The organism is Spirosoma knui (assembly GCF_054780635.1).
This window is the reverse complement of sequence record NZ_BAAGVY010000005.1, coordinates 344823-386934: the sequence shown is the minus strand read 5'-3', so window position 1 is coordinate 386934 and position 42112 is coordinate 344823. Positions and strand designations below refer to the sequence as shown.

The 42112-nt window shown below is 47.8% G+C and carries 43 protein-coding genes (1 of these 43 running past the window's edge); 17 read left to right on the top strand and 26 right to left on the bottom strand.

Annotation, left to right across the window (positions count from 1 at the left end; translation table 11 throughout):
- The first annotated feature begins 392 nt into the window (after nucleotides 1-392).
- From ACYVIY_RS14050 to ACYVIY_RS14040, 3 genes are all read left to right on the top strand, one after another.
- Complete coding sequence (locus ACYVIY_RS14050) at nucleotides 393-1622, top strand: metallophosphoesterase family protein (protein ID WP_460976981.1); 1230 nt, start codon at nucleotides 393-395, stop codon at nucleotides 1620-1622.
- Complete coding sequence (locus tag ACYVIY_RS14045) at nucleotides 1619-4705, top strand: AAA family ATPase (protein WP_460976980.1); 3087 nt, start codon at nucleotides 1619-1621, stop codon at nucleotides 4703-4705. The genes ACYVIY_RS14050 and ACYVIY_RS14045 overlap by 4 nt, the downstream gene beginning before the upstream one ends.
- Before the next feature lie 110 nt (nucleotides 4706-4815).
- The gene (locus tag ACYVIY_RS14040) at nucleotides 4816-5841 is read left to right on the top strand and encodes an alkaline phosphatase D family protein (protein ID WP_460976979.1); all 1026 of its coding nucleotides are present in this window, start codon (nucleotides 4816-4818) and stop codon (nucleotides 5839-5841) included.
- 75 nt (nucleotides 5842-5916) lie between these two features.
- On the opposite strand, the gene ACYVIY_RS14035 is transcribed toward ACYVIY_RS14040, so the two are convergent.
- The 3 genes from ACYVIY_RS14035 to ACYVIY_RS14025 all read right to left on the bottom strand — a co-directional run bounded on the left by ACYVIY_RS14035 (nucleotide 5917) and on the right by ACYVIY_RS14025 (nucleotide 9303).
- Entirely contained in the window at nucleotides 5917-6741 is an 825-nt protein-coding gene (locus tag ACYVIY_RS14035) for an enoyl-ACP reductase FabI (protein ID WP_460976978.1), read from the bottom strand.
- 105 nt (nucleotides 6742-6846) lie between these two features.
- Nucleotides 6847-7896 carry an alpha/beta hydrolase gene (locus ACYVIY_RS14030; protein ID WP_460976977.1) on the bottom strand — a complete coding sequence of 350 codons (1050 nt, stop codon included), beginning with the start codon at nucleotides 7894-7896 and terminating at the stop codon, nucleotides 6847-6849.
- Between the two features lie 15 nt (nucleotides 7897-7911).
- Complete coding sequence (locus ACYVIY_RS14025) at nucleotides 7912-9303, bottom strand: methyltransferase RsmF C-terminal domain-like protein (protein ID WP_460976976.1); 1392 nt, start codon at nucleotides 9301-9303, stop codon at nucleotides 7912-7914.
- Between the two features lie 45 nt (nucleotides 9304-9348).
- On the opposite strand from ACYVIY_RS14025, the gene ACYVIY_RS14020 reads away from it, so the two are divergent.
- A complete protein-coding gene (locus ACYVIY_RS14020; RefSeq protein WP_460976975.1) occupies nucleotides 9349-9855 on the top strand; it encodes a KdsC family phosphatase in 507 nt (168 codons plus the stop codon).
- A 111-nt stretch (nucleotides 9856-9966) separates the two neighbouring features.
- Nucleotides 9967-11241 (top strand): adenosylmethionine--8-amino-7-oxononanoate transaminase, encoded by a 1275-nt coding sequence (gene bioA, locus ACYVIY_RS14015; protein ID WP_460976974.1) that lies wholly within the window; start codon nucleotides 9967-9969, stop codon nucleotides 11239-11241.
- A gap of 48 nt (nucleotides 11242-11289) precedes the next feature.
- Here bioA and ACYVIY_RS14010 read toward each other — a convergent pair whose 3' ends face one another.
- Nucleotides 11290-11958, bottom strand: coding sequence for an AlbA family DNA-binding domain-containing protein (locus tag ACYVIY_RS14010; protein ID WP_460976993.1), 669 nt, complete (start codon nucleotides 11956-11958; stop codon nucleotides 11290-11292).
- A gap of 231 nt (nucleotides 11959-12189) precedes the next feature.
- Here ACYVIY_RS14010 and ACYVIY_RS14005 point away from each other — a divergent pair, with 231 nt between their 5' ends.
- Nucleotides 12190-12678 (top strand): sterol desaturase family protein, encoded by a 489-nt coding sequence (locus ACYVIY_RS14005; RefSeq protein WP_460976973.1) that lies wholly within the window; start codon nucleotides 12190-12192, stop codon nucleotides 12676-12678.
- Nucleotides 12679-12758: 80 nt separating this feature from the next.
- Here ACYVIY_RS14005 and ACYVIY_RS14000 read toward each other — a convergent pair whose 3' ends face one another.
- On the bottom strand, nucleotides 12759-12980 hold the full coding sequence (locus ACYVIY_RS14000) for a DUF2795 domain-containing protein (protein ID WP_009284883.1): 222 nt from the start codon (nucleotides 12978-12980) through the stop codon (nucleotides 12759-12761).
- 257 nt (nucleotides 12981-13237) lie between these two features.
- On the opposite strand from ACYVIY_RS14000, the gene ACYVIY_RS13995 reads away from it, so the two are divergent.
- The gene (locus ACYVIY_RS13995; RefSeq protein ID WP_460976972.1) at nucleotides 13238-13969 is read left to right on the top strand and encodes a copper homeostasis protein CutC; all 732 of its coding nucleotides are present in this window, start codon (nucleotides 13238-13240) and stop codon (nucleotides 13967-13969) included.
- A 2-nt stretch (nucleotides 13970-13971) separates the two neighbouring features.
- On the opposite strand, the gene purU is transcribed toward ACYVIY_RS13995, so the two are convergent.
- Nucleotides 13972-14811 carry a formyltetrahydrofolate deformylase gene (gene purU / locus ACYVIY_RS13990; protein ID WP_460976971.1) on the bottom strand — a complete coding sequence of 280 codons (840 nt, stop codon included), beginning with the start codon at nucleotides 14809-14811 and terminating at the stop codon, nucleotides 13972-13974.
- 79 nt (nucleotides 14812-14890) lie between these two features.
- Here purU and ACYVIY_RS13985 point away from each other — a divergent pair, with 79 nt between their 5' ends.
- The 4 genes from ACYVIY_RS13985 (at nucleotide 14891) to ACYVIY_RS13970 (ending at nucleotide 18896) form a co-directional block, all read left to right on the top strand.
- Nucleotides 14891-15859 (top strand): isoaspartyl peptidase/L-asparaginase family protein, encoded by a 969-nt coding sequence (locus ACYVIY_RS13985; protein WP_460976970.1) that lies wholly within the window; start codon nucleotides 14891-14893, stop codon nucleotides 15857-15859.
- Nucleotides 15860-15953: 94 nt separating this feature from the next.
- Nucleotides 15954-17774 carry a glycosyltransferase gene (locus tag ACYVIY_RS13980; RefSeq protein WP_460976969.1) on the top strand — a complete coding sequence of 607 codons (1821 nt, stop codon included), beginning with the start codon at nucleotides 15954-15956 and terminating at the stop codon, nucleotides 17772-17774.
- Nucleotides 17775-17846: 72 nt separating this feature from the next.
- Entirely contained in the window at nucleotides 17847-18371 is a 525-nt protein-coding gene (gene mog / locus ACYVIY_RS13975) for a molybdopterin adenylyltransferase (RefSeq protein WP_460976968.1), read from the top strand.
- Between the two features lie 6 nt (nucleotides 18372-18377).
- Nucleotides 18378-18896, top strand: coding sequence for a GNAT family N-acetyltransferase (locus ACYVIY_RS13970; protein ID WP_460976967.1), 519 nt, complete (start codon nucleotides 18378-18380; stop codon nucleotides 18894-18896).
- A 14-nt stretch (nucleotides 18897-18910) separates the two neighbouring features.
- On the opposite strand, the gene ACYVIY_RS13965 is transcribed toward ACYVIY_RS13970, so the two are convergent.
- A complete protein-coding gene (locus tag ACYVIY_RS13965) occupies nucleotides 18911-20104 on the bottom strand; it encodes an anhydro-N-acetylmuramic acid kinase (RefSeq protein ID WP_460976966.1) in 1194 nt (397 codons plus the stop codon).
- 82 nt (nucleotides 20105-20186) lie between these two features.
- Here ACYVIY_RS13965 and ACYVIY_RS13960 point away from each other — a divergent pair, with 82 nt between their 5' ends.
- The 3 genes from ACYVIY_RS13960 (at nucleotide 20187) to ACYVIY_RS13950 (ending at nucleotide 23460) form a co-directional block, all read left to right on the top strand.
- Complete coding sequence (locus ACYVIY_RS13960; protein WP_460976965.1) at nucleotides 20187-21068, top strand: fructosamine kinase family protein; 882 nt, start codon at nucleotides 20187-20189, stop codon at nucleotides 21066-21068.
- Nucleotides 21069-21153: 85 nt separating this feature from the next.
- Entirely contained in the window at nucleotides 21154-22581 is a 1428-nt protein-coding gene (locus tag ACYVIY_RS13955) for a DEAD/DEAH box helicase (protein ID WP_460976964.1), read from the top strand.
- Between the two features lie 72 nt (nucleotides 22582-22653).
- On the top strand, nucleotides 22654-23460 hold the full coding sequence (locus tag ACYVIY_RS13950) for a tetratricopeptide repeat protein (protein ID WP_460976963.1): 807 nt from the start codon (nucleotides 22654-22656) through the stop codon (nucleotides 23458-23460).
- A 209-nt stretch (nucleotides 23461-23669) separates the two neighbouring features.
- On the opposite strand, the gene ACYVIY_RS13945 is transcribed toward ACYVIY_RS13950, so the two are convergent.
- The 4 genes from ACYVIY_RS13945 to ACYVIY_RS13930 form a co-directional block, all read right to left on the bottom strand.
- Entirely contained in the window at nucleotides 23670-23855 is a 186-nt protein-coding gene (locus tag ACYVIY_RS13945; protein WP_460976962.1) for a hypothetical protein, read from the bottom strand.
- Between the two features lie 930 nt (nucleotides 23856-24785).
- Nucleotides 24786-25664 (bottom strand): 3-keto-disaccharide hydrolase, encoded by an 879-nt coding sequence (locus ACYVIY_RS13940; RefSeq protein WP_460976961.1) that lies wholly within the window; start codon nucleotides 25662-25664, stop codon nucleotides 24786-24788.
- A gap of 290 nt (nucleotides 25665-25954) precedes the next feature.
- On the bottom strand, nucleotides 25955-26419 hold the full coding sequence (locus ACYVIY_RS13935; RefSeq protein WP_460976960.1) for a hypothetical protein: 465 nt from the start codon (nucleotides 26417-26419) through the stop codon (nucleotides 25955-25957).
- 201 nt (nucleotides 26420-26620) lie between these two features.
- Nucleotides 26621-27508: a toxin-antitoxin system YwqK family antitoxin gene (locus tag ACYVIY_RS13930; RefSeq protein ID WP_460976959.1), complete on the bottom strand. Its 888-nt coding sequence runs from the start codon at nucleotides 27506-27508 to the stop codon at nucleotides 26621-26623.
- 234 nt (nucleotides 27509-27742) lie between these two features.
- Between ACYVIY_RS13930 and fcl the strand changes: the two genes are divergently transcribed.
- Nucleotides 27743-28684, top strand: a complete 942-nt coding sequence (gene fcl, locus ACYVIY_RS13925; RefSeq protein WP_460976958.1) for a GDP-L-fucose synthase — start codon at nucleotides 27743-27745, stop codon at nucleotides 28682-28684.
- Nucleotides 28685-28772: 88 nt separating this feature from the next.
- On the opposite strand, the gene ACYVIY_RS13920 is transcribed toward fcl, so the two are convergent.
- Nucleotides 28773-29405 carry an acetyltransferase gene (locus ACYVIY_RS13920; protein ID WP_460976957.1) on the bottom strand — a complete coding sequence of 211 codons (633 nt, stop codon included), beginning with the start codon at nucleotides 29403-29405 and terminating at the stop codon, nucleotides 28773-28775.
- 113 nt (nucleotides 29406-29518) lie between these two features.
- Between ACYVIY_RS13920 and ACYVIY_RS13915 the strand changes: the two genes are divergently transcribed.
- Nucleotides 29519-30334 (top strand): UDP-2,3-diacylglucosamine diphosphatase, encoded by an 816-nt coding sequence (locus tag ACYVIY_RS13915; RefSeq protein ID WP_460976956.1) that lies wholly within the window; start codon nucleotides 29519-29521, stop codon nucleotides 30332-30334.
- A gap of 12 nt (nucleotides 30335-30346) precedes the next feature.
- Nucleotides 30347-31492 carry a glycosyltransferase family protein gene (locus ACYVIY_RS13910; protein ID WP_460976955.1) on the top strand — a complete coding sequence of 382 codons (1146 nt, stop codon included), beginning with the start codon at nucleotides 30347-30349 and terminating at the stop codon, nucleotides 31490-31492.
- Here the strand turns inward: ACYVIY_RS13910 and ACYVIY_RS13905 are convergent.
- From ACYVIY_RS13905 to ACYVIY_RS13840, 14 genes are all read right to left on the bottom strand, one after another.
- Entirely contained in the window at nucleotides 31481-32311 is an 831-nt protein-coding gene (locus ACYVIY_RS13905) for a Rossmann-fold NAD(P)-binding domain-containing protein (protein ID WP_460976954.1), read from the bottom strand. The genes ACYVIY_RS13910 and ACYVIY_RS13905 overlap by 12 nt on opposite strands.
- A gap of 3 nt (nucleotides 32312-32314) precedes the next feature.
- Complete coding sequence (locus ACYVIY_RS13900) at nucleotides 32315-33325, bottom strand: outer membrane beta-barrel protein (protein ID WP_460976953.1); 1011 nt, start codon at nucleotides 33323-33325, stop codon at nucleotides 32315-32317.
- Nucleotides 33322-34245: a hypothetical protein gene (locus ACYVIY_RS13895; RefSeq protein ID WP_460976952.1), complete on the bottom strand. Its 924-nt coding sequence runs from the start codon at nucleotides 34243-34245 to the stop codon at nucleotides 33322-33324. The genes ACYVIY_RS13900 and ACYVIY_RS13895 overlap by 4 nt, the downstream gene beginning before the upstream one ends.
- Entirely contained in the window at nucleotides 34214-34819 is a 606-nt protein-coding gene (locus ACYVIY_RS13890; protein WP_460976951.1) for an RNA polymerase sigma factor, read from the bottom strand. Before ACYVIY_RS13890 ends, ACYVIY_RS13895 begins: the two co-directional genes overlap by 32 nt.
- A gap of 104 nt (nucleotides 34820-34923) precedes the next feature.
- Nucleotides 34924-35301: a DUF983 domain-containing protein gene (locus tag ACYVIY_RS13885; RefSeq protein ID WP_460976950.1), complete on the bottom strand. Its 378-nt coding sequence runs from the start codon at nucleotides 35299-35301 to the stop codon at nucleotides 34924-34926.
- Nucleotides 35252-35467 carry a hypothetical protein gene (locus ACYVIY_RS13880; protein WP_460976949.1) on the bottom strand — a complete coding sequence of 72 codons (216 nt, stop codon included), beginning with the start codon at nucleotides 35465-35467 and terminating at the stop codon, nucleotides 35252-35254. The genes ACYVIY_RS13885 and ACYVIY_RS13880 overlap by 50 nt, the downstream gene beginning before the upstream one ends.
- Before the next feature lie 72 nt (nucleotides 35468-35539).
- Nucleotides 35540-36082, bottom strand: coding sequence for a DUF420 domain-containing protein (locus ACYVIY_RS13875; protein WP_460976948.1), 543 nt, complete (start codon nucleotides 36080-36082; stop codon nucleotides 35540-35542).
- Nucleotides 36083-36092: 10 nt separating this feature from the next.
- A complete protein-coding gene (locus ACYVIY_RS13870) occupies nucleotides 36093-36803 on the bottom strand; it encodes an SCO family protein (RefSeq protein WP_460976947.1) in 711 nt (236 codons plus the stop codon).
- Nucleotides 36804-36806: 3 nt separating this feature from the next.
- Nucleotides 36807-37136 carry a cytochrome C oxidase subunit IV family protein gene (locus ACYVIY_RS13865; protein WP_460976946.1) on the bottom strand — a complete coding sequence of 110 codons (330 nt, stop codon included), beginning with the start codon at nucleotides 37134-37136 and terminating at the stop codon, nucleotides 36807-36809.
- A gap of 14 nt (nucleotides 37137-37150) precedes the next feature.
- The gene (locus ACYVIY_RS13860; RefSeq protein WP_460976945.1) at nucleotides 37151-37948 is read right to left on the bottom strand and encodes a cytochrome c oxidase subunit 3; all 798 of its coding nucleotides are present in this window, start codon (nucleotides 37946-37948) and stop codon (nucleotides 37151-37153) included.
- Between the two features lie 15 nt (nucleotides 37949-37963).
- Nucleotides 37964-38554 (bottom strand): cytochrome c oxidase subunit 3, encoded by a 591-nt coding sequence (locus ACYVIY_RS13855; RefSeq protein WP_460976944.1) that lies wholly within the window; start codon nucleotides 38552-38554, stop codon nucleotides 37964-37966.
- 6 nt (nucleotides 38555-38560) lie between these two features.
- Complete coding sequence (cyoE, locus tag ACYVIY_RS13850; RefSeq protein WP_460976943.1) at nucleotides 38561-39439, bottom strand: heme o synthase; 879 nt, start codon at nucleotides 39437-39439, stop codon at nucleotides 38561-38563.
- A gap of 1 nt (nucleotide 39440) precedes the next feature.
- Complete coding sequence (locus ACYVIY_RS13845) at nucleotides 39441-40460, bottom strand: COX15/CtaA family protein (RefSeq protein WP_460976942.1); 1020 nt, start codon at nucleotides 40458-40460, stop codon at nucleotides 39441-39443.
- A protein-coding gene (locus ACYVIY_RS13840) for a cytochrome c oxidase subunit I (protein WP_460976941.1) crosses the window boundary here: on the bottom strand, nucleotides 40435-42112 show its 3' portion. It continues 206 nt past the right edge of the window; 1678 of the gene's 1884 nt are visible here — the last part of the coding sequence; the start codon falls outside the window, past its right edge — the gene reads right to left on this strand; it ends in the stop codon at nucleotides 40435-40437. Before ACYVIY_RS13840 ends, ACYVIY_RS13845 begins: the two co-directional genes overlap by 26 nt.

The following is a 42112-nucleotide window of genomic DNA, read 5'->3' as shown; positions in this document are numbered from 1 at the left end:
TGCTTTGTCAAGCGAAACCGAAAAATAATTTTCATTTGTTTTTCGGTGTTGTCTTTGCCGAGCGGGTCAGGTGTGGTTTAGGCCGTTCTGACGGGTGTTCTTCCCGGATTTGGGACTGCAAAGGTAGGCACTTGCCCACCCTTTGTCAAGACCTCATTTCAAAATAGATAATGTCAAATCATGTAGACAAGCAGTAACTGGCCGCACATCAGTTAGTTACTGTTTTAAAATTGTTTAAACTTTTTTCGGAAGACCGTAATGATGCTTCATCCTAGCTTAGTATTCATGTTAAATACGCGTCGAAAGTGGGGTTGTGAATCGTTTTGCAGGTACTATAGGTTATATTGCATCCTTCTTTTTGAAAACGGTTGAACTGACGGTTGACATAAGCCATGAAGATATTACATACGGCAGATTGGCATTTGGGGAAACGACTGCAAGATTTCCAGCGGCTTCAGGAGCAGCAGAACGTACTGGATGAAATTGTACAGATTGCCGATCGTGAGCAGGTAGATCTGGTACTAGTTGCCGGCGATTTGTTCGATACGTTCAATCCTGATCCAAAAGCGGAAGACTTATTATATAGTACGCTTAAGAAACTAGCCGCCGGAGGAAGTCGCCCAGTAGTAGCCATTGCTGGTAATCACGATAATCCAGACCGTATCGAAGCGCAGGATCATTTTGCGCGTGAATGCGGAATTATATTCGCTGGCTTTCCTAAAACCGAGGTTCATTCGTACGAATTAAGCTGCGAAGCCAAGCTGTTACGTTCAGCACCGGGTTTTGTGGAGTTAAAGCTGCCTCGACATGCCGCTCCAGTACGTATCATTCTAACACCTTATGCCAACGAAAGCCGAATGCGGTCTTACTTCGGAATGACTAGCTTTGGTGATGAGTTAAGGCAGGAGCTGCAACAGCACTGGACGACGTTGGCAGATTCCTATATGGATAAGCAAGGAGTTAATCTGCTTATGGCGCATTTGTTTGTGATGAAGCGAGGGGGTGAACAACCCGAGGAGTCGGATGATGAGCGAAGCATTTTGCAGGTTGGTGGCGCGTCGGTAGTATATACGGACATGATCCCCGCTCAAGTTCAGTACACGGCATTGGGTCACTTACATCGCTATCAGGAAATTGCGGGTGGTACCGGTCCAGTTGTCTATAGTAGCAGTCCACTGGCTTATAGTTTCGCGGAAGCCGACCAACAGAAGTACGTAGTTTTGATTGACGCTAAGCCTGGCAAACCTGTGGTCGTTACGCCTAAGCCTTTAGAAGCAGGAAAACGGTTGTTACGTCCTAAATTTAAACGGGTGGATGATGCCGTTGACTGGCTCAAGCAAAACCCTGACTGTTACGCGGAGATTACGCTGCAAACACCAACCTATCTGACCAGTGAGGAGCGTCGTCAGCTCCAGCAGGCGCACGAGTCGCTGGTAACGATTATTCCGGATGTACGTGATACTACAGAAGATACCGAAGAGGAGTCGGCTCCCGCCATTGACCTGACACAAAGCATAGAAACGCTGTTTGGCAATTATTTTAAGAATAAGAATAAAGGCCAGGAGCCAAATGAAAGGCTTCAGCAATTGTTCAAAGAGATTTTAGCAACTGAACCTGAATGATACCTATTAAGCTGTCGATTCAAGGGCTTTACTCGTACCAGGAATTACAGGAAATCAATTTTCAGCAACTGATTGGATCGAGTGTCTTCGGCATCTTCGGGAAGGTTGGCAGTGGAAAAACGTCCTTGCTGGAAGCGATCAGTTTTGCCTTGTATGGGGAAACCGAACGACTCAACAGTCGGGATAATCGCCAGTACAATATGATGAACCTGAAATCAAAGCATTTGAAAATTGACTTTGAGTTTCAGGCCGGTCCCGAGCAGCAGGTCTATAAATTCATTTACGAAGCCAAGCGGCACCCGAAAAAACACCACGAGATTACGCCCGGCGAACGGCGGATGTTTATAAAACAGGAAAACGACTGGCATCCGATCGGTAATGAGAAGGAGGACATTTCCGTTCTGTCGAAACAAATTCTAGGGCTAGACTACGACAACTTCAAGCGTACCATCATTATTCCGCAGAACCAGTTTCGCGAATTTCTGGAACTGAGTCCGCGCGATCGTACGGAGATGATGAACCGGTTGTTCAAGCTGGATCAGTATGATCTGGCGAGTCGGGTTAATAAACTGTCGAAGGCAAACGACGAACAGCTTTCAGAATTGCGTGGCCTGCTCAGTCCGTTGGAGAACGTAACACCGGAAGCCATTGACGAAGCAAAGACGGCGATAGCCGCCATCCTAGAGCAACTCGTTATTCGGGACGATCAGATTAAGCAGATAGAGCCCGACGAAAAGCGCTTACTGGAGAGTGAAACACGAAGCAAAACCCTGGCGCAAACCCAACAGGAGCTTACTAATCTGCTTTCAGATGAGCCGACGTATCGTCAGCTCGAACAAGACATCGCTCTGTATGAATCGTGTCGACTGATTTTTCAGTCTGATTTTGCCAACCTCGACAAACTGCTTGGTAAACGAACAAAGCTAACCGACGATCAGCGAGCGGCACAATCGGAGTTCACTGCGGTAACGAAGCAGTTAACCGGTTTACGGAGTCAGTATGAGGCTGCTAAGCAGGCTTACGAGAGCCGGGAAGAGATTCAGCAAAAAATTGATGAACTGGACACAGTTCAGTTGATTAGGACGCTTCAGCAAGGCATTAGCCAACAGGTGCAGAACCGGGACGTTCTGAAAAACCAGCTCGAACGGCAAACTGATCAGATCGAGAACTATAAAGCGGGCCGCAAGGAACACCAGGCTGTTCTGGATGCTGCGCTCGGTCAAACGTCTAATCTGGAACGGCTTTATGAAGTAAAGAACTGGTTTGCTTTGTATAGACCGCTGAAAGAGCGCGCCGATGATTTACAAAAAGTGATTGAGAACTACGACGCGACGGTTGACCAGCTCAAGCAGCAGAAGAACGAAGCTTTAGTGAGCTTTCCCCCCGAATGGGCAGGATTCACCCTGAAAACGTTGCCCGCTCAGATTGAAGAAGCGCTGGTCCAGTTGAAGGGGATTCGGGAAGAACGCGAAGCAAAACACCAGCAGGTGTTGGTACAGGATGAAATTCGCAAGTACGCCGATGCGCTGAGTGATGGCCAGCCCTGCCCGCTTTGTGGTTCTGAACATCATCCGAACCGCCACAAACTCAACCCCGACGATACGGACGTTGAGCGAAGCAAAGCTGCGTTGAAGAAAGTAGTCCAACGTATTGATGATACCACTACGCTTCAACTAACGATCAATGAACTGGCAACGAAACTACGTAGCGAACTGGAGAACGGTAAACGGCTGACTCAGGAACGTACGGAGGTCGTCAGGCAGTTGACTGAACATGAAGATAAGTTCATTTGGCCTGAGTTCTCGAAAGATCAGGAAAGTCACGTAACGGAATCTATTCAAAACGAAAGCGCCGTTCAAAAACAGCTTCAGGATGCGCAGCTAGCGATCAAGGATCTGAATACGTTGATTGACGAAGCGGAAGCTACACACAAGAAGCAGTCCGAGAAAGTAACTGACGTAGAAAAGGCAATATCGGGTCAGGAAGGTGAATTAAAAAGAGCGCTTCAATCGCTGGAGCATTTTAAGCTGGATGAAGTCGAAGATTGGGGATTAGGACAGATTGCGGACATGCGCGAATCGTTAAGCCAAACCTACAATCAAACCAAGCTTAACTTCGATGACGCCGAAAAACAAAAAGGTAAGGCTGAAAAATCTTTGGCAACCACCGAGGAACAGGTTCAACAAATTAAGAAGCAGCTCGCCGAAATTGATATTGAGATCGATGCGCTTGAACTACGTATTAACCAACATCTGACGGATAAAGGCTTAGGTCGGGAACAAGTCGAAAGCATTATACGATCCGAACTCGACACGGATCATGCAAGGCGACGGATTAAAGAGTACGATGAGAAACGCAGCGTACTTCAGCAACAGATCGAAACGCTGGAAACCGAGCTTTCCGAACACCCCTTCGACCCAATTGCTTTAGAAACTGTACAAGCACAGTTGCAGTCGCTGAAAGCGGAAAAAGATACGCTGAACAAAGAGCACGGCCGGGCGTCGACTATATTGACTACGCTCGAAACCCAGTGGCAGCAGAAGCAGGATCACCAGAAACGGTACGATGAACTGGACCTTCGGCGGCAGGATTTAAAGAAAATGGACGAAATGTTCCGGGCGCAGGGCTTTGTGAACTACGTTTCGTCCGTCTACCTCAAAAACCTGTGTGAATCCGCCAACGAGCGATTCTTTAAGCTGACGAACAACCAACTTAAGCTGGAATTAGACGAGAAAAACAATTTTCAGGTGCGGGATTACCTCAACGGCGGGGAAGTTCGTAGCGTGAAAACCTTATCGGGTGGACAGACTTTCCAGGCATCGCTATCGCTGGCGCTGGCCCTATCCGACAATATTCAGCACCTGACCAAGGCCAAGCAAAACCTGTTCTTCTTAGACGAAGGTTTCGGTACGCTCGACAAAGACGCCTTGCAGACCGTGTTCAAAACCCTAAAAGCGTTACGTTCCGAAAACCGCGTAGTAGGCATTATCTCGCACGTGGAAGAGCTTCAACAGGAAGTTGATACGTTCATTCGGGCTGAGGCTACGGAGAATGGAAGCCGAATCGTGGCAAGCTGGCACTGATCCGGTTCGTTTATCTCTGTTGTTATAATTCTCTGTTAACAAATGGCCTGATACATCCGAAAATAGAGCGTCAGTTTTATTTTTATGAGATCAAAAACGAAGATGTTCTCATGAAACTAGTTTCTACTCTTAGCCTCATCGGTTGCGTATTGGTTAGCGGTTGCCGTACAACGACGCCAACGACAAACGTCGCCGACACGCAATCAAAACCCGTTACTACGATTGCGTTCGGGTCATGCAGCGATCAGAAGCGTCCGCAACCGCTCTGGGATGACATTGTTGCCAAAAAGCCAGACGTCTGGATATGGCTCGGCGACAACATCTACGGCGATTCGGAAAACATGGATACGCTCACGGCCAAGTACGCTCGCCAAAAATCGAATCCGGTTTACCAGCAGTTACGTCAGTCGGCGTCGGTGGTCGGGGTATGGGATGACCACGACTACGGTGTCAATGATGGAGGCAAAGAATATCCCCGCCGGAAAGAGAGCCAGCAGCTGATGCTCAATTTTCTGGACGTACCGGCTAACAGCCCATTACGTACGCAGGAGGGAGCCTACTCCGCTCATGTGTATGGGCCCAAAGGGCAACGCGTGAAAGTGATTTTGCTGGATGGCCGGTACTTCCGCGATCCTCTGAAGAAGAACGGCAAAGCCAACGTACCTGATCCATCGGGCGACATGCTCGGAGAAACGCAGTGGCAATGGTTGGAGCGACAGTTAACCAACTCCGATGCCGACATACATATTATTGGCTGCGGCATTCAGTTTCTGCCCGAAGAACACGTGTCCGAGAAATGGGCCAATTTTCCGACTTCCCGTCAACGCTTCTTCGACCTACTCAGCAAAACCAAGCCCAAAGGTGCTATGCTTATCAGTGGCGACCGACATATTGCAGAGGTTTCGAAAGTGCGCCTACCGGGTTTGAATTACGACCTGTACGATATTACCAGCAGTGGTCTCACGCACGTTTCGGCCCCGCACGAAGAACCAAACCGCTACCGTGTGGGTGACATGGTGGCGAAGCTGAACTATGGATTAATTTCTGTCGACTGGAACGCCAAACCGTTACGTGCCGTCATTACGATCAATGGCGACAATCAGGCAACGTACCTTACCCAAGAAATCAAGTTTTGATCAGCGCTCTACCGATTCTCTAAAAATGAAGAAGCCTTGTGAGATCCACAAGGCTTCTTCGTTTTTACGTTCTATCTACTGAGGTTGCTCTTTGTTAATTAGCTCCATCACTTCTTCGGAGATACCAGTCATTGAGAAACCGCCATCGTGGAACAGATTCTGCATGGTGACCATCCGGGTCAGGTCGGAGAACAACGTAATGCAATAGTCGGCACACTGATCGGCAGTAGCGTTGCCCAGCGGTGCCGTCTTGTCGGCGAACTCGAAGAACCGGTCGAAACCACCGATGCCGCTACCAGCCGTTGTCGGCGTTGGCGATTGCGACACCGTATTGATACGTACCTTCCGATGGCGACCGTACCGATAGCCAAAGCTCCGGCCAACCGATTCGAGCAGGGCCTTCGCATCGGCCATATCCGTATAGAACGGGAACGTCCGCTGAGCCGCCATGTATGTCAATGCTACTACAGATCCCCATTCGCTGATGGCGTCCAGTTTGTAAGCTGACTGAAGCATCTTGTGGAACGAGATAGACGATATATCGAGCGTTTGCTTGAGCCACTCGTAGTTCAAGTCCGTATAAGCACGTCCCTTACGAATGTTTGGGCTCATGCCGATGCTGTGCAGAACGAAGTCAATTTTACCACCCAGCACTTCCTGCGACTTTGTAAATAGGTTGTCGAGGTCTTCCATCGACGTAGCATCAGCCGGAATAATTTCGGCGTCGGTTTGCTCAGCCAACCGCTTGATTTCGCCCATTCGCATAGCGATCGGCGCATTCGTTAGTGTAATTGTGGCGCCTTCTTCTTTTGCTTTCAGAGCAATTTTCCAGGCGATTGAGCTTTCATTTAGGGCACCGGAAATGATGCCGCGTTTTCCGTTTAGTAGTCCGTAAGCCATAGGTTAATGTGGTTGTTCGATTGTTTCATTGTTTGACTGTTTGGTTGGCCGCAACAACCGAACGAACAGCCGGACAACCAAACGAATCAGGATGCCAAAGTTAGGTTATTTTTTTGTGGGTACGTTGCTACGGAGGGATAGAGCAGTCTGAGCGGCAGAGGCTGGCGGCATTTCCAGTACGTTCTCCATAAATTTTTCCGTAGCCTGATAGACGCCCGTCAGATCATCCGACGTAAAGTGAGAAGCTATCACGTGCTGGCCCGCCTTTGGGAAGGCAACCTCCTGTTTCTTATCGGCAGGCGTACCCAACTGATCGTACATCGCCAGCATAGCCGCTACGGACACCAGCTTATCCTGATTGTCTTCATCTTTATAATAGTAGCCCATGAACAAAGGCTGCTTCACCTTCGCGAACTGCTCGGGCGTCATAAACGTATCCAGCATCGTTTGGAGCGTGATTAGCCCATTCGTATGGTATTTAGGCAGCCAGTAGCGCGCTCGCTCCCCGCTGTAATGCGTATTGACAACGTAATCTCCGCCAAAGACTTGATTTAAAATCTGTTTACCCCAGGGCCTGGTTACAAGTTTTAAGGCTGGAGTAGCCACTTCAATGCAGGGTGAGTACAGGACAAGCCCGTAAATTTCGGGGTGATGCGCAGCCAGATACAGCGATAACATGCCCCCCGCCGAGGTACCGATTAACACGACTTTATCACCCAGTGCCTTGCCGATTGCCAGAGCCCGTTCCGCCGACTCCGTATAATTTGCGGGCGTCATGTCCTTAAAAGAATCGGGTGAGTTAACACCGTGGCCGTAGGTGCGGGCCAGATACAGATTACAGCCGAAATGTTGGGCTAACTGCTTATGGATTGGATCGCCTTCGGCCCAGCTAGCCGAGAAGCCAGGAATATATACGATACTGTAAGGCGTTTTAACCTTACGCAGGCTGTCAGCCCACACAATACGGGCTTCGTTGTCGGGTCGTACGTTCGCTTTGCTTTCTGATTCGGCTATCTGCTTTTCTAATTCAACCAGGTTGGGATCCACACGTATCAACTCGTTTTTGATGGGATCGTAGTGCATTGAAGGTCCAGCCATATAGCCCACAATAAGCAGAACAAGTAACAGGCCAGTGATGGTGAAAAATCGTTTCATAGCTACGGGCTCGGGTTAAGCGTATTCTTTTATATCCATCCGGATGCGCCAGTCCTTGGGCAAATAGTTATTTACGCGATTTCCAACGCCCTTCACCCAACCCAGATTCAGACCTTTGTAGCGAGCTAATAACCAGCCTTTGACCGGTTCATCGAGCACCAGATTTTCTTTCTTAAAATATCGAAGTGCATTTTCCTTACTCAGCTCAACAGCAGGCAAGCTTTGCTTGATAGCGGTACTTAAGGCTAACGCATGAGACGGTATAAAGTCAGTACCTTTGAACTGGCCCATTTCCAGACCAAAACCTTTATTGTACAAAGCGCTGTCTAAAAATAAGAATTGCTTATCGAGTGCTTTAGGTAAGGCCATCACATCGCCATTGGGCTTCTCCCAAAACGAGAAGTCGGCGGGCGTTTGCAGCCATGTAGCGGCCGATGCCGTCTCTCTCGGACGTAACGCTCGAATGCTGCGGAACGTACGGGCATCCAGCTTTACGGTTGCCGTGAACCCCGTTTTCTGGAACACGCTGATAAAGAATCCTTCCCCTTTAACCTTGTGTGGGTAACACTGATACCCAACCGCTCCATCCGTTTCTTTCGCCACTATGTTCCATTCGGCTGGTAAGGCAAGCGCCCGGTTACGAAACCCATTCTCCGTCAAGTAACGAACGTTGTCTACATTCTCAGCATCGTTGTACGTGCACGTACTATAGATCAGAATTCCACCCTCGTCGAGCAGTGGAGCCGCAGCCGCCAAAATCCGTTTCTGACGCGCTGAACACAACTGCACATTCGCTTCTGACCATTCCTGGATAGCGTCGGGATCTTTACGAAACAAACCTTCACCGGAACAAGGCGCATCGACCACGACAAGGTCAAAAAAACCGCTCAGCTTCTGCATGTCGTCGGGGTCGTGGCTGCTGACAACCACGCTCGGATAGCCCCATTTGTCCAGATTTTCGCGCAGCACAGACACCCGGCTTCGAATTACTTCGTTGCAAATTAGTAAGCTATCTGGGTGTAAAGCCGAAGCCAGCAAGGTGCTTTTTCCGCCCGGCGCTGCACACAAATCCAATACGCGCAATGGCCGGTTGAGGTTTACGGTCTGCTTCAGCGCTTCGTTCAGGAGCATCGATGACGCTTCCTGCACGTAATAAGCCCCGGCCTGAAACAAAGGGTCTAACGTAAAGCTGGGACGTTCGGGTAAATAAAAGCCTTCCGCGCACCAGGGCACCTGCTCCAACGTAGACGTATCGAATACCGGCTTCCGGGGATTGATGCGGATACTAACAGGCGTTTCCTGAGCCAACATTGTTTCAAAAGCCGCCATGTCTGCGCCTAGCTGCGCCTGCATTTGCGCCTGAAACGCCGGGGGTAGTCCAGCCTTGGGCGGGTTAATTGGATTCATACGACAAAAGTCCCCACAACGGCCGATTTTTCCTAAACTTGCAGAATGACTCAACTCTTTGAACGCTTTAAGCGTATTAAAACATTCACGTTTGACGTAGATGGCGTTCTGACGAACGGCGATGTTCACCTGTTAGCAAGTGGTGAACAATACAGATCATTTGACATTAAGGATAGCTACGCCATCGAACGTGCTGTGCAGGCTGGCTTTCGGGTCGGCATTATTTCATCGGCTAATGCCGACGGAGTCCGCAACTGGTTCGAGATTCTTGGCGTTAAAGATCTATTCATGGGTGGCCCGCCTGATCAGAAGCTAAATGCTTACCTGGGATACGTTACCCGCGACGGCCTGAACGAATCCGAAATTCTGTACATGGGCGACGATCTGCCTGACTTCTCCATTCTAAGTCGCTCTGAAGTTTTAGGAACCTGTCCGGCCGATGCTGTTGACGACATTCAGGCAATCTGCCAGTACGTATCGCCTAAACCGGGCGGACGGGGTGCCGTTCGGGACGTCATCGAGCAGGTCATGCGCGCCCAAACGAAGTGGTAACAAGTCCGTAACGACTAGTTCAGCTCATTTTGCCTGACCACTGTGATTCACTACGTACCGATCTGGACAAAGTGACCCATTGTCTGATTACAACGCATTGTTTTATACTTAATGAACGATTTACCCCAACGCGATAAAGCCGTTATCTGGCATCCATTCACGCAGATGCAAACGGCTCCGCTACCCATTCCGATCGTGCGGGGCGAAGGCTCAGTGCTCTACGCGGAGAACGGGCAAACGTATCTGGACATGATTGCCTCCTGGTGGGTTAACCTGCATGGTCATGCTCATCCTTACATTGCACAACGCGTAGCGGAGCAGCTTACCACGTTGGAACACGTCATTTTTGCAGGCTTTACCCATGAGCCAGCTGTTACGTTGGCCGAGCGTCTGCTAAACATCCTGCCTGCTAACCAGGCCAAAATTTTCTACTCCGATAACGGCTCAACGGCGGTCGAAGTAGCGTTGAAGATGGCGTTTCAGTACTGGCATAACTTAGGCAAACCGCGCCGAAAAGTAGTCGCGTTCGAAAACGCTTACCACGGTGATACGTTCGGAGCTATGGCCGTCGGCGGACGTAGTGCCTTCACAGCTCCGTTTGTTCCGTTTTTGTTTGACGTTGAGTATCTACCCGTTCCAGTAGCGGGACAGGAAGATGACGTATTAAAGCAGGCAAACGAGCTGTTTACCGACGAAGTGGCCGCGTTTATTGTTGAGCCGCTTGTACAAGGAGCCGGGGGCATGACTATGTACGAGCCCGCTATCCTGGATCAGTTATTCACACTAGCCCGTCAGCAGGGTGCTTTACTCATTGCCGATGAGGTGATGACCGGCTTCGGACGTACGGGCAAGCTGTTTGCTTCTGATTATTTACAGGAGAAGCCGGACCTGATGTGCGTCTCAAAGGGATTAACCGGAGGTACCATGGCGCTGGGTATCACCACGTGCACACAGGCGATTTACGACGCTTTTTTATCCGACGATAAATTTAAAACGCTTTTTCACGGCCACTCCTTCACGGCCAACCCATTAGCCTGCGTAGCATCACTGGCTAGTATGGATTTACTGCTGTCGGCTGAAACGCAACACAGCATACAACGTATTGCCGAAAAGCATACAGCTTTCAAAAAGCGGCTGGCTGAGTATACTTGTGTAGAAAACGTACGTCAACGCGGGACGCTGCTGGCTTTTGATCTGAAGGCAGGTGAGCAAACGTCATACTTTAACAACATCCGCGACATAGCGTATAACTTTTTACTGGACCGGGGCGTACTTATGCGGCCGTTGGGCAACGTACTGTATTTCATACCGCCTTACTCCACAACAGATGGGCAGTTGCAGTATGCCTATACGCAGGTAGAAGAACTGCTGACGGTCATTGCCTAGTCATGTACGGTCGTTAGCTATACGCTTGAATGACAGCAACTGGCTTCATCAACTAACCGCCCGGGTGGTGTACTGATCCACTACATCACTCGGGTGAATCTCTAGTACGTTCGCCAGCACTAGCAGGACGAGGGTGCGCGACGCGATCTTACGTGAAATGCCCGCAATTGACGCAAACAGATCTACGGTAATGCTATTATGCTCACCCAGGTGCTGCATCAGCTTTTTCTCTTTCTCACCGTAGCTAAATCGAATGTCACGGGCAGCCTGCTCGCCTTTCATAATTTCCCGTACTTCGCGGCTGGCCTGAACGGACTTGTCGGCCACGCGTACGTAGGCCTTTTTGTTGTCGGGTTCGGCCGGGTCGGGAATAATGTAGTGGGGTCGCGTGGGGCTGGGCGGTACTCGGATCACGAGCACTTCGCGCTCGTCGTAGAGTTGTACGCGTTCGATGGTATAGGAAATGCGCGGAAAACAATATTTGTTGATGGCCCGGACGAGCAGGTATTCGTCCTCATCGGCATACTTCAAGCCCGGAATCTTCTTGTCGTCGCCGACACCGATGAGCATGATCCCGCCGTTTGTATTAGCGAAGGCTACCACGCCCCGAATGATTTTTTCGGGATGATTTGTTTTCAGCTTAAACTCTAAACTACTACCCTCTCCCCGTCTGACCAGGTTCTTGAGCGCCTGATAGTCCATAACCGATGGGTTCATCTGGTTGAGCACTGAATTGGGTCTTTCCAGACCGGAATAAAGATACTGCTTTTCCACAAACTTGCAACGATTCGATTCGTATCTCTCTTTCAGGACAAAACTTGGTTTATTTCAACCAACTTTTCAGCCTGACAAACCGTTAGAGGTTAAATAAGCAGGCAGCTGTTGAATCAAATACACCGAGTATCTTAACCATTATATTGACCGTAGTCCTACTTAACAAACACAAAAATGCTGGTAAACGTTGCTTTGGTTTTAGGGACCTTTCTGTTTATGGAAGGTGTCGCGTGGTTCACGCATAAGTACGTTATGCATGGCTTTTTATGGAGCTGGCACCGTGATCACCACAATCATCATAAAGGTTTTTTCGAGGTTAACGATCTGTTCGCGGTAGTGTTCAGCCTGACGGCTATCATCTTAATTATCACCGGCGTAGAGTTTGAAGAATATAGTTATCTAGCCTGGATTGGCGCGGGCGTAACGCTTTACGGCTTTTTTTACTTTCTCTTCCACGACGTGATTGTTCACCGCCGGGTTAAGGTGAAGGTTGACACCAGCGGCCGCTATATGCAGCGGATCATGCGTGCTCACTACATTCACCATAAAGTACACACGAAAGAAGGCGCTGAAGCATTCGGCTTTCTATACGCGCCTAAAAAGTACGATCGTCCGGTCAAGAGCCAATCCCCGGAAAACAAATCAAAATCGACACCGGCCTGATACGTAGTTACGATTCATGAAAAGCAAAAGGGCGTAATTCAATAATTGAATTACGCCCTTTTGCTGGAAACCCGAACGGCTTAGTATTCGTCTTCGTTAAAGAAGAAATCGTCTTTAGTTGGGTAATCAGGCCAGATCTCTTCAATGCTTTCGTACGGCTGTCCGTCGTCTTCAAGTTCTTGAAGGTTTTCTACAACTTCAAGCGGAGCGCCGGAGCGAATCGAGTAATCAATCAGTTCGTCTTTGGTAGCGGGCCAGGGGGCATCTTCTAGGTAGGATGCTAGTTCGAGTGTCCAGTACATAGTGTGTTGCGTATTTTTAAATGACTACTTTTTCAATGAGGGTGCAAAAGTAAAAAAACACTTAATATCCAAGCTCTTTTCGGTAAAAATGTTTCTGAACGTTGTTTTGGGGGATTTAGGCCATTAACTGCCAATAGCCGGGTTTGTTCACATACCGCTCAAATCTCTCCGTTGTTTATTTATTTTGAGAGCAAACGTACCCTATTTCCGGTTTATTTGAGCCCGCAAGTAATGTCATTCACTTTTTCTAAAACTTCATGACTGTTGAAATTTGCGCCTATTCACTGGCGTCATGCCTAGCAGCGCAACAAGCCGGTGCTCATCGAATTGAGTTATGCGGAGGCTTAGCCGAAGGCGGTACAACCCCCAGCGCAGGCCTGATTCAGTTAGTAAAGCAACAGGTACAGATTCCGGTTTTTGTGATGATACGTCCCCGCGGGGGCGATTTCCTGTATACAGAAACTGAGCTGGCTGTTATGGAGGCCGATATTCACCTGGTTAAAGCTCTTGGGGCTGATGGGATCGTCCTAGGCTGCCTTACCCCCGATGGCAGTATTGATGAAGCGATAACACGTCGGCTTATCGAGCTGGCCAATCCCCTGCCCGTTACGTTCCATCGGGCGTTTGATATGGCCCACAACCCCACTGAAGCCCTCGAAGCCGTTATCCGCACCGGTGCCGCTCGCATTCTGACCTCGGGACAGCAATCCACAGCCGAAGCGGGCTTGCCGCTGCTACGTGAACTGGTTAAACAGGCTGGCGGACGGATTGAGATTATGGCCGGAGCAGGCGTAAATGCGGACAATGCCCAATTATTCGCCCAAGCTGGAGTAGACGCAATTCATTCAAGCGGCAGCACCAAAGAAAGCAGCCGGATGGAATTTCGTCAGCCAACCGTGTCTATGGCCACAACCATACCGAATGAGTACGAATACGTGGAAGCCAGCGAAGACAAAATCAGTTTACTTATCGACGCGGTTAACGCTTAAGCCTATAGCACAATAGCCCGGTTACCGGAAATGAATACGCGGTCGTTGAAAACCAGCTTCAGCGCTTGCGACAAGACGATCTTTTCTACGTCTTTGCCTTCGGTAGCCATATCAGCGGCCGTGTGCCGATGATCGACGTCTTTCACGTTCTGAGCGATAATCGGCCCTTCGTCCAGGTCATTATTGACGAAGTGAGCCGTTGCGCCAATAATTTTCACCCCACGTTCATACGCTTGCCGGTACGGATTTGCGCCGATAAAAGCTGGTAGAAAGGAGTGATGGATGTTCACAATTCGGTTTGGAAAATGGTTAACAAAATTAGGCGTTAAGACCCTCATATATTTGGCCAGAACCAGGTACTCCGGTTCGTAAATAGCCAGAGTGCGGAGGATAGCCTCTTCGTGTTCTTCGCGGGTTTTACCTTCGTGTGAAACGTAATGAAAGGGAATCCCAAACTTGCTAACCAGTGGCTGCAATACGTTATAATTACTGACTACGGCCAGAATATCGGCATCCAACTCATCGAACGCGTACCGAATCAACAGTTCGCCGATACAATGGTGCTCCTTTGTCACGAACACAACGATATTTTTCTTTCGCTTTGGATTAAGACGCAGCGTTATCCCCTCTGGCAATGTTTTGTACAGCTCATCTAACAAGGCTGCGTTGTCGAACAGACCTTCGAATTCGGTACGCATAAAAAACCGCCCGGAGGGACTAACGTACTCGTCGTTATGAATGATGTTCAGATCGTGCTGAAACAGAACACTTGTTACGTGGTAGATTAGGCCCTTGTTATCCGGGCCGTCCATAAGCAGAATATGCTTGGTAGAGTCCGCCATACCTGGTTTTGAATAAATCGCTTAAAAGTAGTAAATGCCAAGCGTTTATTCCTTTAATTTGAGCCGTATCCCTACTTAGATGGTAAACAGACGCCGTTTTTTATCCCTCAGCTCACTAGCAGGACTACTGCCTTCAATAACGTTTAGCGCGGCCAATACGGCCTTATCTAGTCCTACGGCCGAAAGTGGGCCGATGGTTATTTCGACCTGGAAACAACCCAAAGCAAACGAAGCGGCCCAGGCTGTACTGAGCAAGAATGGCCGGGCTTTGGACGCTGTTGAAGCTGGCGTCCGTATTCCCGAAGCGGACCCGAACGACACAAGCGTTGGTTACGGTGGCCTGCCAGACCGCGACGGCCGGGTTACGCTGGATGCCTGCATCATGGACGAAAAGGGTAATGCCGGTTCCGTTACGTATCTGGAGCACATCATGCACGCTATATCCGTAGCACGGGCCGTGATGGAGAAAACGCCACACGTTATGATCAGTGGCGAAGGCGCGCTGACATTTGCGTTGTCTCAAGGGTTTAAAAAGCAGAATCTGCTGACTAAAAAATCGGAAGCGAAATGGCGTGAGTGGATGAAAACCGCAAAGTATAAACCAATTATTAATATCGAGCGGCACGACACGATCGGAATGCTGGCAATTGACCACAAAGGCGATATATCAGGAGCCTGCACAACCAGTGGTCTGGCGTATAAAATGAATGGTCGCGTTGGCGACTCACCCATTATCGGAGCCGGGTTATTCGTCGACAATGAGATTGGCGGAGCCTGTGCCACGGGCTTAGGAGAGTTGGTGATGCGTACCTGCGGTTCGTTTCTGGTCGTTGAGTTGATGCGGCAGGGCCGAACACCCCAGCAAGCCTGTGAAGAAGCGGCCTTACGTATCGTTAAAAAGCAGGACTACAAAGACATTCAGGTTGGTTTTTTAGCTGTAAATAAAAAAGGTGAATACGGTGCTTATAGTATCCAGCCAGGTTTTAATTATACGTTAACTCAGCAGGGCAAAACGTCGGTAACGGACGCGCGTTCGTATTTAAAATAAACAACTTTGCCTTTAATCGTTTATATGTTTGGCATGATGAACGTAACATCAGCCACCAGTAACACAAAACGATGGCCTAAAACCACTTAATAATTTGGAATCAGTATTTTCAACGTCGAAGCGAAAACTGCTGCTCGAAATTGCCTGGGAAGTATGTAATCAGGTTGGCGGAATATACACGGTTATCCGGTCCAAAGTACCGGCAATGGTCGAAAAGTGGGATGACAACTACGTAGCGCTTGGCCCTTATTTTCCGCAGCGGGCAGCGGCTGAGTTTGAACCCATTGTCGACTCCGATGAAACCGAGATTGGTCAGACCGTTCGTAAGATGCGCCAGCTAGGCTTTACGGTCGAATACGGGTACTGGCTGGTTACGGGCCGTCCGCGAGTCGTTTTATTCGACATCAACAGCATAAGCGTTGAGCAGTTAAACTACGTTAAGGGCCAACTCTGGCAGAACCATCAGCTGTCGACGCTCAACGTCGAAGACCTGGTAAACCAGACCATAGCGTTCGGCGAAATGGTCCGGTTATTCCTGACTTTACTGGCAGAAGACCACGCCCGGCGAGTCGACTTCGTGGCTCATTTTCACGAATGGATGGCGAGTAGCGGCTTACCCGATCTGCATCGGGAGAACGTGAAAGTAGCGACTGTATTCACTACGCATGCGACCATGCTTGGTCGGTACCTAGCCCAGAATGAGCCGGGTTTCTACGGAAAACTGCCTTTCTTCGACTGGCAGCGTGAAGCAAAGCATTACGGTATTGAAACGCAGGCAACCATCGAACGACTTGCTGCGCAGAAAGCCCATGTCTTCACCACGGTCAGCGACGTAACGGCTCGGGAGTGTGAGGTATTCCTGGGACGTAATCCCGATTTGATTCTGCCGAATGGATTAAACATTACCCGGTTTGCGGCTGTGCACGAGTTTCAGAACCTGCACGTCCGCTACAAGGAAAAGATTCACGAGTTCGTGATGGGGCATTTCTTCCATAATTATTCATTCGATCTGGAAAAAACGCTCTATTTCTTTACATCCGGCCGGTTCGAGTTTTCTAACAAAGGGTATGACCTGACACTAGAAGCGCTGGCCCGGCTGAACTACCGAATGCGGGAGGCTAACATGGACATGACGGTTGTAATGTTCATGGTCACCAAACAGCCCTACACGTCGATTAATCCGGAGGTGCTGCATTCGAGAGCCCTGTTAGACGAGATTCAGGAGACCTGCGAAAACATTGAGAAACAAGTCGGTGAGCGTCTGTTCCACGCGGCCGCGTCGGGTCAGAATGCCAACACAATGCCTGACCTCAATCAGTTCGTTGACGAATACTGGCGTCTCCGGCTTCGACGTACCATTCAGAGTTGGAAGAACAAACAGCTGCCTCCGTTCGTGACGCATAATCTGGTGCAGGAAGATGACATGACCCGATTTATCCGGCAGGCCAATCTGGTGAACAACGAGTACGACCGGGTTAAAATCGTTTATCACCCCGATTTTATCGCATCGACCAATCCGTTATTCGGCCTGGATTATAGCCAGTTTGTGCGGGGTTGCCATTTAGGCGTGTTCCCGAGCTATTACGAGCCCTGGGGGTATACACCCCTCGAATGTATTGTGCGGGGGATACCGACCGTAACGAGCGACCAGTCGGGTTTCGGCGACTTCATTATGCAGATCATGCGGGACTACGAAAACCGCGGCATTTACGTAATCAATCGCCGGACGCAATCTTTTAACGAAGCAGCGGATCAACTGGCAAACGTTCTCTATCGATTTGTTCGAATGGCGCAGCGCGACCGTATAGCCCAACGCAACCGGGTCGAAAGCATCGCCGAAGTATTTGACTGGAGCAATCTCCGCTCCTACTACGATACGGCGCACGACTTAGCCCTCAAGCGGAAGAAACCATAAATTGATTACAAATGAAGAACGGGTACCGGACTACTTTTATGGAATCTGGTATCCGTTCTTCATTTTTGCAGTATGATTAAAATTGGCATCATCAACGTTTCGGATCGGGCCAGCGCGGGCGTCTACGAAGATATTCCTGGAAAGGCAGTTGTTAAACTCCTAACCGAGTGGTTAACCTGCGAATGGCAGCCTATTTACCGCGTTATACCCGATGAGCAGGATCAGTTAGAAGCCACAATGATCGAACTGGCCGATACAGAACAGTGCTGTCTGGTGGTTACAACCGGCGGTACCGGTCCGGCCCTGCGCGACGTAACACCCGAAGCGACTGAGGCCGTTTGCCAGAAGATGATGCCTGGCTTTGGTGAGCTGATGCGTCAGGAAAGTCTGGAGTACGTACCAACGGCTATTTTATCCCGTCAGACCGCGGGCATACGTAATCAAACCCTGATTCTCAATCTGCCGGGTAAACCGACTGCTATCGGTCAGTGTCTGTCCGTTGTGTTTCCGGCTATACCCTATTGTATTGATCTGATCGGTGGGCCGTTCCTGACGACGAATCCAGACGTAATGAAGGTATTTCGCCCTAAATCCTAAGCGGTCGTGTCTGTTCGTTTTAGTCTGCTTACCGCTGCCGACGCTCAGGCGCTGTCGGAGATTGCTAAACAGTCGTATAGCCAGCATTACCTCGACTGCTGGTATGATCGGGGTGAGTGGTACCTCGAACGGTCGTTTGCTGTGCAGCAACTAACCAATGAGCTTAACGACCCCAACGCGCGTTATTTCATGGTCTTGCTGGCCGAAAAGCCGGTTGGTTTCATAAAGATTAATATCGATAAGCCTTTACCCAATCAGCCAAACAACAATGGCTTAGAGCTGGAACGTATCTATCTGCTTGACGAAGCTACTGGCCATGGTGTTGGTCGGGCGGCCGTACACTACGTAGAAGACATAACTCGCCAACGGGGCAAACAAACGCTCTGGCTTAAAGCTATGGATACGAGCCCAGCCGTTGGTTTCTATCGACACATGGGCTTTCAGGATCATAGCCGACTCCGCCTTAACTTTCCCCAGATGAAAGAAGAGGTACGTGGTATGATTGTTTTACAGAAACCTCTCTAACGTCTGGACTCTATTTATCCGGGGAAACTCACTTTCCCCATTGAAACCGTTGGAACGCCCTCCCGCTCTCCAAACGAGGTTGTCCCTCCGGCAAGGCTTTCATTCGCCAGCACAGCAAACAACACAGCTTCTTTAGCGTCCCCATCAATACCCAGCTCGCTGGTTGTGCTGAACTGACAGTTCGGTAATTGGTTCCGGATTGCGGCTGTCAGCACGGGATTATGCATGCCCCCTCCACTCATGTATACATGATACGTTGATCCGGCCCGCATCACGCGTTTGACAGCCTCCGCAATAGTGTCAGCACTAAACTGAACAAGCGTTGCCATCAAGTCAGCGGCCGATACGTTAGCAGTCTCACTTTGACGCTGAGCCTGCTCGACAAAAGCTGTATTAAACACCTCCGGTCCGGTCGTTTTCGGAAACGAAGCGTCAAAGAAGGGGTTCGCCTTTAAGGCAAGCAGCAACTGAGGGTTCACCTGACCGCTGGCCGCCAGTTCCCCGTCCTGGTCATACGCTTTATGCAGTAACGTTCGGGCGTACGCATCCAGCAACGTATTACCCGGTCCGGTATCCGTCGTGAATACAGCACTTGCATCCTGATCAGCGGGCAGATACGTAAAGTTGGCGATACCACCCATGTTCAGCAAAATTCGGTTTTCACCGGCTTTCGAAAACATAAAATAGTCGCCATAGACCGCGAGGGGTGCCCCCTCTCCACCCACGGCTATGTGCTTTTGCCGAAAATCGCTGAACGTAATGATCCCTGTCGTTGCAGCTATGTGATCCCCGTCCCCGATCTGTAACGTAGCATTTGGGAACTTATCGCGCCGGTGCTGACTTTTGGGGGCGTGATACACGGTTTGTCCGTGACTGGCAACAACGTCAATATCTGCGGGGTTAACTTGCCAGATCTGCAGACAGTCGAGGATCATTTTCCCGTGCAGCCGCCCGATATATGGGTTTAACAAACAAAGCTGCTCAAATTCGATTTCGGTTTTGGCGAAGATGCTCCGAATGTCAGCTTTTAGGTCGTCATACGGAACAGTCGTAAAATGCTCTAGTGTAACGCGGGTATCGGGCCCGGCTCCGGCGATACGGCATAACGCTACGTCAAGCCCATCGAGCGATGTTCCCGACATAAGGCCAATGATGCGACGTTCGGCTTTCTGAGCAATGGAATATAAATGCTGAATGTGTGAGTTCATGGGGTACGGTTCTACGTGCCGGATAAGACCAGCTTAGCCGGGCAACAATAGCGAAAAACCGTAAACTATAAACGGATGTATAATGGATTTCTGGGGCGACGAGCAATTCTCCTTTTTTGAAAGCATTCTGTTTCTGGCTTTGGGTCAGACGGTTGAGGTAATCGAAACTCAATTTTTGTCGGGGGGTGACATCAATATGGCCGCTCAGGTTTTTTCGTCCGAAGGCGTATTCTTCGTAAAATGGAATCAGGCCGAGCGGCAGGACATGTTCGAAGCCGAAGCAAAAGGGCTGGACTTGTTACGTCATACAGAGGCTTTGTTCATTCCCCAGGTTATCGGCTATGGGCAGCACGCCGATAAATCTTATCTGATCCTGGAGTACATTGATTCCGGCGCTCCGACTAAGAAGTACTGGGATTCGCTCGGACAGGCCATTGCTGAACTTCACTCGCACACGCAGCCTAAATTCGGGCTCAATTTTGGCAATTACATTGGTTCGCTGCCCCAAACGAATACTCCTACACTTAGCGGACCTGACTTTTTCTTTGAACACCGCCTACGGCCTCAGGCGGGTATGGCGCTGTACAAAGGGCTGCTGTCGAAAGACGTATATGACGCCTTGTTCCGGCTACGCGATCGACTGCCGGACTTGCTACCCAACGAGCGGCCTGCCCTGCTCCACGGCGATCTTTGGTCGGGCAATGTGATGGTTACTGAAGAGGGACAACCTTCCTTGATCGACCCGGCTGTTTATTACGGATTCCGGGAAGCCGACCTGGCTTTTACCAAACTTTTCGGTGGATTCGACCAGCGTTTTTACGATGCCTACAACGAAGCATTTCCGCTGGCCGACGGCTTCGACGAACGTATTGCTATCTATAATCTATACCCTTTGCTGGTTCATGTGAATCTGTTTGGCTCAGGCTATGTTAGTGGAATTGAGCGCGTGTTAAAACAGTTTTAGGGAACGTAACAAAGTGTTCCTGCTTAGTCTGATACGTCAACACCGTGCAGCAGCGCAATGCTCCTGCCGACGTTATTTATAGTTTATGGAAATCACCTCATTCGAGCAGTTCGAGCTGAATCGACAACTTCTCAACGCCGTAGCCGATTTAGGGTACGAAGCCCCAACCCCTATTCAGCAGAAGACAATTCCGCTGAGTCTGGGCAATCACGACGTACTGGGAATTGCTCAAACGGGTACCGGTAAAACGGCCGCTTATCTGCTGCCACTGCTCATGAAAATAAAATACGCACAGGGCCATAATCCGCGTGCGTTGATTCTGGCACCTACGCGTGAACTGGTAATGCAGATCAATCAGGCCGTCAGTGAGCTGGCAAAATATACGGACCTGCGGCATCTGGCGCTCTATGGGGGATTAGGCCCCAAAACCCAAATTGAAACCCTTCAGAAAGGAGTTGATCTGCTGGTGGCGACTCCCGGCCGCTTTATGGATCTGTACCGCATGGGCGAAATTGTCACGAAAGACATTCGAACGATGGTGCTCGATGAAGCTGATAAGATGATGGACATGGGCTTTATGCCGCAGATCCGGTCTATTCTGGAAATTATTCCGACTAAACGCCAGAATCTTCTGTTCTCCGCCACGTTTGGCGGGCGAGTGGAACGGTTATCCGCTGAGTTTCTGGAAGCGCCCATCAAAATAGAGGTAACGCCACAGGCTTCAACGGCTGAAATGGTAAGCCAGGTCATCTATGAGGTGCCAAACTTCCGTACCAAGATTAATTTACTGGATTACCTGATTAGTAAAGACACCTTTCAGCGCGTCATCATCTTCGCCCGAACGAAGGGTACCGCTGAAAATGTTTATAAGTTTCTGGCACGGAAAGTAGTCTCCTCGGAAGCCATTCGGGTGATTCACGCGAACAAAGGGCAAAATACCCGCATTAACGCGATGGAAGCCTTCAAAGAAGGCAACATTCAGGTGCTGGTTGCCACGGATGTAGCGGCTCGCGGTATCGATGTGGCCGAGGTAAGTCACGTCATCAATTTTGACGTACCGCTGATCTACGAAGATTACGTTCACCGGATTGGTCGAACGGGTCGGGCCAATCGAACCGGAGAAGCCATTACGTTCGTCACCAAAGCCGAGGAATATCATGTACAGAAGATCGAAAGGATCATACGCATGACGGTGCCCAAAGCTCCTATTCCGCCGGAAGTCGAGATCGTTGAAACGCCTTTTGATGAGCAACAGGCCATGTTACGTGAAATTGATGAGCAGCGCCGGAAGGAAGACCCCACATTTTTGGGCGCGTTTCACGACAAGAAAGAAAAAAATCTCCCCGGTGGCAAAGCCTCGGCAAAAGGCAAGAGCCGGTCAACGAGTACTCGAAAACAAGGCGCTTCAGCGGCTAGCCCTAAGATGAGTAGTTCAGGACGTAACCCGAGTCGATCGGGCGGTGTAAAGGCCGGTAGTTCGAAGCGATCGGGACCTCGCGGGGGGCGTCGATAATTAAAACGGAATGTACTAACTTAGATTCCCTTTCGTTCTACAGAAACATCGACTAGTGTTGTATTGATTATTATGAGCGTGCGGACAAATCTGATGCAGTGGACTTTAGTTGTGTTGCCGTTTCTGTCGGCGGCACAGCCCAGGCAACTTATTACGTCAGCGCGCTCGGGCGATTCTGTCCGCTCCTCAAAGGCCGTTCACAACAATGCAGAAAGTACACTACAAACCAGCGAATCGGCGGCTGATCCTAATGCTATCGACGTAATTGGTGGCTCGATTAACGTACTTCCCCTGTTTGGTGAACGCCCAAAAACGGTCGATCAGATCGATCAGGAAATTCACTTTCTGAACGACTGCGACCGCAATTTCGCCAGTCGCTCGGAAGCAAGTGATTTTTTTGCCGCCCGAGGCTGGGATTACGTTGGAGATGGACAATTAGACACGGCCGCTCATCGGTTTAATCTATCGTGGCTACTCAACGACCGAAACGCCGATGCCTACTGGGGGTTAGGCGTAGTGTCGTACCAAAAAAATCAGCTGCCTACGGCCATTCGAATGCTCAGAAAAGGTGTTGAGATCGCCGACAGCAACGCGACTCTGATCACCGATCTAGCTACCTTAGAAATCAAACATTTTCAGGAGAAGCAAAACATCGACGATCTGGCCCAGGCGGAGACTCACCTGCACCGTGCGGTGGCAATCAACCCATCTGGAGGAGCTTTTCAGAAGTTATCGCTGGTCTACTATTTAAAAGCTGACTACCCCAAAGCCTGGGCGTATTTCCACCAGGCGCGAAACCTTGATTTTTCGATACTGGACTTCGGCTACCTGAACGACTTAATGGCCAAACACCCGGACCCGAAAGGCGTATTTAAATAAACAGGAGCCATTCCGAATTAATTAGACTACCAGCTTTCGTAGACTGGTACTAATTTGTCGACTTCACCAAATTGTAATTGTCAGTCAAATTCCAGTCAATTAACAAATGGTACGGATCAATACCGACCTGATCGGGTCTATCATGGGTTGAAGATTATTTATTCACCGGATTTAATAAGGTGCTTTTGCCAACAGAGCCGCTTATCCGCCTATTTTCCTTCCTCGGCGGGAATGAAGAGGCCAATATCTATCCAATCCCGCATTGGTAGTTTCGTTTCAATGCCGACGTTGTTTACAACCAGTTTGTGCGTCTGTAGCTCCAGTGTCACCTGCCATTTATCTTCTTTTATGAGTGGGAGTTTTTGTCTCCCGTTCCCAAAAGGTGTTGGTCTCAAACAGGTCGTGCAACAGCGGCTGGAGCAAGTCTAGGGTTACCGTCTGTAGCTCCCGGCAAAACAGCCCGAGCGCGTGGGGATAAGCTTTTGCGAGCTGGTTTCCTAACACTGGTGTGCTACTCCGTGGGCGCACCACGGCCGTCACCAGATCAAAGTCCCGCGCATTTGTACTGACGGATAACAGACTACACACATTGTTCATTTATTGAGACATTGCTTGCTGCTCAACTGTGGAGGGCAGTGTCGACTAATCGTCAGAGGTTGGCAGAGAACTAGTGATCATGATCAGTCTAAAGCTGTCTCGCTAAGTCTCCAGGAGCAACACGCCTATTAGGCAAGCTAGCATGCGAACTATTTATCCAGACCCTCTAGCTGTTACTTGGCGATGGTCGACACCCGCTTACTTTGCTAAGTTTGCCTTGTTGAACAACCTCGTCCTTCCTATGTGTCGGTTTATTCTTGAAGTAATCGGGATAGCCCTACTTTATATGCTGCTAGCCATAGGCAGCGCTCCCTTCATGATCATTCTCGGTGCTGCTAAACCTTATCAACAGGTGATAAAGAAGATTCTTTCCTGTCCGTTTGACACTCAGAGATTAGGGGCGTTTTCTCTTCCAGCTACCCTAAGTGTATGGCTGTTGAACGGATTAGTCTGGGGTTCATTCCTTACTTGCCTAGTCCGCTTATGCGTATGGTTGAAGAATGCCCCAAACAGTCCGTAAATCGATGTTTCAATATCTATTTAGCAGACAAAAGGCAGAACCACACTTTATTACAGTACTTCCGTAAGCTTACTACCGCGTGAATAGTTCTAGGCGCTAATAACCATCGTTCGACTTCGTCACTACGCATCATCTGACCTCCAACTGATCAAACCTTGGTTGAACCGCGTTGGTATTGTCTGCTTTTGTCTTATACCAAAATGTGAGATTAAAATAGTCCGGCGTAGGCTTTGGGCATTGCCTCCAGGGGTTTAATACGTATGTCCCGGTAAAATACTTCAGCAGCTTCACTTTGGAGTTGAATCTTACCCCGTCTCATCGGCACATCCTGCCCATCGGGTTTAGTATACCGGGAATCTTTGAGCACCATCACTACGTGGCCATTAACGATATGAAGGCTTCTGCCCTCGAAACAGATCAGTTCCAGTGTCGTCCACTCCCCCGCTGGACTTTCGTAATTGGCTGACCGCATGCAATACGAGTCACTGCCCTTCCTGAACGTACCGAAGGGTTGTTTTTCATCGGCTACCCGGTTCATAACGCCTTCGGACTGGAACGAACGAATATCAATGGCGGAATTGGCCTGACACCAGAAGTCACCCATATGCCCTTCCATTATCTGAAATTCTTGCGAAAGCATCCACGAACGCCAGTATTCAGCACCGGCTTCGCCAATGGAATGATAGAGGATGCCCGAATCGCGCAATTTTTCTTTTCTGGGTTCATATTTCAGAGTCCCCCATTTGACTTGCAGCTTAAGGTGATAATTTTCGTATTCCTGGCGAGTGAACAGGCAACCGTATTTCTCACCGCTTATGCGCAGAACAGGCCCACCTGATTCATTTAGTACGGAAAATACGTGGGTCTCATCTTTATTATAACCAATCGGTTGAATCGGATTGCCCGATGCATCTTTTGGTACACTTCCATTGTAGTTGAGCTTATGTTCGTAGCTGAGGTAATTTTCCCACTGGGTCAAGTCTTTGTCGAGTAGAGCGACCCATTCATCGGGTTTTTGCTGGGGTGAAAGGAAACTTGTCGTTAACAGACTGAGTACTAATAAAACAGAGAATTTTATCTGGATCATATTTTGGTAGAAATCTGTAGAACAGCAAAACTACGGCAGATTAGAGGTTGATAAATTGTAAAAATCTACGTTTTACTGGTAGGTTTATTGATCAGCAAAGAACGGATAAAACGATACGTATTGCCTGCGCACCTACCTAATTAGGTAGGGTGCATGCTACTCCTGAGCCTACCTACTCCAGGTTTATTACGTTAACGGGATGTATTGGTCATCCTAAGCGCTAGTATGATATGTAGCTGATATTAACTGAAGACGATTGGTTTACTCTTTTCTTCCTCGCTGGTAATTAATCACTTTTCCCTTAATGTCGGTATCAGATAAGGAGAGCTTTTCCAGGAAGGCAAACGCTTATTGCGTAATGAGTTTATTCTGGCTTGTATATTGGCGACAATGTGCGTTTCGGACGTAATGGAATCGGCACCCAATACGTGCGATATATTATCGCCTTTAGAACGTAGCAAACCGACGATGTTGTTTCTAAAATCCGGTTTTTCCATCTCTCCTTTCTGAATAGTTTCCTGATAGCGTGCTTTGATCAGTTTCAGATCCAGCGAGTTGAAATCATAGCCCCTCAGTTGAAACATTAACGATCCGTGTTGTGTAGTTGCTTCCCGCAGTACATCGTAGCCCGCCATCGACGTAACGTAGGCATTGCCCGTGCAGTCGATGAGCTGGTTACAGGCGATCTGCGTCATTACGCCCTTTCCGACGGTTTTACGAAACACCCATCCATTTTTCTGGGGAGTAACCTGCATGGGTGTTTCATAAAACCGGAGTTATACGCCTATTTTTCTTCCAGCAATAAGACACGCAACTATATCATTATTAGCTACTACTTCGATTAAGTTGGCACCAAACTAAAAGCGGTGCCGAGAAATCTCAACACCGCTTTCTGAACCGAATTTGAATTGTCTTTACTTATTTAAGAAGTCGAACCCAGGGTAGATTATGTTTAGCTAGTTGCCAGTCTCGTCTTCTTCGACCACTTTTTCTTTGGCCCGCTCGTAGGTCACCTTACCTTTCTCATCCCATTCGGTAATCGTATACGGCTGAAAGTCCTGGTCCCACTGGTCGCTAGCGTATTGGGTTAGCTTCCGGCGCATTCGTCGGCCACTTGGATTGATTGGGTAAAACTCGGTCCAGCGACCAACTTTTACGCCATTGTCGTACTTGCCTTCTTCGGCCAGCAAACCGTTTTCGTGGAAGGCCATGTATGTGCCTTTTATTTTTCCATACTCAATCGGAATGATTTCTTTAACCTTGTGGTGAGCCGAATCGTAATATGTTACCCGCGACTCCGCTGGAAGCCCCCGGTGCCACCGCGTTTTGTCGATGAGCATAAATTTGGTATCGTAGCGCTCCCAACGCCCGTCTTTCATGCCAGCGTAGTAGTACCCTTCCTCTACCAAATCCCCGTTTTGATACCGCTTATAAGGACCGTGCAGGAGCAGGCCAGTTCCTTCGTCACGAACAATTGAACTCGTTACTCGACCTGATTTCTGATAATACCGATATACATCGCGTACATACGGCATCGGCTTAACTGCATCATTGTCACGCAGAATGTAGAATTCCTCGATAATAGTACGGTCGCCACTACCTAACTTGGTATACGCTTTAATCATCGACAGGCCTTCGTATTCCGTTTTAGAAAGCTTATTTTTAGCTTTCTTGTCAGCCTTTATCTTCTTCAACTGTTTTACTTTAAGCCCTAAATCGGGTATAATGCCCGACAGGTACGCATCTTTCTGCTCGTTCAGCGAAGCCATTGTTGGCAGGCCGAGCGTCGTTAAGGACGAAGGAACAGAAGAAAACGGAGAGGCAGGTGCTCCAGATGGGGCCAAAACTGGTTTCGCTGCCGTTGTAAGCGATGCAGGTTCAGTTACTTGACACCAGCCCGTAGCCGTTAGCGAGCCGCTGAGTAATATTACAAGGATTGATGTTTTTGAATACAAGGCAAACATGATGTGGCAAACGATTGGTGCCTGAAGTTTGTTAGTTTTGCAACGCTACAATACGTACTATTATTTTGTCAACCGTCCGCCGGGAGCCCGGTGGCTTGCTCACAATTAACTCTCGTGGAAAAACAGGCCCGCATTTACGTCGCTGGACACCGAGGCATGGTCGGCTCAGCCCTTGTTCGTAAACTTCAAGCCGAAGGATACGCCAATATTATTACCCGCACATCGTCAGAACTAGACCTAAGAAACCAGTCGGCGGTTGCTAACTTCTTTACCCAGGAACAACCAGAATACGTGTTTCTGGCTGCGGCCAAAGTAGGCGGTATTATGGCCAACAACACCTATCGTGCCGAATTTCTGTACGATAACCTGATGATTGAGTCAAACATTATTCATAGCGCTTATCAGACTGGGGTAAAAAAGCTCTTGTTTTTGGGCTCTTCGTGTATTTATCCTAAGATGGCTCCTCAGCCGCTTAAAGAAGAATACCTGCTGAGCGGTTACCTCGAACAGACTAATGAGCCGTATGCCATTGCGAAAATAACCGGAATAAAACTCTGTGAAGCGTACCGGAGCCAGTATGGCAGTAATTTTATCTCAGCCATGCCGACTAATCTGTATGGACCTAACGATAATTACGACCTACAGGGTTCACACGTATTGCCAGCGCTCATCCGAAAATTTCACGAGGCAAAAGTTAATGGACAGCCATCCGTTGAAGTATGGGGTACGGGTTCTCCCCGGCGCGAATTTCTACACGCTGACGACTTAGCCGATGCCTGCTTTTTCCTGATGGAGAACTACAACGACGAATTATTTGTAAACATCGGTACGGGCGAAGATGTTACGATCCGTGAGCTGGCTGAAATGGTGCAGGAAGCCGTTGGGTATGAAGGCGAACTACGTTGGAATACTGATAAACCCGACGGAACGCCCCGTAAATTGATGGACGTATCCCGGCTTCATAATATGGGCTGGCGGCATACTACCGATTTAAAAGAAGGTATACACCAGACGTACCAGGACTTTTTGACCAACGAAGTGCTGTACGTAGAATAAGGAGTAAGGGTAAAAAGCAGTAAGGGGAGGAAAGGAATGCCGTTGATGCTCCTTTCTTCCCCTTACTGCTTTTCTTCCCGCTCTTCTCTTATATCTTCTTCGCGGGGTTGCCGAATACCGTAGCACCCGCTTCTACGTTCTCTACAACAACAGACCCGGCTCCCACCCGGGCGCTTTTGCCAATCGTAACGCCCGCTACAACGGTTGCACCGGTACCAATAAACGCCCCCTCCTCAATTGTTACGTTACTGTTGATCAGACTACCGGTACCTACCTGAACGTAGTCACCTAACTTAGCGCGGCTTTCAATAATTACCCCGGACTGAATAATGCAATGTTGCCCTACTTCAGCAAACGCATTGACAACGGCCCGGGCCGCAATCAGATTCCCGTGTCCTATTGACGCTAATTCGGATACTATAGCGGTATCGTGGATGGCATTGACAGGTTGTGTCTTACGCCGTTCGTTGAGCATCTTCACGAGTCGTTTGCGGACGCGAGCATCGCTAATGGCAACAAAAGCCTCGCACTTCTGACCAATAAGTTTTAGGTAACCATCATCATCGGTATCTCCCAGAACGGACACGTCCCCAAACTCTTTGCCCTGAAGATCTTTATCATCATCCAGCAAACCGTATATAACTACACCGTTACGGCGAAACAGGTCTAACGCTGTCATGCCAAGACTGCCTGCTCCGAAAATAAGCACCGGATTTTCCATCTAGTTTGTTTTTGTTAAGTCAATGTAAACAAGCGTTCCTACAACGCCCTATACTTGTCGATTTGGTAACAGTTCGGTAAATCCTACTTCATATGTAGGGTGTACTTTCGTTCATGAAATCATGTACGCAATTTCGCACCATTGTACTCTCCGATATTCATTTGGGCACAGGCGGATCAAAAGCCCGCGAAGCCACCGAATTCCTGCGAAATTATTCATGTCAGAAGCTGATTCTCAACGGCGACATCATTGACGGATGGCAGTTAAGACAATACGGCACCTGGAAGAAAAAGCACACTGCTTTTTTTAAAACGGTTTTAAAGCAAATCGTTCACTACGATACCAAAGTTGTTTACCTGCGCGGCAACCACGATGATTTTCTGGATCAGGTGATGCCGTTAAAAGTTGGCAGAAACTTTTCCATTCGTAAAGACTACGTTCTGTCTTCGGGCACCAGAACGTTTTACGTTACTCACGGCGACGTATTCGATTCTATTACGTCGCAGCTGAAATGGCTGGCCTATCTGGGCGATATTGGTTATACCTTTTTGTTGTGGATAAACAAGTTTTATAACCAGTACCGCACTTGGCGAGGGCTACCCTACTATTCGCTCTCTCAACAGGTTAAAGCGCGCATAAAACAGGCGGTCAGCTACATCTCGGATTATGAGCAAAAGCTAACCGAACTGGCCCGCGCCCGTAACTGTGATGGCGTCATTTGCGGCCATATTCACCAACCCGCTATTCATGAGTTTGGTGGCATCATCTACATGAACTCCGGCGACTGGGTAGAGTCACTCAGCGCTTTGGTTGAAGACCACGACGGCAACTGGAGTTTGCTCTACTACACGTCCGATTTAGATCAGGACGATGCTGAATCGGAAAAGAAGCAAAAGCAATTCGCAAACTCAGACTCATCCATTCATTAGTCTATTCTACTCATGCGTGTTTTATTCATTATTCAAGGGGAAGGACGTGGGCACTTGACGCAGGCGCTCTCGCTAGCTCAAATACTAGAAACGGCAGGCCATGAGGTTACTGGCGCAATTGTCGGCATAACCGCTGAACGTAACGTACCTCTCTTTTTCACTGAAGCGTTCACGGCCCCGATTATTCCCATTTTTAGTCCGGGATTGGTATACAACGCTGGAACGAATGAGTTGCAGCCTTTTAAAACCACAGTAAAAGCAGTTCGTTGCATGCGCTCTTTCTGGCGTAGCCTTAAGGCAGTTCATAAAGAGATCAAAACGCAGCAGCCTGATGTGGTCGTTAACTTTTATGAAATGCTGGGCGGTCTTACGTATGCATTACTGAGACCATCCGTTCCAATGGTCTGCATAGCACATCAATATCTCGCGTTTCATCCTAACTTCCAGCGCCCAAAAGGCCAGTGGTTTTATGAACAAGCGTTCAAACTTAACACACGACTAACCTGCTTTGGTGCTCGGGAGCTGCTGGGGCTATCGTTTGATAAGCAGGCTGACGAGCCGGACCAACGGTTACGTATCGTTCCGCCTTTGCTTCGGCAGGAGGTTACCGAACTGAAACCTGTTCAGGGCGATTTTTTGCTGGCTTACGTTACGCAGCCCGGTTTGAAAACGGAGCTACTAAAAGCGCATCAACAACACCCAAGCGTACGTATCGACGGATTTCATTCGGGAACAGCCCTCCCCGATCAGATAGCAGATGAGACGCTTACTTACCATGCGATCGATGGTAAGCGATTTCTGGACTATATGGCTCGCTGCAAAGCGGTTGTTACAACGGCCGGTTTTGAATCAGTATGCGAAGCGGCTTATTTAGGTAAACCGGCCCTCATGATTCCACAACCGAACCACTTTGAGCAGGCTTGCAACGCGCTAGATGGTCAACGCGCTGGTGTCGGTGTTGCGGCTGACCGATTCGACCTCGACCGGCTGTTTAGATACCTGCCCACGCATGATGCAGATGTTAGCGAACGATTCCGAGACTGGCATGCACAAGGCTACTTCTTGTTTTTAGCTTCGTTGAACCGGGCGGCCGCTTCTGCCAGCACTCCTTCAGGTAGTTTCTTCCGAACCCGGGTACGGCAACTATTACGCTATTAACTCGTAGTAAAAATCTAATGGATCGGGGTATTGAAAGACATAGTCTGTGGCCTTAAGCAGCTTTTCGGGCGATATCACCTTGTAAGCAACGGGTTGAGCCGGGGTTATAAACGTCGGTAATGAATAGCCGAAGTCAGCACAGCTTTTTCGGTAGATAGCCTCTCGTGTAGGATGCTCCGGCGAGATTGCATTGAAAACGCCGGTAATCTGTTGTTCAATGATAGTCTGGAGAATGTTTATTGCATCATCACGATGTAGGTAATTGACCGGCACATCACCGCTGTCGACCTGTTTACCAGCAACGTACTTACCTGGTATACGATCGTACCCCATCAGTCCGCCACAGCGCAGAATGGTTACTGACCGATCAGCAGCCAGCGCCTGTATGGCCTGCTCGGCCTGAACCAGTGCTGAAGCAGCCGCCTGATCCGGTACTACTACGTCTTCCTCAACCATAATTCGGTTTAACTCAGGATATACCGAAGTTGAACTGACGTAAATTATGTGCTGAATAGCTGACTCGCGAATGGGTTCGATTAGATGCTTAATTTGTTTAGGGTGGAAATCATCACCCATCTTACCAGCCTTAGGCGGTATATTGAGGATTAGTACATCAGCTATCAGCAGGTCCTGCAAATCACCAATTGGCTCCGGGCTTAACTTTAACAGACGCCCTTCAATACCTGACTGGTTAAGCACTGCTAGCTTTTCAGCGGAGGTTGTGCTGCCTTTAACGGTTTTGCCTCCCCTTATGAGCTTTTCTGCGAGTGGCAAACCAAGCCAGCCGCACCCGATAATTGATATTGTTTGACTGCTCATACGCTAAAATCCAAACCCAAAACTTAGCGCACGAACGTCCGGACCTTTACCGGGCGCAAACAAGGGGCTTAAATCATATTTGATAAAAAAGTCAGCTCTTTTGATGCCTATATGAGCCATCAGACCATACCGGTAATTATTCAGCCCAAAATTTTCATGACGACGATCTTTCTTACCATCAGCCTCCTTTATTTTTCGGTAACTATCAAGCCGGTAGTTTACAAAGCCACCTAAGCCAATATGACCAAGCTTGCGCCCTGAGCTATTATAGAACGTAACCCGAGGCACAACAGGAATACCGATCGTACAAACCGTTAGTTTGCTTTTTTGCAGATCCCGGCCAACATCCGTAAAGACGACACCCGTAGGAGTTGTTTCTGCTACGTTGTTTCCCTCGAACATGAAGTTATTCCAGGCTACTTCAATGCCATAATACAGTTTCAACGAAGCGCGTTTACCTTTAATAAGTGTCGGCTTAGCGCCCATAGCCAATGATACGTAACGCGACCCTATGGGACGTAAGTCGTAACTATCTTCCGGATAACCAGGATTAGGCCCTTGTTGAATAAAGCTGTTTAAGCCTATGCTCCCGCCATAGTCAAAATCCCAGCTTTTGTTTCGGTTCTTTTTCCGCTCTTTCTGATAATCCTGATCCTGTCTTTTTGTTGAATCGGCCTTTGCGTCATCACTTCCATTTATAACAACCGTCACACCATCTTTTTTCTTAGTGATAACTAGCACCGTGTCTTTAAGATAGCGTTCACCATCCTGCGAAATAGCCGTTTGCCCACCAGGTACTGAATCGAGTTTCATACCCATTTCGCGTACAATCTTATTCAAGTCGTAGTTTGACAAAGCCTGAATCCCCGCTTTATCAGGTGCATAAATCACCAACCGGGTTCGGTTCGCAAACCGAATGACCAGAGAATCGGCTGGACTACTAGCTATTGCCTGTGATACCGCAGTTATTGCCAGGAAAAGAAGCACGACGGCTTTACGCAAAACATCACTCATTGTTTCGCTGATTTATCTTTATCTAAATTGTGTTTAAGACCGTTGTAAGCACGCCCTAACAAACCGCGTTCCTCATCGCCAGTGTTATTGTCCCGGCGGGCAAAAACCTCTCCCTGTCTAACCCGATTGATCTGCTGCCAAAGTCCGCCTGACTTTGGTTCATTGTCTACCCGCGCAGTGGCGATTGTCGCTGTTTTTTCGGCCATTGTCTCTTTACTAATTTGGCGAGCAGCGACGAGGGTTTCAGGTTCGCCAATCGTAACCACCAACACCCGCTCGCTCGTTACGGCTGGTTTTGCCGTATTCTCCGCAAATTGGTCAACTGGCTTCACAGAGCTATTTGCTGTAGGCGCTGTCATGTCACCCTTCTGCAGCTTATCAGTTGGTACTGACTGGGCTAACGTACCGTTTTCTGCTTGAGCCTGCCCTGTTTTCAATACACCTGTTTTCGGTTGTCCGATTACAACGGTCTCTTCCGTATTTTGCTCAATAGCGCCAAACGACTTATCCGAAACTGCTAGCTGCTCCCGACTAATTTTCTCATCAATACCAGTCGGAGTTGCCGTTTCGGGTTCCGGACGTTGAGTCGGAGCAGTGTCAGACGATTGAAGCGATTGAACTTCGTTAGCTGGCTTTTGTGTGGGCGGTTGATTCGTTGCTACCTGACCGTCAGTACCTGCTCTCCCATTTTTTGTTTGATACAGCCAGCCAACCAGACAGACTAAAACCAAACAGGCAGCAATGGCCATATACCGCTGAACAGATGGATTTTGCCAGAACACGACCCGTGGAACTGAGTCACGTTGATTCATACGAGCCTGCAACCGCTCAAAACTATCTGAGCGTGGCGTTAACGACATTTGCCCTAACTTACGGGTAAACAAATCGTCAATTGGCTGTTTTTCGGGACGTTCTTTCATAGGATGCAGTTAAACGTTCTGATTCCTGTTCTATTTTCTTGAGATTGGCTTGTAATAACGCACGAGCCCGACTCAATTGAGACTTTGATGTTCCTTCTGTAATGCCGAGCGTTTCGGCAATTTCAGCGTGCGAATATCCTTCTATGGCATAAAGGTTAAATACAGTTCGGTAACCGTCCGGTAATTGATTCACGATACGCAACAGTTCATTTTCATTCAAGGCAGTATCCGCCCACTCGTAATCTGGTTCAACCAGTACGTCATCGATTGATACTTCCTGTCTCCACTGCTTATTCTTACGCAGAAACATCAGCGACTCGGTGACCATAATCCGGCGAATCCATCCCTCGAAGCTGCCATCTTCGCGGAATTGACTTACTTTCTCGAATACCCGCATAAACCCATCGAGCATTACCTCCTCGGCATCGTCCCGGTTGGCACAATAACGCGTACAAACAGCTAACATTTTGCCAGCATACCGATCATATACGACCTTGTGAGCACGGTTTTCACCCTGCTTAAGCGCCTTAATTAGCTGCGCTTCAGTCGTAAAAAAGGGTATAATTCGTAGCATGCTACTCGCTTAGGTTCAATAGCAAGATGCAAAATAAGACAGGTAAGGTTGCGTGTATTGCTTAAAATTTTTGACAAAAATAAACTGGCGTAAAAAAAGGGCTTCTAAAGCCCTTTTACGTAATGGATTCCTGCTACGTAATGTAGCCAGATTACTCTCGATACTCGAAAATTTATGGGCGCAATCAATACCATAACTGGAGCGATAACACCCACATATACCCATCCATCCGGATCACCAGCCAGATAGAACAGTAAAAAACCGATGACTAAGGCAACACCACCCGAAATTGCATAACTCACAAACATAGCCCCGTAGAAGTAGCCCGGCTCGACTTCGTAACGCAACTCACAATGGGGGCAGTGTTCGTACATATCGTCAAAGCCCTTGATTGAATAAAACGGCTTTTGAAAAATTTTGCCTTTCCTACACCTAGGACATAGCCCGTTTAACGCGGCTTGCAATTTCGAGACGTCTTCCATGCTCCAGTTTGCTATTCCGATACCACAAATAACCAATCGAAGCAACAATCAGGTACGGAATAATCAGTAAGTATACAATGCCAAAATTAAGCTCGGAGGCAATAACACTACGTCCGTTACTAACCGTACTTTCAACGGTCCCCCGGCACATTGCGCATTGTGCCATTAGATCTGGTGTAACCGTTAACAGTACAACCACTATCAACCAAAACTTCCAGCGTTTCATCGATTTTATAAGTTAATGAACGTAATAAGGTTTAATCATCAAATACACTATTACGCCGGTTATGCTTACATATAGCCAAATTGGGTAAGCCCATTTTACCGTTTTTTTGTGCTTCATAAACTGACCGCTTATGGCAAAGTAAACAGCTCGAAGAACAAACCAAACAACGACGACTGATAGAACAATATGCGAAATAAGCAGAAAGTAGTAAACCGGTCGTACCCAGCCTTGCCCCCCAAACGGAGTCGAATCATTCGTCAGGTGATAGAGTACATAGCTGACCAGAAAAGCAGACCCCAGCGCAAACGCAGTCAACATCGTACGTTTATGCGCCTGTACGTTCTTTTGGCGGATAAAGTACAATCCGACTAACAATAAAACAGACGTTAACGAATTAATTATGCCATTCATATGCGGCAAGTACGTAGTCCAACTTCCTAAATCAACTTTCTGTCGAATGCCTAAAAGAACAGCAACTGCAACCGGAATGGCTATTGACAAAATGTTAATAACACGGTTTGCTTTTTGCTCCTGAACAGGCTGTAGCACTTCCATATACGATTAGTTATTGCTTACTGTAGATATCGAGTAACACTCTGATTTCCAGCACAAGTCGGTCGACGTCTTCTTTATCCGTTCCGTCGTAGAACCCTCTTACAATACCTTCTTTATCTACCAATACCAACTTTTCGCTGTGGATAAAAGTTTCGTCTGGGTCCCCGTCTTTGACACCAGCATCAACGGCTGGCAGGTAGTATCCATGCATAGCCAGATCATAAATGTTAGCTTTCGGGCCCGTTAGAAAATACCATTTGTTTGGAATGGCTTCATATTTCTGAGCATACGCTTTTAATTGAGCTGGCTGGTCATGTTCAGGGTCAACCGAATGTGATAGCAAAATTATGTCGGGGTTATTTCGGAAGATGTTTTGCACACGAGTAAGCTGCGAAGAAAGTTTAGGGCAGATTGATACGCAGCGAGTGAAGAAAAAATCTGCTACGTATATTTTGCCTTTCACTACGGACTGGTCTATAACCTTACCGTCTTGATCAATCAGTTTAAACGGTGGTATATGGTTATAAAGCGTATCTAGAATCTCACGCCCATCCGGTAGCGTTATCTTGCCCATTAAGGGTTCTCCCTTTGTCGAGTCGATCTTTGGGAGATAGCGTGGCAATACGTAATGATTCTGCGAGCCAAACCGCAGGAATAGATACAGCAAAGCCGGGACCAGCAGTGTTACGAGCAGGATCCCGGCTTTTCTAGATGTTGTCATGCTTTACCTAAGTTGGAAAATCGAACCGCCTTCTGTTAAAAGTGCAATTAACAACCAGACGATAAACAGCACTGGAAGAGTTATGGCCCATATTAGGCTTTTTACCTCATGTTTCAAGTGCATAAACTCGCCAACAATATAGAACGCTTTAACAAGCGTCATACCTACGAAAATAGACGTACGCAGGGTTCCAGCATGCATTAAGTACGCGAGGGCGAATTCAAATGCGGTTATTACCGATAGAATAATAAACGTACGCCAGATTACTCCTGTTTGGGCTGGAACGTTTTCGGTTCCAGCGTGATGTTCATTATGATGTGCGTGATCAGCCATAGTTAATTACGTTATCAGACCAGGTAGAAGAAGGTGAATACAAATACCCAAACAAGATCAACAAAGTGCCAGTAAAGACCTACTTTCTCAACCATCTCATAATGACCGCGACGATCATATAATCCCGTTGCAGCCCGGTAGAAAATCAGGATATTCAAGACAACTCCACTAAATACGTGCGTGCCGTGGAAACCCGTAATGAAAAAGAACAAATCTGCAAAAGCCGGAGGACCATATTGGTTTTCGACAAGGTTTGCTCCAAAAATGGTACGTTGAATAGTCTGTCCGCCAACAAGCTCGCTGATAACAGTACCCGTTTCTGTTCCATGAATAAAGTGCGACCACTCCCAAGCCTGGCTGCCTAAGAACGTAAAGCCCCCCAATATAGTCCACAACATATACTTCTCTACGTCCTTGCGATCCATCCGGTGACCAGCTTCTACAGCCAGTACCATTGTTACGCTACTGAAGATGAGAATAAATGTCATGATACCGACGAAAATCAGCGGAGCATCGACACCATGCAAAAACGGCACTGCATTGTAAACTTTTTCCGGAGTTGGCCAGTACAAATTGGAAAACTTGAATACTTCGCCATAGATGGCAGGATCCCAGGCCGGATAACTATATCGAATCAGACCGTACGTTACTAATAACGCTGAGAACGTGAACGTATCTGAAATCAGGAAAAACCACATCATCAACTTGCCATAACTGGCATTCATCGGCTCGACACCACCCATCCAGGTTTTCTTGTCGAACGTTCCAGCTGATTCTGTTGCTACGGTGTTTGTCGTCGCAGTAGCCGCCATGCGTCTAAGAGATTATCAATGAAAATAGACTAAAAAGAAAAACAAATACAGCCAAAGAATGTCTAAAAAATGCCAGTAAGTGGCCGCAATTTCAATTTGATTCAAGCTTTTCGCGTGTATACGAAGTCTAAATGCCGCCACCAACGCAAATATCAATACAACTAAGCCCGATATTAAATGGAAACCATGCAAACCAGTAAAAATGTACATGAACGAACCGGAGGGATTGCCAACGAAAAAAACCTTTTCATCAACTAATTCAACCCATCCCTGAAACTGCATGTATAGAAACGCGATTCCAAGTGCAAAAGTAATAGTTATTGCTGTCTTCAAACCGGCGAAGTTGTCTTTTTTTGCCGACACATACGCCCAGTGCATTGTCAAACTACTTAGCACTAGGACTACAGAGCTATAGCTAAAAACCGCAGGAATATTATATTCCAGCCAGTTACCCTCTGCCCGTCTTACTAAGTAAGCACTAGTCATTGCCGCAAAGAGCATGATTATACTCACAATAAATAACCACAATATAAACTTGCGGGGATTCATTGAGAGTGTCTCTTCCGGCTCTTCAACTATTGAAATGTCATTTACTAAGTCACTCATGATTCGTTATACTTTATCTAACAAGTAAACAATCTGTACGATTGGTAAGTAAAGCAGCGATCCAAACATCATTTGTAATGCGGCTTTATCTGTACAGGTTCTCATTAAGTGAAACGTTTGCGCTAAAAACAAGATTCCGCCAACCATAGCTACAAGTGCAGAATTGATACCGGTTACCCCCAAGAAATAAGGTAGCCAACCAACTGGTATCAAAAACAGTGTATAGACCATGATACGGAATGCGGTCTTTGTGGTTTTACCACTACCAGGCATCATCTGGATGCCTGCCTTTTTGTACTCGTCGAAGGCTAGCCAGCCAATTGCCCAAAAGTGCGGAAACTGCCAAAAGAACTGAATTGCAAACAGAATACCCGGTGCCCAGCCATAATGATCTGTAGCTGCCACCCAACCAATCATTGGTGGAAAAGCACCTGGTAAAGCACCTACAAATACTGCAATCTGACCTTTTCGTTTCAGTGGGGTATAAACAAATCCGTACAGCAAAAGAGATAGAACAGCTAAAGCAGCAGCTCGTACATTAAATACTTCTACGAACAGGTAGCAAGACACACTAAACAAGATGAGTGCAAAAACAGCGGCTTCGTTAACTGTCAAACGACCTGTTGGTAAGGGTCGGGTAGCCGTGCGTTTCATTAATTTATCAGAATCTTTTTCAATAATCTGATTAATAATGTTTGCAGCCCCTGTTATGGCTATAGATGCAATAGTAAGCACGATAATTTTCCACCATTCAATATGATCAGCAGCGAGACAATAGCCAAAAACTCCAGAAAATACGACAGCTAGCGTTAGCTTTAGCTTTACTAATTCTATGTATGCTTTGACCTTAGTATTAATAAGGCTTAAGCTCATTACTTTCTCCATGCTATACATTTAATAAGCCCTGCCTATATTCAGTCAGCTTATGAGTAATCATTGTAGGTCTTAGAAGTAGCCATGCTGTAAACTGCAAGCCGATCAGTAGTATAGCCAACTCCAAGTGAATTGGTTGCGCTACAGCGGGTACAGCAAAGTATGCCATTACTACGCCTGTCAGAACTTCTATTACGATAGTGATTAATACGGCTGTATACAACGTATTAAGTAAACCCTTAACCTTAAGTTTATACAGCTTGTAGGTTACTACTCCCTGAAGCGCCAGCACTATAATCGAAAACGATCTGTGTATGTAAAAGCGCCAATCAAGATTACTAATCCAGCTTTCTCGTTGATTATAACCCAGAATCTTGACTGACTCGTCCAGTGCTTCTCTAACTTGAGTACCAAGTGTTATCTGTACAAATGAAACTACAATTGTTAGCACCAAAAATTTACTTAAAGCCGAACGTTGATCGTTAGCTACTTGTGTTTGTATCAGCCCTTTATAAGAACGAGCAACTACAAATAATAAAGCAAAGACAACGAATATAGCAAGCAACAAATGAAGAGAGATCATGTGTTGCGCTAACTCCGTTGCAACGACGCGAGAACCAAGCCAACCATTTAAACCTATGAGGAAAAAGGCTGCAAGGCTTCCCCAGAATACTAATTTATCCTTTTTAAGGTAAGGAATAGATGCCAGCAATGTGGCTAAAACAAAGAAACCGGATAATACGCCAAGTAAACGATTTACGTATTCAATCCAGGTTTTAGTAGCGTTAAACACTACTTCGCCTTTAAGCTTCGCTCCATATATTTCCTGATAATTTGGAGGCAGTTGAGAAGCTTCAGTTGGAGGAATCCAGCGGCCAAAACACTTTGGCCAATCAGGACAGCCCATTCCGGAGCCTGTTCCTCTGACGATACCGCCTGCCAAAATAAGCAGGTATATAATAAGTACTGTCAGAAGAGCAAGACTCCGGAATCGACGTTCACTGGTATTAGTGAGGTTGTTTGAACTGGTCATTCAAGTTCTGTGCCTCAATCTCTTTCTCAAGCGAAATCAACTCATTCTCATGTGGAAGGTTTGACTCAGGAGTTTGAGAGTATGGCACGTTTTGAGGGATGAAGTCATCCTTAGCGCCTGGCTTGCTATAATCATAAGGCCAACGATACACAGCCGGAATTTCACCCGGCCAGTTGCCATGCCCTGGATTAATTGGAGTTGTCCATTCAAGTGTGTTCGACTTCCAAGGGTTCTGAGGTGCTTTCCGACCTCTGAACAAGCTATAAACAAAGTTCCAGATAAACACCCACTGCGCTGTGAATGTAAATATGGCAGCCAAACTGATGAAGCTATTCATATCATTGAAGATATTCTTCGTGAAGTCATAGCTCGTAAAGGCGTAGTACCGACGTGGAAACCCAGCAATACCAATATAATGCATCGGGAAGAATACTAGGTATATACCGATGAAGGTTAGCCAGAAGTGAACGTACCCAAGCTTCTCGTTCATCATACGCCCAAACATCTTAGGGAACCAGTGATAAACACCAGCTAGCAGACCGAATGCAGACGCAGCGCCCATCACTAAGTGGAAGTGAGCAACTACGAAGTACGTATCGTGCAGCTGAATATCTAATGCCGAGTTACCAAGAATCAGACCGGTAAGCCCCCCCGAAATAAAGAATGATACAAGACCAATCGAGAATAGCATTGCAGGCGTGAAACGAATGTTACCCCGCCATAGTGTAGTGATGTAGTTGAACGCTTTAACCGCTGAAGGAACAGCAATGATCAGCGTCAAGAACATGAAGATTGAACCCAGGAAGGGATTCATACCTGTCACAAACATGTGGTGAGCCCATACGATAAACGCTAAGAACGCAATTCCCATCATTGAGGCAATCATAGCACGGTAACCAAAGATTGGCTTACGAGCGTTTGTTGCAATGATTTCCGAGGTCATGCCAAGAGCAGGAAGCAATACGATGTAAACTTCAGGGTGACCTAAGAACCAGAATAAGTGCTGGAACAAGATAGGGCTACCACCTACGTTTGGCAATGCTTCACCATTTACATAAATCTCTGATAAGTAGAAACTGGTACCAAAGCTGCGGTCAAAAATTAACAATAATGCAGCTGACAGTAACACAGGGAATGAAATCAGACCGAGTACAGCTGTCAGGAAGAAAGCCCAGATCGTTAATGGAAGCTTACTAAATGACATCCCCCGTGTCCGCAGGTTGATTACTGTCGTGATGTAATTGATACCACCCAATAATTGCGATACAATGAATAGGGCCATACTTACCAACCAATACGTCATCCCTGCTTGGGAACCAGGGTGCGCTTGTGGTAATGCACTAAGTGGTGGATAAACTACCCAGCCACCCGCTGCCGGTCCGGTCTCAAAGAACAAAGAAACGAACATGATAATACTAGCCATGAAGAAGAACCAGTATGATAACATGTTCAGAAAACCAGATGCCATATCACGGGCACCTACCTGAAGTGGGATCAGAAAGTTAGAGAATGTTCCACTCAACCCAGCGGTAAGTACAAAGAATACCATGATGGTACCATGCATTGTCACCAGGGCAAGGTAGAAGTCAGGATCTAGTTTTCCTGATTCGTTAATCCAGCTTCCTAGAATAGGACGTAAGAACTCTAACTTC

Bases quoted from the DNA above. Each gene is read 5' to 3' on its own strand.
- cyoE (WP_460976943.1), bottom strand. From the start codon at position 39,439: ATGGAGAAAGTAATGAGCTTAAGCCTTATTAATACTAAGGTCAAAGCA.
- purU (WP_460976971.1), bottom strand. From the start codon at position 14,811: ATGGCGGACTCTACCAAGCATATTCTGCTTATGGACGGCCCGGATAAC.
- ACYVIY_RS14010 (WP_460976993.1), bottom strand. From the start codon at position 11,958: ATGAACCCATCGGTTATGGACTATCAGGCGCTCAAGAACCTGGTCAGA.
- ACYVIY_RS13960 (WP_460976965.1), top strand. From the start codon at position 20,187: ATGGATTTCTGGGGCGACGAGCAATTCTCCTTTTTTGAAAGCATTCTG.
- ACYVIY_RS14030 (WP_460976977.1), bottom strand. From the start codon at position 7,896: ATGAAACGATTTTTCACCATCACTGGCCTGTTACTTGTTCTGCTTATT.
- ACYVIY_RS14045 (WP_460976980.1), top strand. From the start codon at position 1,619: ATGATACCTATTAAGCTGTCGATTCAAGGGCTTTACTCGTACCAGGAA.
- ACYVIY_RS13860 (WP_460976945.1), bottom strand. From the start codon at position 37,948: ATGGCGGCTACTGCGACGACAAACACCGTAGCAACAGAATCAGCTGGA.
- ACYVIY_RS13900 (WP_460976953.1), bottom strand. From the start codon at position 33,325: ATGAGTGATGTTTTGCGTAAAGCCGTCGTGCTTCTTTTCCTGGCAATA.
- ACYVIY_RS13885 (WP_460976950.1), bottom strand. From the start codon at position 35,301: ATGGAAGACGTCTCGAAATTGCAAGCCGCGTTAAACGGGCTATGTCCT.
- ACYVIY_RS13935 (WP_460976960.1), bottom strand. From the start codon at position 26,419: ATGCAGGTTACTCCCCAGAAAAATGGATGGGTGTTTCGTAAAACCGTC.
- bioA (WP_460976974.1), top strand. From the start codon at position 9,967: ATGAACGATTTACCCCAACGCGATAAAGCCGTTATCTGGCATCCATTC.
- ACYVIY_RS13855 (WP_460976944.1), bottom strand. From the start codon at position 38,554: ATGAGTGACTTAGTAAATGACATTTCAATAGTTGAAGAGCCGGAAGAG.
- ACYVIY_RS13890 (WP_460976951.1), bottom strand. From the start codon at position 34,819: ATGCTACGAATTATACCCTTTTTTACGACTGAAGCGCAGCTAATTAAG.
- mog (WP_460976968.1), top strand. From the start codon at position 17,847: ATGATTAAAATTGGCATCATCAACGTTTCGGATCGGGCCAGCGCGGGC.
- ACYVIY_RS13965 (WP_460976966.1), bottom strand. From the start codon at position 20,104: ATGAACTCACACATTCAGCATTTATATTCCATTGCTCAGAAAGCCGAA.
- ACYVIY_RS14050 (WP_460976981.1), top strand. From the start codon at position 393: ATGAAGATATTACATACGGCAGATTGGCATTTGGGGAAACGACTGCAA.
- ACYVIY_RS13910 (WP_460976955.1), top strand. From the start codon at position 30,347: ATGCGTGTTTTATTCATTATTCAAGGGGAAGGACGTGGGCACTTGACG.
- ACYVIY_RS13940 (WP_460976961.1), bottom strand. From the start codon at position 25,664: ATGATCCAGATAAAATTCTCTGTTTTATTAGTACTCAGTCTGTTAACG.
- ACYVIY_RS14000 (WP_009284883.1), bottom strand. From the start codon at position 12,980: ATGTACTGGACACTCGAACTAGCATCCTACCTAGAAGATGCCCCCTGG.
- ACYVIY_RS13915 (WP_460976956.1), top strand. From the start codon at position 29,519: ATGAAATCATGTACGCAATTTCGCACCATTGTACTCTCCGATATTCAT.
- ACYVIY_RS13845 (WP_460976942.1), bottom strand. From the start codon at position 40,460: ATGACCAGTTCAAACAACCTCACTAATACCAGTGAACGTCGATTCCGG.
- ACYVIY_RS13865 (WP_460976946.1), bottom strand. From the start codon at position 37,136: ATGGCTGATCACGCACATCATAATGAACATCACGCTGGAACCGAAAAC.
- ACYVIY_RS13895 (WP_460976952.1), bottom strand. From the start codon at position 34,245: ATGAAAGAACGTCCCGAAAAACAGCCAATTGACGATTTGTTTACCCGT.
- ACYVIY_RS13995 (WP_460976972.1), top strand. From the start codon at position 13,238: ATGACTGTTGAAATTTGCGCCTATTCACTGGCGTCATGCCTAGCAGCG.
- ACYVIY_RS14035 (WP_460976978.1), bottom strand. From the start codon at position 6,741: ATGGCTTACGGACTACTAAACGGAAAACGCGGCATCATTTCCGGTGCC.
- ACYVIY_RS14020 (WP_460976975.1), top strand. From the start codon at position 9,349: ATGACTCAACTCTTTGAACGCTTTAAGCGTATTAAAACATTCACGTTT.
- ACYVIY_RS13920 (WP_460976957.1), bottom strand. From the start codon at position 29,405: ATGGAAAATCCGGTGCTTATTTTCGGAGCAGGCAGTCTTGGCATGACA.
- ACYVIY_RS13985 (WP_460976970.1), top strand. From the start codon at position 14,891: ATGGTAAACAGACGCCGTTTTTTATCCCTCAGCTCACTAGCAGGACTA.
- ACYVIY_RS14025 (WP_460976976.1), bottom strand. From the start codon at position 9,303: ATGAATCCAATTAACCCGCCCAAGGCTGGACTACCCCCGGCGTTTCAG.
- ACYVIY_RS13880 (WP_460976949.1), bottom strand. From the start codon at position 35,467: ATGGCACAATGCGCAATGTGCCGGGGGACCGTTGAAAGTACGGTTAGT.
- ACYVIY_RS14005 (WP_460976973.1), top strand. From the start codon at position 12,190: ATGCTGGTAAACGTTGCTTTGGTTTTAGGGACCTTTCTGTTTATGGAA.
- ACYVIY_RS13950 (WP_460976963.1), top strand. From the start codon at position 22,654: ATGAGCGTGCGGACAAATCTGATGCAGTGGACTTTAGTTGTGTTGCCG.
- ACYVIY_RS13955 (WP_460976964.1), top strand. From the start codon at position 21,154: ATGGAAATCACCTCATTCGAGCAGTTCGAGCTGAATCGACAACTTCTC.
- ACYVIY_RS14040 (WP_460976979.1), top strand. From the start codon at position 4,816: ATGAAACTAGTTTCTACTCTTAGCCTCATCGGTTGCGTATTGGTTAGC.
- ACYVIY_RS13870 (WP_460976947.1), bottom strand. From the start codon at position 36,803: ATGACAACATCTAGAAAAGCCGGGATCCTGCTCGTAACACTGCTGGTC.
- ACYVIY_RS13905 (WP_460976954.1), bottom strand. From the start codon at position 32,311: ATGAGCAGTCAAACAATATCAATTATCGGGTGCGGCTGGCTTGGTTTG.
- ACYVIY_RS13875 (WP_460976948.1), bottom strand. From the start codon at position 36,082: ATGGAAGTGCTACAGCCTGTTCAGGAGCAAAAAGCAAACCGTGTTATT.